Raw genomic sequence first — 57,671 nt, forward strand, 5'->3', positions numbered from 1 at the left:
AGGGAAGGGGGTTGGGGGGTTAGGTTATAATCCTTCCCTCGCAGGGAAGGGGGTTGGGGGGTTAGGTTATAATCCACTTCTAACGATGTCGTGGAGTCGCAGCAAACCGACACAAACGCGCTCGCGATCGACAACAGGTAAAACTGCAATTTGGGAAGGACGATTTTCCATTAATTGCAAAGCTTCGTAAGCTAAACAATCGGGGGTAACAACGATGGGTTTGCGGGTCATAATTGAGCTAGCAGTAAGCTGATTTAAATTTGTTGGTGCTGTTTCTTGAATTGCACGTCGCAAGTCACCGTCGGTAATTACTCCTAATAAGTGTCCATCGGTTTCGATGACATTAACCGCACCTAAACCACCTTTACTAATCGCGCTAACTACTTCTAACCACGAAGCATGAGGCGAAATTGTGGGATTATCTTCGCCACCGTGCATTAAATCTTGTACTCTTAAAGTTAAGCGTTTGCCTAGTCTACCAGCCGGATGATTGAGGGCGAAATCTTCTGGAGTTAATCCTTTGACTTGCATCACCGTCATGGCGATCGCGTCTCCAATTGCTAAAGCTACTGTGGTGCTAGTCGTGGGTGCTAAATTTAAAGGACAAGCTTCTTTAGCTACGGCTGCATTTAATACTAAATCGGCTTTTCTGGCGATCGTGGATTTGACGTTACCGACAATCGCAATTATGGGTACGCGACGATGGATTAAACAAGGTAACATCGAAATTAGTTCTTCAGTTTCGCCGCTATTACTTAAGGCGATCGCTACATCAGTTGCACCGACAATTCCTAAATCTCCGTGTAACGCATCAGCCGGATGTAAATAACTCGCTAAAGTTCCCGTACTGGTCATCGTAGCAGCAATTTTGCGGGCAACTATTCCCGATTTACCCATCCCAGTTAAGACTACTTTCCCGCGACAGTTAACCAACAATTCAATTGCGCGATCTACCTGCTGGGGATCTAAGCGCTCAACTGCTTGATTTATCGCTTCTGCTTCTAATTTAAGCAGGTCTAGTACCTGGGCTACATAATTTTGTTTCGCGATCGAAAGCATATTTTCTTCAATCCTCACACCACCTGTGGATCGATTGTAATCTTTTAACTCATTTTCGGCGATCTGGGGATTGGGGATTGGGGATTGGGGATTGGTGATTGGGGATTAGGGATTGGGAGACAAACTATTAACTGTTCACTATTAAATGATTTTACCTCTTAACTACTGACTTAATTTTTCCCTTCATCCGGTGAAAGTTCTTTTTAAACTTTTTTTGGATTTTGGGAATCATTTTTTTCTTCAATCTCGGCAATTCTTGCTCGATGAAATAGCGGGAAAAGTAAACTCTCAGCCAGTTTTTCTCTGGTAATTTAAAAGTTGTCGAATTTAAACGCTCAATTTGTTCTTTAGACAATGCTAATTCTGGTGGAGTAAAATTTAGATCCAAACAAATCGCTGTTTCCGGTAAAGCAAAAGGATTGTCAATTCCTAATTCAATTTGCTTCAATAAAGACGGACGCACTAAACCTGCTGCAACATCTTGCTGAATATCTTCAACATCTAAATAACCCTTTTCTATTGCTGAAAAGAGACTCATAGACCATTCTTTACCAAAGGGAGCAAAACAAGAATACCACGGTCGCGAATTTAAAGCTAGGCAATCAATTACTTTTGCTTCTGGGTTTTCCCCATAAGCAAAAATTGACCATTCTGGAGGCAAAATTTCAATTTTTAACTTGGCAAAATCGGCTAGCTTACTATAATTTAGCTCACTTTTTTGTCTGAGTTGTTTGGTTAATTTCTGTCTTTCCTTAGCAGTGTAGTTAACTACAAAAAAGTCTAAATAAGCGAAAACTTTTTCTTGAGTTGCTTGCAAGCAAGTTTGGCTCTCGTGCTGAAAAATTTCCTCAATGTTACCATAGATAAATAAATTACCATCAAGGTAAAGAGTTTTCTCGGCTGCCAATTGATTTGTTATTAACCACAATTTCGCAGCCAATGGTAAGGCTACTTCTGGTTTAACTTCCCAACGATGAGGAATTGACAAATTTAGCTGAGAAGCAAAGCAAATCTCTAAATTGCCACTACAATTGCTGATGAGATGATAATTGAGCAGTTTTTTTGGGGTTTTACCGAGTCCGATGTCATTGACAAATACGCAATTTTGTGGTAAAGACACTTTTCAACCTACCAGATAAGATAGCGGAGATAGTAGCGATTGATATCTTTTTCCGCGATCGCCTGCCATAATTCTCTACGTTTAAGATAACCCGCCCGGATTGTTTTTCTCAACCATTGACCCCAAAATTTACTCAGAGGATGATCTGGTTTTTTCCAAGGTTGAGAAGCGACGTGACTAAAATGCAATAATTTCGTATCTTCTCGCAAAATATTAAAATGATTCCAAGTAGGTTCGAGTTCCTGAATTTCGCGATCGTCCATCCACTTTAACCACATAAAATCGCGATAATGAATTTGTCCCGGTTCGAGAGGAGAATCATTAGGAACCACATTATTAAAAATCGTCTCTGGATTCCAATGTTTTAGTTGAGCACAATTCATCACCATCACGCTAGTTTCTTTGCGCTGGGGAACTGGTTTACCACCAAAATAACCTTCTAAATTACTTACTAAAGCCAAGGTGTATTCTGGCTTTAAGCTATTAGCTAATTCTTGAATATCAGTCAGCACAATTTGGTCGGCATCTAAATAAATTGCCGTTCCTTCATAATTAAAAATACTCGGAACCAAAAATCTCACAAAACCAAATCTAGTTCCACCAACACGCTTTTGAGTTTGCGTCACGAAGCGAATATCCACCTCGGCTGAAGTGTGACTGCGAATGGAATATTCGAGAACTTTTTGGGCAACGTACTGATTTTTTTCCGTACCAATAACGATTCTAATCATACATTTTTCAGCTTTTTAATGTCTTTAACCAACGAATCAGTCGAAATTTCGCCTTTCAACACTTCGTGCTGATAGTCAATCATATGATAACCGACAATCGGCGAAAGATTAATCACATTAACGCCTTTTGTTTGCAAAAATTTTTGCACTATTAAGGTTCCATAGACATAAGCATCGTAGTTTCTCTCCCTCGCTACCACACCAAAATCATTTTTATCATAATTCGCGTAATGATTTCCGCCAATTGTCCGACTATCGCAACCCAACACAAAAATATTTTTTGCTCCCATAATCCAACAAACTTGTAATGCTGGATGGAGAGAACAACCTTGAGGACTGTAGTATAAATAATCCGTATCTTTCGTCAAATTCCACAAATCTTGAATTTTTTGGGTGCGATCGAAACAGTAGAAATAAGGATGATCCCATTCGATCTTTTCGATTTTATAGCGACTTGCTGGTTTGAGAATCGGATATTTAATATTCTTAAAATTTTCGTGGTAAGGTGCAGTTACTTTTTTTCCAGCATGAGCGTAAAGCTGATGATTCATCAACACGATTGGCGCGATCGCCGGATGAATCTTATAAGCATCATTCAGCCCTAGACAAATTTTATCTCTCAGAAACTCCATCGGAAACAAATTTGCCGTCGGTCCCGAACCCACTATATAAATATCTTGATTTAAATAAATATCTCTTAACTCTCGCAGTCTCATTTTTGCTACCTTATTTATCTACCAAACCCAAACCCTTTTTCAAACTTACCCATTTTTCGCGAACTTTCCAGAATTTAGAAGCTTGCATCAGTTTAATTTCTGAGCGTAATTTCTTTTTCTCTTTTTGTAAAGTCCGTTTATCCTGTTGCAACTTTTCAATTTTGCTTTTGAGGCTAACTCGGTTGGTTTGCAAGTCATCGATTTTACCTTTGAGCTTAATTCTGTCAGCTTGCAAGTCTTCAAGTTTATTCTTAAAGTTAATAAATTCTGCTTGGAGAGCGGCTATTTTGTTTTTTAAGTTAGTTCGATCTGCTTTTAATTCTTCATTTTTATCCTTAACTTCCCTTAACTTAATTTTCAATTCCTGGTTTCTATTTTTAAGACTTAATTTATCTGTTTTTAAATCTTTAACTTCTTGAACAATGTTTTTAAGTTCTTCTTGAAGTCCTTGAATTTTTTCCTGAAAAAAGCCAGAATTCTTGGCAAACAATTTTTGAACTTCGAGAGAAAAATTTTCCCAGCTTAAGTGAATGACAGTATCGCGAATATTCGTTTCAATTTGATAAGCTTGCTCGATCAGATCGCAAACTTCTTCAACCGAACTATCAATATTAAAGAGAAAACCATTTTCTCCATGAGTAATTATATTAGGTGCAAATCCTGTTTTGCTAGCTACGGGAACAATATTACACATCATTGCCTCGATTAAAGGAATTGGACCTCCTTCAAGTTTGGCAGGCGAAACAAAGACGTCCATTTGAGCATAATATTGAGGATAATCTGAATAAGGAGCCTCAACATATTCAAAGTTAGGTAAATCCCTCAATTCGGAAAATTTCTCGTATTTCTCCCAGTTTCTTCCTAACAAAATAAATTGACGATGTGGCATTGCTTTAACAACACATAAAATAAGATCGGGATTTTTACGAGGATAATAAGCCGTACAAAAACCTACCGAGCCAGCTTCTCTTTGATGGGGTTGAAATAAATTTGGATCTGCACCGCCTAAAATAGAAGTAACTTTATGCTTTTCAACGCCATTATCTATCAAAAATTTGACATTTTGTGGGCTAGCACAGATGGTTGTTGTGCAATTATTTAAAGCTTGCACGACTCGCTCTTCTAAACGAGCGGTATTTTTGGGATGAGTGTACCAAGTTAAAAGCTGACTGTAGCGAATGTAAGGATACTCTTTCAAGCATTTTCCTACTAAGGAGTAGTGGGCTAAATAATAAACTTCTGCCAAAGGAATGTCTTCGGTGGGATAGTAGACAAAACGCCAATTTCCCTCGATAAATTTGGCGATTTCTTGACAAATACCATCCAAAATCCAACCACGATTTACTTCAGGAACAACAAATACTACATCGTAGGGTTTTTCGGCTTCAAAATTCCAACGACATTCTTTGGTAATATTTGCACTACCTTGAAGATATCCTCTCGTATAACCTTTCTCCCCAAATAATAAAGGATCTAAGGTCGAACCAATATCTAAATAAGTGTTTTCCTGAGAATGCAAAAATAATTGATGAGTTAAAATATTGCCTAACGGACCACAACAAAATAAAAAAAGATGATTTTTGATTTCATTTTCGTCGATATAATTTTTAATTTCTGTAATTAAATTACGGTTTTCTTTCCAAGCATTCAATCCGCAGCGAAAATCTTTTTTTACGGAAAAAGGTAGTTTTTCTAGATTGGCTTGCTGATTGCAAACTAAGATGACTTCATACTCTTGATACAGGGGAACAATACTAGTTAAATAATAACTATAATTACTATTAACAAATATATTTGCCCAAGTTAAATAACTTTCGTCTCTATTGACAAATTCTCTCATCCAGCGAGCATCGTCTTCTCCGACGCAACAGGGACAAGCAACACCTAGAAAATATTGTTCGCGATCGCAACGCAATGCGGCTGATAATGCTGCTCTTAATTCCTCGTCTTCTGGGTTTTCTGGCTCGTAGATAAACTCACCATTACCGATATGCAATCTATTAATATGTCTACCCGCCACGATTGCCAGTTCCCCATCTGCGGCTTTATTAAAAGCAAAATGTTCTTTTCGCTTTAGTTTCTCGCGCAAAACTTCTAAGTCGCGCCGAAAATACTTATTGGGAAAAGTGCCAAATTTAAAGGACTGGTTCTCTTGGTGGCTCTGCATACTCATTGGCAAGAAGACAGTTTTTATTAAGGATAAGATACCACAAATTGTTGAAAAAGAACAAACTTAATGATAAAATTATGAAAGTTTGGGCAAATTAGAGAGCCAAATAAAATGTTAGCAAATACTAGTCAATTGATAAAAAAGGTGCTAAAAAAGTTCCCAAAGCTTGCCCAAAAGTTGCCGGAACAAATCGCAACTCAGCTATTCAAACCACAAGAGAATCCTAGCATTGTTTGTGCTGCTGACGATCGCTACGCTATGCCTTTGACTGTAGCAGTTCGCTCGGTGCTTGCCAACCTAAAAATTTATCCCCAGGTAAAGCTATTTCTGATTGATGGCGGCATCAGTCCAAAAAACAAGGAAAAATTTCTCCAGTCTCTCAACCCTAAACAAATCGATCTTCACTGGTTGCAACCAGATCGAAGTAAGCTAACTAAAATGAAGGTTAAAGGTCATGTGAGTCTGGCAAGTTATTATCGCTTACTAATTCCTGAGTTACTACCTGATTCCCTTCAAAAAGTAATTTACCTGGATAGTGACTTGGTTGTCAATGCGGATATCGGCAAACTCTGGAATATTGATGTGGGAGATTATTATCTTTTAGCAGTTCAAGATTTGGGCGTTCCTTATGTGGGTTGTCCGGTGGGACTTTTGAATTATCAAGAATTAGGATATCCGGCGGATTATAAATATTTTAATGCGGGTGTATTAGTAATTAATTTGCAAAAGTGGCGACAAGAAAGTATTGGCAAAAAAGTTATTAATTATATTGAAGAAAATCTAGAATTTATTCGTTGGTGGGATCAAGATGGCTTAAATGCGATGTTAGCAGGTAAGTGGGGAGAACTTGATTATAAATGGAACCAACAACCGCCCATTTATGGCTACGGCGAACCTTCTTGGAAACCTAGTCCTCTGAAAAAAGAACTTTCTGAGGAAGTTTGTCAAGATATTATTGATAATCCTTATATCGTGCATTACGTGACTTCGCGCAAACCGTGGCGTTATGATTCTTTACATCCTCGACGAGACTTATTTTTTCACTATTTAGATATGACTGCTTGGGCGGGATGGCGACCGGAAAAACCTGCTAACAACAAATAAAACAGTTAATTTTTGTCGCGTAATGACTCGATAATTTGTAAGTGTTGTTCTGCCAAAAATTCTAATTTAAACTTGGTAGAGCAAGTTTGTTTTGCGCCAGCAATTAATTCATTTCTTAACTCTGGTTTATGAAGCAAAAGAGTAATTTTTTCATACCATTCATCTTGGTTTGCTAGTAAACCATTTTCTGAGTTAATTGTTTGATTGTAAACGTTTAAATTGCGGGCAATAATAGGGATTTCCGCAGCAGTATATTCTAAATATTTGCTCAAAGATTTACAGCGATTAAATTCTGTATCTTCGATTGGCGCTAATCCTACATCCCAATTAAGTTGGTAAAGCTGTTGCAGAAATTTGTCGAATTGTTTGATAACTTTGTGGGATTTTATTCTGTCACCAAAACAAGTTAATTCTTCCGGGAGAGAAACTGTACCAAAGATTTCAAACTTTGCTTGAGGATAGTCAGTCAAAACTTGCGCGATCGCAGGTGCGATCGCGCGCAAATCCTGATTATGTCCTTTCGATCCCATGTAACCAAATTTAAACTCGGAATCGGCTTTTTTCTCCTTCGCAGGTTTTTTATTGACTAAATGCCCTAAATATGGTGGATAAACACCATCAAATATTTGCTGTTGAGGAAAAACTTTCGCGAGTTTCTTAGCTAAATATTCAGTTGATGAATAAATTAAATCAACATTTTCGAGTAAATGTTTTCTTTCAGTAATTACCTCTGGATTTCCTAACCGCTTTTGAATTTCTTCCCCAAGAACTGGGGTAATATTTAAGAGATCGTCGTCAATGAAATAAATTGTCGGAATCTGCTTCTGTTGACATTCTGCCAGCAAAAAGCGACCGTAAGCCAAGCCGTAACGGTTAAAAATTACTGCATCTGGTTGTTCTGATTGTAACAACTGCTGCCAAAACAAATCTGGATTTTTTTTGTTGATTTTGTCAAGTATATCTTGATGACAAAGTGCCGTAAAATCAGCAACTTTTTTCGCTGCTAAACTTCGCAAAGGATAATAAAATCCGGTGTAGTAAGTGGCATTAAAGTAATCAGTAAGTACCAAGATTTTTAATTTCTTTTCCTGGTTTACTGTTAACTCTTGATTGGGACTAAAAAATTGTTTTACTTGCTTTAAAAAAGGCTGGAAAATCATTATTTAACGAAATTATTTGGTTACTTTTTCTTGTTTTTGCAAAGCTTCTTCGTATGCTTGAATTGCTTGCTTGCGTTTCTTTTTCGCTTTATAAACTTCTTTGTGAGGCTTATATTCTTTGCCTTTGTCTAAAGATTCGTGCCAATTTGCTAAAAATGGCTGGAAAATTTGGGGGACAAATTTAGTATATTTAATCTCTCGCAATAAAGATGGTCGAAAATATCCCAACTTAATTTCTTTTTCAATTTCTTTCATGGTTAGGGAACCATTTTTCAGCATCAGTCTGACTTCATTAAACCAGAGATAGCCATACTTGTTCCGAGAAGATACCCACGGTTGAGTAGCCATATCAGTATAGTGAATTAAACAGGTTTTTTTGTCGTAATATTCTAAACTATTCCACTCAAAAGGAACGCCATATTTGATATCTTTTTGGTCATCTAAGATACATAACTCATACATGAGTTTTTCGTAATTGTATTTGTTAGTATCAAAACCATCAATAATCTGCTCAATTTTCCAGTCAAGACGATCGCAGTCTAAGAGCATCACCGAACATTGTTTCACTCTTTGGGGTGGTGCGCCATGTTTAGCGATCTGCTGGCGATCGCGGGGAATTTCTTCTTGAATAATCACTTTTGCACCGTCGAAAGGAATGTCCCAAAGCGAAGCAATATCCTTGAAAACTAACATATCCGCATCCAAATAAAGCGCTTTCCCGGAATATCCCGCTAATTCAGGAATGCAAAAGCGACTAAAGGAAAATCCTGTCCTTTGTCCCTGACGCGGATCTTTAGGTTTCGGGATTGGTAAATCGAGCATGGGATAAACTTCTACATCCCGCTTAGTATGTCGTTTAATTGAATGTTCTAGGACTTTAACTGCTAGTAATTGCGACCTATCTGTCCCGACATAAACCCGAATTCTTTCACTCATAAATCTGACTCCTCACAATAATTTATTCTGATTCCTTAGCTAGTTTAAGCAGCTTTTTCAGCCTAAACCATTTGGCTCTAAGCTGCCAAAACTTAGAAGTTTTCATTGCGGCAATTTCTTCTGCTAATTTTTTATTCTCCTGTTTTAATTTTTTCAATTCTGATTTTACTTCTTTTTGCTGTAGCTTAACATTTTTTGCCTTGATTTCTGTTTCTAAATTTCTCTTGTAAGTTTCATCTCGTTCGAGTTGAAACAAACTGTCAGCGCTGGGTTGAAGGAAACGCTGACGTAAGATAATTGTTTGGAGAAATTCATCGCAACGTCCTCTCGAAGTTCCCGATAAGTGTTGAACTTGGAGATGTCCGAGATAAATATTAGTGTAACCTGCTGCGCGCGATCGCGCATTAAATTCTACATCATTAAAGCCGTTGGGAAACTCTTTTTCATTTAGCCCAGCCAATTCCTCATATCGATTTTTGGCTATAGCAACACAAGCAAAGCTGTTTCCATAGGTTTCGCGAATTAGTCTAGCGTATTTGCGATCGCGACATTCTTCCACTAAACTTAACTTTTGAGAAGTTGTCGCTTTTTTAGCTTTCAAACCAGCAATTATTTGCTTACCATCGGGACTAATAATTTGACAACCTACGGTAGTTACACTAGCAACTAAAGCCCAAGCTGCCATTTCTGATAAGGCTGATTCGCTCAATATTTCCGCATCATTATTCAAAAAGAAAAGAACTTCTCCGCTAGCTACTTTTGCACCTAAATTACACTGACGGCTGTGGTTAAAAGGAAAGTCATAATCGATGATTTTGACGTTAATTTTGCTTTGCTGTTCCTCAAGATAACTTTTAATTTGTGCGAGACTGTTTTGCGTTGATTGATTATTAATTAAAATTATCTCCAGACTTTCCGAAACTTGCTGTTTAAACAAAGAAGCTAGGCAACGAATAGTATAATCTGGTTTATCGCGAAAAGGAATAATTACACTAATACTTTCAGCCTGACGACGGGGTTTGAGTTGGTAAGGTTGTTGTTCATCAGCTTGCAAGACAAACTCAAATTCGTTTTCAAGAGAACTAAATATTTTTCGATAAGTATCCAGATAGGGAGTTACTAACTTTTGCAAACTTTCGGGTCGATTTTTTCCTGCTCTCAAACTACAATATTCCGGATGTGTTTGCCATTGCAACCCAACTTGATTTCCTAGCCAAAGCTGAAACAAATGTCCGTCATTTTTAACTAAACAATCAAATAAATCGTCGGGATAATTAGCTGCCAAATTCGGTTTGACAGCAAAACCAGTTCCGATGTAATTTATATGTCTTAAAGTATGTAATTCTAACTGCGGACGGCGAAGAAATTCTTTAACTGTTAATTCATCTATTTCACTTCCTGCTAACTGCTGTAAATTCCAAACGACTACATCGGGATTAGAGTCGAAACTGAATAATTTTAATGTGGTGGCTAAGGTAGGAGCAAGTAGATCTCCGGGACGAGAAAATAGGACAAAATCGCTTTTATCTGCGAGTTGAAGCCAGTCATTGTGGTTATCTTTCCAGACTTGAATTTTCCCAGAAAAATCTTGTTTTGCTAACCAAGTAGTTAAAGATTCTGTCGAGTTATTTCCCAGAGGAATTAACCAACAATCCACTAAAGGACAACTTTGCAATTGCCAAGATTTTAAAGTTACTCCTAATTCTGCTGAAGGAGTTTCCTCAACTAGCAACAACAAAGAGATATTTTTGGCTTTTTCTTCGTCAGTAAGCGCATCTCCAAGAAACAAACCTCGCTCGGTACTCAAGCGTTTAAAATATTCTTCAGGTTTAAGATTGCGGTATTGGTATTCTAAAGGTAGACTTGCTAAGAAGAGAATTTCGGCTTTGCTGGGATAAGATAATTGATTGATTGTTGTGAAATCTGTGCTTTCTTGAGCAATTTCGGCGGCGATTAAATCAAGAATGCGTTGAATTGCATCGCCAGAAATTAGGTTTCTTTCAACAAAGGCTTGGGCTTGATTGCGAGCAGTAATAATTTTCTGGGAATTTTGAATTTGATTGACAAAACTAAACCAATCTTTGGTTGATTTAATTCTCATCAAAGGAGCATAGTTTTCTAACTCTAAATCGTAACTTACTACGCTCACCGGACAACCAGCGCGGGCGGCATCAACTGCTACAGTTGAAGGGGTAGTAATTGCTGCATCAACATATTTAATTAAAGCCGCAGCCGTGTAAGCTTCCCATTGAGGAAGTTTGGGGTCAGCAATGATGATATTATCTGCGTTAGGTAAATTACCTTTGTAGCGATGGGTAAGCCACATTCCCGCGTGATGGGGTTTAACTAAAAATGTGGTATTGGGAAAGCGACGGGCTGTGGTTTCTAAGTCTGCTAAAAAAGATTGGCGATAATCTTCACTATAGCGATGCCAGTGGAGATTTTCAAAGATAGCGATCGCGTAATCTCTTTTTCCTGGTATCTTAATTTCAGGTGTAACTGGACTAATTTCTTTGGGACAACCGACAGGAATACAACGAGAAATTGTTTCTGGTAAGGCTTCGGGAGCGAGTAAACTTACATCCCCCCAAAGTAAGATTTTTGACGAAGCAAACTGAATTGATTCGGGCGTTTCCCTCTCGTCAAAATAAGTTAAACCGATATTTTCAAAGCCATGTTGTAAAGTGTAAGTGTGGATTCCGGCGGCATTAGCTCGCTTGGTAAGTAAATGAGCGGCTTTGTGCGGTCCAGCCGTACTTTCGGCAGCAGTTATTAATACTTGAACGTCGTGTAATTGCGGTTGAATTCCCAGTTTAACTCCACGACGGAAAGGGACGCTATATTCTATCCCTAATTCACGTAAAGTATTTTCTACTCGCGGCGATTTACTGACCAACCAATCAGTTACACAGACTTTAAATGACAAGTCTTCTCGATTTTTTGCTGCTAATAAAAAAGGTCTAATCAAATCTAAATCTTGAATTAGATCCATAAATAGCAACACGGTTGGTTTACCGTTACTCAAGCTTGTCCGACTCCTCACTTCACCTCAAACTCAGAATTTTATAGCATATCTTATTCATACCAGCAATAGCTATCACCCCTTCATAGAGACTTAGCAATGCTACTTCTCTACTTCATAGGAAAATTCCCAAAATTGAATTTGTTGCCGTTTCCAAGTGTAAGTTAGTGCGAAGCCGAATTCGGTTTTAATTACCGCCGGATAAGAATATTCTCCTAGCTTATCTTCCAAAACGAATATATCTGACCAAGTTTGTCCGTTATCTTGAGAAAGGGCAATTTTTAAAGGAGTCCTCGCACCCCAATTTTTCTCGACGGGATTGTAAATTAAAATCAAGCTACCGTCGTCTAATTTCGCTAAATCGATGCCGCTATTATTGTTCGGAAGTTCGGTAGGATAGGCTTTGCACCAAGTGTAACCGTTGTCAAGGGAATCGGCACGATAAATTTTTCCGGCGGTACTACGGGCGAAAAGATGGACATGACCGGGGCTAGATTCCCATAATGTCGGTTGGATGATACCCAAACCAGCGAAATTTTGCCGATTCCGTGGTATAAAAGCACTAGGTTGCCAAGTTTTTCCCCCATCGGTGGAGCGATCGACAAAACAATCCCAAGCAGTTTGAGTTTCTACGGAAGCTGGAGCCAGCCAATCGCCATTTTCTAGTTTAATCGGTTTATTCTTCACTGGACCCCCAGCGATCGCTTGGTCAACTAATGCTTGAGGTGAACTCCATTGGTGACTCTCGAAACTACGACGACTCACATAACTTCGCCATTCTCTGGGAGAGGGACCGACTTTCCAGAAAAGGTAAATCTGCTCGTGATTTTGGCATAAAACCGGATTCCAGTGCGGTTCGTCAGTAACTTTGGCATTTTTCACCGGGGAAGACCAATTTTCGCCAGATTTCTCACTCAACCAAATTGCCGTATCGTCATTACCTTCCTTACTTCCCGCAAACCAAGCACAAAGATAGCTATTGTTCGGCAATCTGAGTAACGTAGAAGCATGACACTCTGTGGTTTCTACTGTTTCCGCAAGGAATACTGGTTCATTAGTCAAGGGTTTGACAAACATAAATTTGCGCTGTATTTTGATTGGGCAGCGATCGCTCGTGCGTCCAGTTTAACTAATTTTTCATCTGGAACTTGCGATCGCGACTATTTGTCAAGAATGTATAATTCTTGCTGCTGTGGGTATTGTGAGGAGTGTTGCATGATGTTAGAAGTCAAAAATCAAATAATTATCAACAATTATGACACTGAAAATTTTCCTTTCTTAAAGATCTTTTCTCAGCATTGTTTAGAAACCTTTGGCTGTGCAGAAATAGAAAGACTTCATGAATTTATTCCCGATAGTCTCCAACCCCAGCGAGTTTTAAAAGTAGGAGAAGACCAAGCTACCTATGCTCACAGCCTACTTTATCAAATCGATCCTGCTTATCAAAAAAAAATTGCCAAACCAAAGCCAGTTAAAGACCGAGGTTTAATCCAAACTTATCAAAAGTTTATCAGCTTTTTAGAAGCAGAAATTTTTGGTTATAAGTTAGTATATCAAAAATTACCAACTTTAAGAATTCACTTACCTAATAACTTAAGTGTTGGCGAATATCACCGCGATCGCGACTATAACCATCCTGCGGAAGAAATTAATGTTTGGGTTCCCCTTACTAAAGCTCAAAAAACTGCTACTATTCAGATGGAAAGTTCCTACGATACAGGGGATTTTCATCCTGTGGAAGCTGACTATGGTCAATATGCGATCTTTGATTCAGCGTTGATGCACGGAAATGAAGTTAATATAGAAGGATATACGCGAGTTAGTTTTGATTTTCGAGTTATTCCTTTCTCTAAATATCAGGCTTGCGAACGTTCGTCAATTAATCAAAAAATGAAATTTTGCGTTGGGGACTATTATAGTATTAACTAGCGAGCTAACTAAACTACCACAAACAATTCAACAAAAGCTAATTATTTATGAAGCCTTTAATTGCTTGGAAACCATTCGACCCCAAATTGAATGCAGCAAGTACGAGACTGCGAGTGCTCCTACCTTGTCAATATTTACAAGAAGCGGGATGGAATTGTGAGATTTATAAGCCAGAAAAAGCCGATGAATATGATTTAGTAATCTTTCAAAAAACTTGTACCAAAGAAGATATTACTTTGGCAAAAAACTTGCGAAAAAAAAAGATTAAAGTTGTTTACGATTTATGCGATAATAACTTTTATAATCCCTACGATTTGCGGAAATATTCTCAAAAAGCTGCTGGCTCGAAAAGCATGATCGAACGAGCAAATGCAGTGACAGTTTCTACGCCAGAATTGCAAAAATTAATCGCTCATCCTCAATGTATTGTGATTGACGATACGATTGATTATGTCCAGCGAAATTGGTTAAAAGAAATTCCTTACAAATTGAAAAAATGGCAGGAGAAATGGCAAGATAAATCTTTTCGGGTAGTGTGGTTTGGGAACTCGAAACTAGAGATAGTTTATAAAAGTCTTGGATTATCCGAAGCGCCTTCAGGAATGGCAAGTATTACTAAAGTAACGCCCGCTTTAGAGGAGTTAAATAAAAGAATACCCGTTAAATTGACTGTCATTAGTAATTCAGAAGAACTTTTTCAGGAACATACCCAAAATTTGAGCTTTCCCACTAAATATTATCCCTGGCAAATGTCAACTTTTCCTTTATTATTCTTCCAAAATGATGTTTGTATTATTCCTATAGATCTAAATCCTTTTACGATTTGCAAAACTAATAATCGCTTAGTTACTTCTTTGTCTTTAGGTTTACCTGTAGTAGCAGATAAAATTCCTAGCTACGAAGAATTTAAGGATTTTGTTTTATTTGGCGACTGGGAAAAGAATCTTTATCGCTACGCAACGAATAAAAAATTGCGCGATCGCCACGTTAAAGAAGGTAAAGAATATATTAAAAATAATTATACCAAAAAACGGGTAGTAGAACAATGGTCTAAAATGTTTAAGACAGTTTTAAAACTGAAATAGTGGAGGAGTGAAAAATTATGCGATCGCTACTTGCGAAAGTAACTAAAGATGACGTTTTTACCGAACCGTTTCCGCACATAATTATTAAAGATCCCTTGGATGAAGACTTGTGCAAACAACTGTTTGAAGAATTTCCCACGCTCGACCAAGTGACGGAAGGAAAAAAATATGCCAGTAACGAAAGATTTAGTTACTCGGCAGCGAAGGTATTAAAGGATACAAGGATTAGTCCTCTCTGGAGAGAATTTGTTGCTACCCATGTATCTCAAAGTTTCTTGACAGAATTTATTGAATTATTTAAAGATGAAATTCGTCAAGTTTACCCGGATTTTGAAAAAGAATTTGGCAAACTGGAAACTTTGACAGCAGGTACGAGAAAAAAAGATTCCTTTGAGACAGTAGACGTACTGTTAGACGGACAAATTTGCGTGAATACTCCAGTGGTAGAAAAACCCTCATCAGTGCGAGGACCTCATGTAGATAGCTCGAATAAATTGTTTGCTGGTTTGTACTATCTGCGCGATCCTGAAGATCCTTCTACGGGAGGTGACTTAGAGATATATAAATTTAAGACCAAAGATTACCAATTTGAAGGTCAATTTATCAGTGACGAGTACGTGGAAACAATCAAGACAGTAAAATACGAGCGCAATGTTTTGGTGTTATTTGTGAACTCGATCGACTCGTTACATGGAGTAACAGTTAGAGAAACTACTGACTGCCCGCGTTACTTTTTTAACTTGTTAGGGGAAGTGAAAAAAAATTTGTTTAGCTTTACTCCAGAAGAAGATAAGCACAAACAACAAGTGCGAGAAAAGCAATTTAAAATCCCAATTCCGGCTTCATTAAAAGCATTAAAGAGAAAGCTGAGTGTGAGAGTTACCAAGGGCTAAACCTCAATAGCTAGTCAGAAATTTCGTTCCCCAGAGACTTCTTCTATTCAGGCGGCTAATTTTGCCTTAAACTTTAGAATGGTAAATTGCATGATTAATAAACAGGAATGGAAATAGGGCAAAAAGTACAAGTCTGTCGCTTGAGAGACCGATTAGCACGTGGGATTGTGAGTAAACTGGGAAAAGTAGGCACGATTCGAGACTTCAAAATGACTGATGGTAGCGGTGTCGGCGCAATTGTAGAATTCGAGGACAAATCTACTACCTGGTTTTTTGAAGACGAACTGCGACCAGTAGAAAACTAATTTAAGATGGCTCAAATTTTAACCTTCTTGGGCAAAGGCGGCACAGGTCGAACGACAGTAGCGATCGCCGCCGCTAAACAACTTGCTGCAAGTGGTTCTCGCACTTTGTTAGTCAGTTCTGACTCTTCTCCCGCTTTCGGGATCTTGTTAGGACTGTCTCCAGGTGCAGAACCCCAAGAAATAGCTGCTAACCTCAGCGCAGTACAACTGCAAGCAACTGTACTGCTAGAAAACAGTTGGGAAGAGGTGAAAAAATTAGAGGCGAAATACTTGCGATCGCCGACGTTGAAAAATGTCTACGGTCAAGAGTTAAGCGTTTTACCAGGAATGGATGGCGCCCTCGCGCTCAATGCGATCCGAGAATATAATGCTAGCGGGAAATACGACGCGATCGTTTACGATGGCACCGGAGATCTCCAGACTCTAAGAGTTTTAGGTATCCCCGAAACCGCTAGTTGGTATTTTCGCCGCTTCCGCCAAGTATTTATTGAGTCAGATTTGGGGAAAGCGATCGCGCCATTTATCCAACCTGTCAGTAGTGCAGTTCTCAATGTTACTTGGACTGCTGATAACTTCGCTCCCGAACCGACCAATCAAGCAACCTCAATGTTAGAAGATGGGAAAGCAGCGATCGCCGATCCTCATCGCGTCTTGGCTTACTTGGTCACAACCGACGATCCTAGTGCGATCGCCACCGCCAAATATCTCTGGGGAAGCGCTCAACAAATCAATCTTAGCGTCGGTGGAGTCTTGCTTAACCAAGCAGACACTACCGCCGCCATTACCAAAGAGTTTGCACCCCTAGCGGTTACTTCTCTTCCCCGCAAAACTGCTGACTGGCAACCGTTGCTGGATGCTTTACCGAGTTTTAAACCAGCAGCCCAAATACCTAAGCCCGTTACCATAGATCTTGCCGCTCGTCAAGTCAAAATTTTTCTGCCCGGATTTGACAAAAAACAAGTCAAACTAACTCAATACGGACCAGAAATTACCGTCGAAGCTGGCAACCAACGGCGTAATATTACCTTACCCCCGCCATTAAGCGGTCAACCCGTCAAAGGAGCAAAATTCCAAGACGGGTATTTGATAGTGTCTTTGTGAGGTAAGAGGTTTCACCCTGAAAGTACCCACATTTATCAGTTACCAGCGAACAGTTATCAGTTTTCAGTTATCAGTTTTCAGTAGAGATTGGAGACAAGAAGCAATTAGCGAATAAACTTTTCACTGTTTACTGTTTACTGTTCGGGTGGTAACTGCTAACTGTTTACTGATAACTGAACCCAGTCCCTAAACCTATGTCTAATTCTCAAACTTCAAAGACAACAGAAAACGAATCTCGTGGCTCAAAAACCAGACAATTATTAGGAATGAAAGGCGCGGCACCAGGTGAAAAATCAATCTGGAAAATTCGCCTCCAATTGATGAAACCGATCACTTGGATTCCTCTAATTTGGGGCGTAGTCTGCGGTGCAGCTTCTTCCGGTAGCTTCACCTGGTCTTTAGAAGACATCCTCAAAGCCGCAACTTGTATGTTGCTTTCTGGTCCTTTGCTCACAGGTTATACTCAAACCTTAAATGATTTCTACGACAAAGAAATCGATGCAATTAATGAACCTTACCGACCGATTCCTTCAGGGGCAATTTCGATTCCCCAAGTAGTCACGCAAATTTTAGTATTGCTATTTGCTGGTTTTGGTATTGCTTATTTTCTCGATCGATGGGCAGGTCATAGTTTTCCGACAATTACCTGTACTGCCATCGGCGGTGCATTTTTAGCTTATATTTACTCCGCCCCACCAATAAAACTGAAAAAAAATGGTTGGCTAGGTAACTACGCCCTCGGTGCAAGTTATATCGCCCTTCCTTGGTGGGCAGGTCACGCCCTTTTTGGCGATTTAAACTGGACGATCGCCATTCTCACTTTATTTTATAGTCTCGCTGGACTGGGTATTGCGGTGGTGAATGACTTCAAAAGTGTAGAAGGCGATCGGCAATTAGGGCTAAAATCTCTCCCAGTTATGTTTGGCGTTACTACCGCCGCTTGGATTTGCGTTTTAACGATCGATTTGTTTCAAGCAGGAATTGCGGGTTACTTGGTCAGCATTCACCAAAATCTTTATGCAGCGATTCTCATGCTATTAGTAATTCCGCAAATCACGTTCCAAGATATGTATTTCCTGCGCGATCCCTTAGAAAATGACGTGAAATATCAAGCTAGCGCCCAACCTTTCCTCGTTTTGGGAATGTTAGTTACTGGTTTAGCATTAGGACACGCCGGAATTTAATTAGTAGTTTTGTGGTGGGCATTGCCCACCTAATTTAAGTTACTTTCATTCTCCTAGAAGTAAATGCTAACCCAATTACCGAAAAGGAAATCTTGTTTACGCGATCGCAGTTTTTCCAGAGATTACCTTCCCCAAAAAAGCAGCAAGAATCTTACAAAATTATCCTTAGCCACTCAAACCACCTTTCTCCAGTAAAGGTTGTAGCGTCAAAGTAATTCCATCCCCTAACTTAACTGCAAAAACTTGATAAAGTTTGTTTTGATAGGAAAATTTTTGCTGAAAAGTTTTTCCAGTTTTTATAACCTTAATAAATCCTTCTAGCCAATCTAAATTATTAGCCTTAAAAAAATCAAGGCAACTTTTTTGTGTCATTAACTGACTACTCGTTAAATTAAAGCATTCAGCAAAAGCTGGATTAACTAACAAACAACGAAAATCAGTAATTTCAGCATCAACAGGACTACGAATAGCTTCAAAAGCTGCTATACCATGATAGCTATAATTGAGAATGCTGGCAAGAATAGAACGAGATTGATAAAGGATTTCGATAGTTTGTTGATGTTGTTTGATTTCAGCTTCGAGTTGAATTCTTTGTTTCCGGAGAGTAATTTGACAAGAAACTCTGGCTAAAACTTCTTGAAGCTCAAAAGGTTTAGTAATATAGTCACTTCCTCCTAGTTCAAAAGCTTTAATTTTATCTATTGGTTCATTTAAAGCACTAATAAAAATAACGGGTATTAAAGCCGTTTTAGCTTGCTTTTTGAGAATTTTGCAGACTTCATATCCATTAAGATTAGGCATAAGAATGTCTAACAAAATCAAATCAGGTAAAATCTTTTCAAGAGAGCGTAAAGCTATATTACCGCCATTGGCGCTGCGAACTTGATAACCATTTTCTTTTAGTAATTTTGAGAGAATTTGCAAATTTTCTACTTGGTCATCAACAAGTAAAATTGACCCTTTATCGAGCTGACTTTCTTCTTCTTCTTCCTCTTCAAAAAAAGGTGGAGTAATTTCTTCTTCAGAAATAATTTTGCAAATTAAGTAGTGAAACTGTGATTTAGTAATCTTCTGTTGAAATACTTTCGATAAAGTTTTCCAGAGAGAAGCAGCCGAATTTCTGACATAGCCACTGCTCAAATATAAAGATTCGCCAATTTCTTCATAGGAAGATTCTTCCCAAGCACCCTTTAAAATTGTTTCTTCTTGTAAACTTAAATGGTTATTTGTTTGCAAATAAACTTTTTTTTGGACAAATTCTAAGGCTTCTTCAAAGGTGATTTTTTCCTTTTCCATAAGACTTTTGATTTTTCTTTGATGCTCTCTAAAAATCTTGTTGATACTATTTGCTTCTGTAAAAATACCGATCGGCAAGGGTGTGTTTCCTACTTTTTCAGTGAATACTCGGAAAAAGAAAATATTTTCCTGAAATTAGACCGTAAAAAATGACAAAAGTGATTAATAAAACCCAAGATAGATGACAAATATGACAAATTTAGAGAAATGAACTGGGTACTCTATAAGTAGAGGTTTAATTTTCACTTGTTTTGAGGCAGTCTCCATGACTTCTAGTGTTTTTCTCGACTCCCAAATTCTAGATTATCAGCAACTTGCAGAAAACGTTACTCCCAATAGCGAGTTTGTCATCTTCGACACCACCCAAGATGGCGTAGCCCAGATTACCCAGGTTTTGACGGCGCGGAGTAACTTAAGAAGGTATTCAGATTGTCTCTCATGGTAACGAAGGATGGTTACTTTTGGGAAGACAGCATTTAAACTTCAACATAGAAAATATCGCCCTAAAATCTGTTTAATTAAGAGTAAAAATTATGGAAATCATTAATCCAAACTTGAATATAGACAGTAATTTTTTGTCTTCCTTAAATAGAATCAATACCGCCCTAAACGGCAGCGAGCAAACCGACACAATTACTGGAGGAATTAACCGAGGTCAAGACAATGTATATAGATTCCTCAAAGGTGAAGGGTTACACTTGCCAAGCTCTGGAACAACAAGCTACTCTTTAGAACTAATATTTAAATTTGATGAAACTAACGGCTATCGTAAAATACTCGATTTTGCAGGCAGAACTCAAGATACAGGATTATATGTATATAACCAACAAATAAGATTTTATAACGTTAGTGGTGCTACAGGCGGAACTGTCAATTCTGGTGAATATAACCATCTCATCTTAACCCGTTCCAACGATAACACCGTAGTAGCTTATTTGAATGGTCAACAAATTTTTTCATTTAATGACAGCAGTAATCTCGCCGTTATTAATGCCAGTGACGGATTAAATATTTTTATAGAAGACACACTTCAAGGAACTGAACAATCAGCCGGACATTTAGATCTATTAAGTTTTTGGTCAAGTAACACTTTATCATCTACACAAACTTTACATCGCTATAACTCACTGCAAGATTCCTCTATTGCTCCTAGTGTAAATATTACTTCAGATCGAAGTGAATTAAATAGTGGAGAAACCGCAACAATAACCTTTACTTTCTCGAAAGAAATTACCGATTTCGATCTTAATGATATCACCGTAACAGGCGGAACAATTTCCAACTTAACTGGGATTGGAGGTACAATTACCGCATCAGGAGAAAATGCCCTAGCTGGAGAGGGAAAAGAAGAAGCATTCGATCGAAATTCAAATACGAAATGGTTGACTTTTAGCAACACAGGCTGGTTACAATATGAATTTGAAACTCCAGCAGTCGTAACAGACTATCATTTAACCTCCGCCAATGACGAACCAGCAAGAGATCCGAAAGATTGGCAATTACAAGGTTCTAATGATGGCGTAAATTTTGTCAATCTAGAGAGTCAAACTAATCAGAATTTTGACACCAGACTAGAAACAAAAAGCTTCCATATTCCTAGTACTAATCAACAAGCGTATCAATATTATCGCTTAAATATAACTGCAAATCATGGTCTAGATTCATACGGTGATGCAACTCTTCAGTTAGCAGAATTACAATTAGAATATGATAGCATCTACACCGCCACATTTACTCCAGAAGAAGATAGCCAAACCACAGCCAATATTCAAGTAGGAAGCGATTATTTTGACCTCTCAGGAAATCCAGGAACGTCTCAGAGTATCACCATTGACATCGACACAGACGAAATAGACGAGACAGCACCAACTCTGACAATAACGTCAGATAAGAGTGAATTAAGCAGTGGAGAAACCGCAACAATAACCTTTACTTTCTCCGAAGAAGTTAGCGAATTTGACAGTAGCGATATCACCGTAACTGGGGGCACATTAGGAACAGTTTCAACCAGCGATAATCAAATCTACACCGCCACATTTACTCCAGAAGAAAATAGCAAAATTACTGGAACTATTCAAGTAGGAAGCGATTATTTTGACCTCTTAGGAAATCCAGGAACGTCTCAGAGTATCACCATTGACATCGACACAGACGAGACAGCACCTACTTTAGTCATCACTTCAGATAAGAGTGAATTAAGCAGTGGAGAAACCGCAACAATAACCTTTACTTTTTCTGAAAAAATTACCGATTTCGATCTTAATGACATCACGGTAACAGGCGGAACAATTTCCAACTTAACTGGTGGGATTGGAGGTACAATTACCGCATCAGGAGAAAACGCCTCTCAAGAGGGAAAAGAAGAAGCCTTCGATCAAAGTTCAAGCACCAAATGGTTGACTTTTAGCAACACAGGCTGGTTACAATATGAATTTGATAGTCCAGTAGTCGTAACCGACTATAATTTAACCTCCGCCAATGACGAACCATCAAGAGATCCGAAAGATTGGCAATTACAAGGTTCTAATGACGGAGTAAGTTTTGTTAATCTAGAGAGTCAAACTAATCAGAATTTTGACACGAGACTAGAGACAAAAAGCTACAATATTCCTAGTGCTAATCAACAAGCATATAAATATTATCGCTTAAATATAACTGCAAATCATGGTCTAGATTCATACGATAATTCAATTCTTCAGTTAGCAGAATTAGAATTAGTATATGATAGCATTTACACGGCGACATTTACCCCAGAAGAAGATAGCAAAATTACTGGAACTGTTGAAGTAGCAGGGACTTACAGGGATTTATCAGGTAACACAGGAACAAGTATCACGTTCAATGATTTGAGTATTGATACCAGAAATCCCCAACTAACTATTAATCCGATTAGTGAGAATGATAGCCTCAACTTAAGAGAATCTTCTCAAGATTTAATTATTTCAGGTACGGCTATAGCTTTGGATGGAGAAATAGTTACAGTTAACCTTAATGGTAAAGAATATACTAGCGAGGTTATCGACGATCGCTGGACTGTTGTGATTCCAGTTGAAGATGTTGAGATTATAACTGAAACAGACAAACAAGTTTTTCAAGTAAATGCAGAAGTTGGCTTGGGTTCAGTTAATTTAACTCAATTCAAAAATCTCGAAGTATCTAAAAATCCTCCAGTTTTCAATCCCACTAATCCTCAGTTACCAACTATTACTGAAGATGAAACTACTCATCAAGGTAAAAAAATCTCTGAATTGCTCGATACAGAAAACTTAGGTATAGTAATCATTGAAGCTAATAATAATAATGGAAGTTGGCAATATACTTTATATGATTCTGAACCTTTTGCATTTACTATAAATGATGATGGTTCACAAACTCCTATTTTTCCTGGTTGGAGAGATTTACCTTTAATATCAGAAGAACAAGGACTTTTGTTAGGAGCAAATCATCGCTTGCGCTTTGTTCCTAACCAGGAAAATGGTGGTGAAGCTAGCTTAAGATATCGTGCTTGGGATCGATTTGGTTTAGGAGAACCAGGAGAACAAGTTGATGCGCGAATTGACAATGAAAATACTAATTTTTCTCCTGAAACTGACACGATTGAGATTGAGATAACTTCTGTTAATGATGCTCCTCAACTGAAGCTAGATGTAGACTTAGAAACGATCGAGGAAAATGATATTGCTCCCGAAAATGGTAGAAATCTCAGTGAAGTTTTTGGGATAGCGATCGCCGATCCTGATAATGGTTCTTCCTTGGAAGGATTTGCTGTAGTTGGCTTCGGTGCAGTTGGTCAAGAAATGGACAGTAGTCAGGGAAAATGGCAATACAGTTTAGATGGGCTGAATTGGCTAGATATCAATCTTCGAGATATTGACCGTAAACCAACAGAAATTGATAATAAGCAGGAATTAAGTTACGAAATTTATAATTTACAGAATGAAATTAGGCAGTTAAATAATAATTATTATGGCAGGAGCAGTGATTTTAATTGGCAGGATAAACTGAGGAAGTTAATTGAAAATAATGTTGCCGATCGCGAATTTATTGACGGCTTTGTGGAAAATACTGTCGGTACAAGTTATTTAAGAAAAACAGAATATGTTTACAATCCGTATTTAGGTCGATCTTATGAAGAAACAAGATATGTAGAAGTAACGCAAGTTGACGAATACAAATTCAACAACTATTTATACAACCAGCTCGCAGATTTACTGGAAGCAGGAACAATATCGCAGAAGTTTCTTGATGAGTTAAAAGCTTTAGAAGTCTTTAATGACCAAACCTATAATCGGCTCTCCAATTTAGCGGGAGAATATTACGATCGCTCTCACAAAGAAGCTCTGGCTCTGAATCCTTTTACACAAATACGTTTCTTACCCGCAAATAACTTTACTGGCAAACCTTTACAAATGCTAGTAACAGTGTTGGATAACAGTTATACGGGTGGATTTACCTCTGCTCAAGGGGAGAAAACGATTGACATTAACCAATGGAAACCAACCAGCTATTTTGCTTTTGAACCTAGTGCTGTTGGAGTTGAGGTAGTTAATGTTAATGATGCTCCTAGCTTCGATAATGTTGGAGAATTAGCCGCTATTAACGAAGATTCTCTAGCGGCAGAAATTGTCGGTGAAACGATCGCCAATCTCTTCAGTGATAAATTTGTGGATGCCGATCCAGGAGATACTTTATCCGGAATTTTAATTGTCTCCAATCCGAACAACTCAGAGCAGGGTGAATGGCAGTATTCGACAGATGACGGTAGGAATTGGTTAAAAGTTGGGACAGTCGATGATCTGGAAAATGCTCTGGCTTTAGATATCTTCACAAAAATTCGCTTTGTTCCAGTGAGTAATTTTTCTGGTGCAGTGGATGGTTTAGAGGTGCGAGCTTTAGACTCAACCTATGACGAAGGCTTCACCCAAGGTAGCGATCGCTACTTTATCGATTCTCGCTTAAACGGAAATGAATCCGCGATCGCTGGGGAAACTCAACTTCTACAGACGACAATTAAACCCCAAAACGATCGTCCAGTGCTACAAACTACGAACAACAAATCATTAACTGCGATTACTGAAGACGATCTTGATAACTTAGGAACCCGCGTCGGTGATTTAATTGCCAATAAAATTAAAGATGCAGATATCAACGATCCCCAAGGAATTGCGATTACCTCCGCAAATAACCAAAATGGACAATGGCAATATCGTCTCTCAAGCACTTCTACTTGGCGAAATATTGGTACCGTTTCCGACAATTCTTCCCTTCGTTTGAGTGAAAACGCTTACATTCGTTTCTTACCAGATGGGAAAAATGGCACTACTACTACTCTTAAATATCGAGCCTATGTTTCCTCTGACACCGATCGATTGTCCGGAACTAAATCCACTAATTTAACTCAGGAACAAAGCTTAAGAGATGCTGTTTCCGAAGCCGAACAAACTGTCACTCTCAAAGTAAATTCACTCAACGATCCACCTCGTTTAGCTAACAGTAAAACTCTCGCAACACCGGCAAACTGGCGTAATCCTGCTGGACAAACATTAGAAAGTCTTTTTGCTAGTCAATTTAGCGATCTTGATTTAGGTGCGAGCTTTAAAGGAATAGTTGTTAGCGATAATTTTGCTCAAACTCTACAAGGATCGTGGCAATATTCTGTTGATAACGGCTCAAATTGGATTGATATTATTGCTAATCCTGAAAGGAGTTTAGTTTTATCCCGTCAAACTAAGATCAGATTTTTACCTCTGCTCTCATTCACAGGGACGCCAGGAAACCTGAAAATCAGAGCATTGGATAATACTTATACAGGTGAATTTAGCCAAACTGATCGTCAAATTTATCTCGATACTACTAATTTAGAGCCAACTTCTCCTGTCTCTGATTCGGTAGATTTAAGCAGTGGTTATGTACCTAGACAAGCAGTCGATCTTTTAGGTACAAATAATAGCGATATCTTAAATAACGTAGGTGGCAAATCTGTCTCTGCTCTTGCTGGAAATGATACCCTACGTTATCAACCAACCTCCAGCTTCACTACAATCGATGGTGGCACTGGCTCAGATGTGCTAGAAATTAATGATAACTGGGAAAACTATGAAGTAAAATTTGAACACAACCGAATTACAATTAAACATAAAAGCACTCAACAGACGCGGATAGTTGCAAATAATGTTGAGAAAATTAAATTTAACGACCATGAAATTACTGGTTTACGTTATGAACTTAAGCTACTCAACAATGCAGCCGAAGAAATTTATCAAGACAAAGATCAACTTTCAGCCAATAAATCTATTAGGTTATTACCAAGTAACTCTCGCTTAAAAGCTGGAGATGTTTTCACCTCTCCCAATGGGGAATATTCTCTCAGCTTACAAAATGGAGTTTTAGTATTCTCTAGTGCAGAAAAACAAATTTGGTCTTCTGGTTTAGATTTAGGTGCGACAGAAGTTCGCTTGGAAACAAATGGTTACTTAGTTTTCTACGATCGCGAGGGTGATACCGTCTCAAAAATCTTTACAGGTGGAGGAGAAAAAGGTCAATTATTTATCAGTAATGAAGGGGTTTTTGGAGTTAGCGATCGCCAAGGCAAAATTACTCATTTATTCCCACAAATTTTGGAACTTGGAGAGACAATTACTTCGCCTTCAGGTAAATATGAATTTGGCGTTACTAGCTTATTTGGTTCGATAATTTTCTACCTAAGCAATCTAGAAAATAATCAGTTGCAATGGGGCAAGATAATTGCCAGTGATACGAGCAATGAAAACACGAAAATTCGCGCAGCACTTAAAGCTTCGGGAGAGTTAGTTGTTGAGCGTTTAGAAAGAGTACCTCAACCAGAAAATTCGATTCCCAAATTAGAAACGGAAACTCTCTGGAGTAGTAAAATTGCTTCTGGTAATACTAGCTTAGGTCTTCCTAGCTTGATTGTGACAGATACAGGTAATTTTGGTATTTGGCGACCAGATGTAGCTAAATACTTTAGTATTCCAGAATCAATAGAAGCAACCTTTAGTAACCTAGATTTAGAGCAAGTTTCTCTTCCTTTCACTAAAGCCGTCGGACCAAATAACGTATTTTATTCGACAACTACTCATAAAGCTGGGAGTTATCGAGCAGAAATTAACTTCCATTTAGCAGATGATAAAACTTCCGGAGCTATTAATCCTAATGAGATTATAGATTGGCAAGTTATTCTCTATAACTCTAACAATGAAAGTTATATTCTGACTCCTGAGAATGCCACTCTAACTTATGGTTTTCTCGATGAAGATACAGATTTTGATGATAACGGTAACATAGTCAGAACTAAAAATTTAATTACTGATGGTCTTGTTATCGAAAATAATCGAATCTATATACAACAAAGAGGCTACTCTGGCAGTAGTTTTGAAGAACCCCAAATTGAGTTTAAATCTAACGATGGTAAATACGGCTTTTTACTGGGGATAACTAGCTGGTTTAATGCAACGGCTGAACGCAAAATTACTTTCAATGGTAGTAGTCAAACAACTCAATTACCAAAAATTAATAATAGCCGAGACGATAATCAGGTATATTTCACTTCTCAGCGCAGTTCTCAAAGCTTAGATATTTTAGATGTGGGAGAAACCCTCAAAGCTGGAGAATATGAACTCAAGTTGACAGAAGAAAAATTGCAATTATCTAATTCTCAAGGAGAAGTATGGAGTTACAATCCTGCGGTTAATAGTATAGGTAAGGCTCGCACTTATACGACAAATTTAAGTAGTTCTGGTATTATCTCTCCAAATCGCGAATATCAAGTTTATTTAGATGCTGAAGGAGATTTAGTAATTGGGAAAGGCGATCGCAACCGTTATACTTTCCGCAAAGAAACTAATAAATATACTGCCGAAGGTTGGTTAGAAATCCCTATTGCTCAAGTTTCAGGCATTTTTGGTGTAGATTTACCTCTAGATTGGAAGGTTAAGTTAATTAATAAATCTACTGGTCAGTTTTTTGAGTTAACCCCTAGCAATGCCAAACTTTCGACAACTACTGATTGGCCATTTGGTAATAGCGATCGCTTCTTAGAAATTGTTGACAATGGCAAAAATATTAATTTTAAACCTGAGTTTGGCGGCAGAGCATTAAACTGGAAAGCAAACAATGGTAATTATGAACTTAATTTAAACGACACAGGTACTTTTTGGAATGATTTAGATATCGCGATTAAATATGCGGGAGTGACAGATACCAAAAACGCTCAACCTTCAGACTTTGCTACTTTAGACCCTAATTTTGAACCTTATAACATTGTCGAAACAACAAGACTGTGGAATGAAGGAGAATACCAACAATCAACTCAACTGGTTGTAGAAAATGGCGATTTAGTAGTTAAAGATGCTCAAGATCGAACTTTAGCTACCTTAAAAGAAACTGAAGGTTCAGAAGTTTATTTTGCTCTTGATGATGATGGTAAATTAGAACTTCTCCAAAAATCTGCTACAGGTTATATTTCTGATGTCACGATCGCTCCAGATACAGGTAAATTAGTTCTCCCGAAAAGCGATCGCCAACGTTTTGTCTTTAGTCAAGAAGTGAACGATCATCTAGCAGAAGGTTGGTTTGAGATTCCTATCGTCCGAACTTCTGGCGCTATTTCTCAAGCAGAAATTCTTGATTGGGATATTAAGATCGTCGATAAATCTGACTTTAGTTACTTTACTCTTACACCGAAAAATTCTGATTTCACGGGTAATAATTTAGCTATTTTCGATAATGGGACAAACGTTAAGCTAACTAAAGGCAATGCTATTAGTTGGAGATCTAATAATGGTAATTATGAATTTTATTTCCACTTTACTGATAATTTTTTCGCCGATAAGGACGTAAACATTAATGTCAAGTATGCAGGACAAGACAGTGTAGCTTCCTATGATGCTAATTATTTCCAGGAAAATCTTGATTTAGGAACTAAACTTAGTTTAACGGATTCGGGAGTAACTAATTTAGTTCAAATCTCGAAATTAAACTATATTTCTGATAGTTTAATTGAGCAATTTTATGCGCCAGAAGCTACTAAGAAAATTAGTAAAGTAGATTTAGATTCCTTTGGTAATCTAGTTTTCTTTAATCAAGATGGCAACAAACTTAGCCTAATTGAATCGGGGAATGATGAAAAAGGCGCTTTTGCTCTCGCTCTAGATCAATATGGTAATGTTAGCGTTGTTAATGCTTATCGAAATACGCTCACTAAACCTTTACATAAAGGTACAGAAGAAAATAGCTTGCTCCTAATGCCTGACTCAGAAATTTCTGACTCAGAAATATCCCAATTAACTGTTACTTCTCCTCGAACAGTATGGGATAAAAATCAAGTAGGAAAAGTACAAATTAAACTGTATGAAAATTGGGAGAGTGGGAAAACTGAATACTTTACTGATGAGCCTGTTAAAGTTGCTTATGAAATTCTCCTCCGTAGTGAAAATCCTTTACCTTTAACTGCCCAAGTTAAAGATATTAATTATCTGGGTGCAACTGCTGCGGAAGTTAATAGTAATACTGATGCTAATCGTTCTGGGATCGCAATTACTCAATTGCAAAAGTTTGATCGAGGTATTTGGCAGTATTCTCCTGATGGGAAAACTTGGAGAAATATTGGTAATGTATCTGATAGCAATGCGTTATTTTTAGGAGCAGATAGTTATCTGCGGTTTGTGCCGGAATCTAATGAATATTATCCATCTAATCTCAGTTTTCGTTATAAACTTTGGAGAGAAAACGCAAGTTTAGTAGGTAAATATGGTAGTTTAAATTCGGCAAATGTAGCTGATGAATATCAACAAGGAGCGATCGCGGATGAAGGTTTCCTCACCAACAAACTGAGATTCCGCCGAATCAACCCAGAAAATGGCGAAGCGCGAGACAACAACAATAATCTTTTGGAATATGCGATCGCCAATGTGGTAGTCATACCTAGCGGCTCAAGTACAGCCGAGATCGATATTTTACCGCTAGTAGATACCATTCAAGAACAGGTGCAAACCGTCGATGTTCGCATTAAATCTATAGACTGGGTAAATCAGGGAGATACTTTAGTCAGTGGCTATCTGTATCAAGAAGGAGATATTAATCAAGAATATGTTCTTTTACCTGTAGATGATAGTGGCGATCGCCTTCAGATAACGATCGCTGATTCTGGCTTGTTTGATGCAGGTTTACAGATTACTGATGAGTACGGTTTCCCAGTCAAAGGAGAATTGAAACTCAACCATCAAGAAGGGGAACCGACAGTATTTTACATTGCTCTCACCAGTCGTCCCGCTCATGATGTGGAAGTTAAAGTCAACAATAATTTAACTTTAACCTTCAGTAGCGATCGCGATACTTGGGATCGACCTCAAAAAGTTACACTCACTAACCAGAAAGCCGGAAGCACAACGAATATTACTGTCGCATCTTTAGATCCATTCTATGATGCTCTTGGTTCAAACATTATTAAATTAGTCGATACTTCTCGAGTCTTACAAGTAGCCGAACCCGTATCTCTGCGTCTCGGAAAAGATGTAGCTTTGCAACTACCGGATAACTTAGAACTGCAAGGCAACTATGCAATCCAATTTTGGCTGAAACCAGAATCTCCTGACGGCGTAATTCTGCGTAGTGACTCAGGAGAATTACGCTTAGAAAATGGCATTTTCAAAGGTACAGAACGTTGGAATTTTGTTAGTTCAGAAGCCACGCAACTATCTCTAAATAAATGGAACAAAATCGCTCTCATTGAAGACAACCAAAATCTGATTCTTTATCTCAATGGTGAAAAAGTTTCTGATGGTAAAGTTTCAAACAGAGTTTATGAGTTAAATTATGAAACTGACAGCTATCAAGCTGTAGGAACCATGAGAATTGATGCTAGTCGTCTCTCTGGAGGGATTTTAGCTCAAGAAATTCTCAGTTGGGAAATCACTTTAGCTCACAAAGCAACGGGTAACAAAATCGAGCTTAACTCGAATAATGCACGCTTAATTTATGGTAATAATAGTTTACAACTTACAGGCGATCGCTTAGTTCTCAATACTGCTATTCCTTATGTTTCAGTTGAGTGGCGCAGTCAAGATAATCAAAATCGTTTCGCCTTCGGTAAAACTAGCAGTTTTAGTTCCGCTAGCAACAATCTTCTGATTAAATATCAAGGCAATAGTCAAACTAAAACTATTGCTGATAATACAGTCTTTACCACCAGAATAACTGAAGACAATAGCGGCGTTGTTGACCCGCTTCAAGTCGAGCAATTTGGTGATTTATCCAATCGAGGAATTACAGGTTATTTAAGCCGAGTCGAATTTTGGGATAACCTGAAACCCTTTAATTCTGCCTATTTAGCTACTTTAGCAGCACGGTATAACCTCGATGAAGGTAGTGGCGAAATAGCTAATAATCAGGGAACCAGCACCAGCTTAGAAGATGCCCAAATTCTGATTGCTAAATCCTCACTAAGTGAAGCAATTTGGCAAGCAGGTTTTTCTCCAGCGGAACGAGAATACTTGAGTATTTTAAGTGAGGAAGAAAAACAATTTTTATTAGTAGACCGCAATAACGATCTGCCAACTGTTAATGTTAATGTACCGGAAAATTCTCAACAAGTAGAAGAAGGAACCAACACGACTGCGGTATTTGCAATTACCTTAGATAAGCCAGCCCCAGAGGGAGGAATTTTTGTTCCTTATGTTTTGCGTAACCCGCAAGTAATTTCAACGCTAACTGAATCCACTTTAGTCACCTCGGAAGCTAAATGGGCGATCGCGCAAGCTAGTGGTTCGATTCAGCTAGAATTTGCTCCTGAGACTAACTACATTGTCACTAGCTATCAAATTACCGCTAATAGTAGCGATCGTTCTCAGGATGTTACCAGTTGGCGTTTACTAGGTTCTCAAGATGGCATTAACTATACTGAATTAGATACTCGCACTCAAGAAACTTTTGCCGATCGCAATGCAGTTAATACCTATCAAATCAGCGAAAATAATACCGCCTATCGTTTCTATTTACTCGAAGCTACAGACAATAATGGTGGTAGCCAAATTCAATTAGGAAACTTACAGCTATTTAGTTTCAATAATCCAGAGACGAATTTACCAACAGAAATTACTCAGCAACCTTATAACGTCAGAATTGCCAATAACTTGTTGAGTGAAAATTCGACCAGTGAATGGACTAAGCCAGATGTAACTATTGCTAACGTTAACTCCACCTCTCAAGCCCAATTAAATAGTAATAGTAGCGAACCTTTACAGCAACAACAACTTGCCCTTGGTCAGGATATTAGCATCAAATTAGGTGAAACAATTTTCTCAGGAATTTATATTCCAGAAGGATCTCGCCAAGGACAAATTACTTTGCGATCGCTAGATGATAACCGCGCGGAAAGAAATCAAAAATACGAGTTACAAATTATTGGCGATGGCGACCCAGAAGCTACAAGATTTAAAGCTGGTGGAGAACAATTAGGAGAATTGATTGTTCGCGATGCTGACCGCAAAGGAGTAGAACTTTTAACACTCGACCGAGACTATCAATATAACGCCGAATTAGACCAACTAATATTAGTAGACAGTTTGGTGACTGCTGAGTCAGTTTTTACCAGCGAAAAATCTACTCCTAGCTTAGAAATTCGCTTTAGTCCCGATGTCCAACTGTGGCAAGAATTACAACTGAAAAATATCGAAATTCGTCTTTCCGGTCAAGAAGAATTAGGTTTAACTGAAGGAAATCAAATCTTAGATGACCTCGACAGTTTCGCAATTTTAAATATTAGGGCAGATTATGCAGGTAAAAATATTACTGGCACGTTAGTATTAACCGATCTTAACGACCAAGTAACTACTCAACCTTTTAGCCTCGAACTAAATCCTAGCCAAGAATTAGCCGATTATAACCTACTGAGGTCGGCAATAATTGACTCTAGCGATACAGTTTCATCTCGGCAAGACAACTTTGATTTAGGTCGTCTACTGACCACAGCTACAGGAGATAATCTACCCTTAAGAAGTCACTTGAAAACTTGGGATAGTTATCTTTATGTGCGCCTCAAATCAGCACCTCAAAACCCAGATAGCCAAATAGTCATTGACTTGCAAGCTTCTCAAGGTTTAGGAGGTACTCAAGAAATAGAATTATCTACTCAGCAAATTACTTTTGCCGCTAAGAATTGGCAGCAACCAGTCTTAGTAGGAGTACGAGGTATTAACGATATCTATGCCGATCCCGCTCAACAAGGTGTAATTACGGCGGAACTAAATCAAGATTTGACTACCGATACCGCTTATTTGTTAGGTTATGAAAGTGCCGCAGTTGATTACCTCAACTTAGCTAATCCGGAGACAATTCGCGATTTTACCGATATAGATTTAGATGCTCTCGCTAACGAAAATGACAGCGAACCTTTATCAAGTTTAAGAGTTAAATGGAATCCTAGTCCGACTTATACAAGAGTAATTGAAGAAGGAAACAAAGCTAATATTATTCTCGAAGCTGCCGCCGCTACTGGTATTCTTAAAGGTCGAGTGGCTTTGGGAATTACTAATCCTCAAAGTGTCTTACGTTTGGATGGAGAAAAAGATTACCTGAGTCTGAATAAACCTTTGCAATTAGGGGAAACATATTCTTTACAATTCCATTTACGTTTAAAAGAATCCGAGCAAATTAATCGGATGCTGCTAGCATCTCAGGATGATAATCTGCAAGTTTGGATTAACGAACAACGTCGATTAGAAGTTAGGATTAAAACGACTCAAGGTGAGACAAAAATAGTTGCTAGTAGTTTAGCTATACCTTTGGATGAAAGCCGTTTAACGATCGCCGTTGCGGAAAAGAGTTTAGTTCTCTATCTGAATGGAATTAACGTCGGGACGATCGCTTTAGCTACCCAAGAAAGTTTTAGTCCAGTTAAACTCACTCATTTCTTCGGATCTCCAGCGATAACGGACGATAATCCTGAAAATATCGAGAGTGAATTTTCTCTTCAACCCTATGGAGGTTTAGCTTACGGAATTCGAGTTTGGGATCGAGCGATCGCGGCTGAAACTGAGTTAGCTTCTTGGGCTAGTTCTATACCAGAAAACTTACCAATTAGCAATAGTAATTTAGTTGCTAACTTTGAGTTGAATAAATCAAATCGTTTAGATTTCTTCAACAGTGTCACGACCAATCCTTTACAACTCTCAGTTACAACTCCCATCGAAGTTTTTGACTATGCTACCCCCAGTCCCTCTGGTTTAGTTTCTTCTCGACTATACGATAATTTATTGACCTTAAATTACAACGTCGAAGGTGTAGAAATAGCAGAAAGTTTCCAGGGAGTACGTTTCGGGACTCGTTTCTTCTTCCTAACTCCCGTCGCCGATAACTGGTCAGAATTAGAAGCGATCGCGCAACGTTATGGTGGTTCTTTAGCAGTTATTGATACACCTGAGTTAAATAATTTCCTGGCTGAAAATTTAGCTGACCAAGAAAATGTGGCGATTGGTTTACGTGCTGATGGAAATTGGATTAGTGGCGGTAGAATTGATGAATTGGCTTATCGTTGGCAAAATTCTCTGGAATTAGAAGATACTTTAGAAACTGCTACTCAACCAGGTTATGTTTTATCTGCACAAGGAAATTGGGAATTAGCTGGAACCGAACAAATTAAAGGAATTGTCGAAATTGCTTTACCCAGTCCCACGGAGATTTTAGCAGGGAAAAATTTAGTTGAGGAAGAAGCTTTACCAGAAAAAGATTTCCAACTACCTTTAGGAACTTTATATAAAGGAGGAAAAGCGAATCAATTCCCGCTTTCAGGTAATCGTTACATTGGCGATCGCGTGGCGATCGCGGCGGCTGATTTCAACAACGACTCACAACCAGACCTCCTCGTCTTTTCCGAGAAAAATGGCGGACAATTATTCCTCAATAACTCTACCCTGACCGAGATTCAATTCCAACGCGATCGAGAAGCTTTAATTAACCTCAAAAATATTCAACCTGCCCTCAATGGTCGCGAATTTCAGTTAATCGATCTCAATGAGGATAGTTTAGTCGATTTAGTTTGGAATGATGGCGAAAAAATTGTTTGGCTTGAAAATCAATTGAGCAATAATCAAGCTTTTGGTACAGAAACGCAACCAGTAACTTTAATTGATAACACGGTTGCTCCAGGAATTGATTTTACTCAAGCTAATTTTGAGCTTATTGTTGAAAATAATCTCACGTCCCTTTTAGTTACCGATCGCGGCTCAATTCGTCTGTTCCAACCGGAAAGTAATTTAACCAGTAATTGGCAAGAAATTCAGGGAAATCAAAATCCTTTCAGCGAATTAATTTTACCAGCAGATTTAGAACTGAGTTTGAGGAGTGTCGATAGCGATCGCGACGGACTTCTCGATCTTTACGTCTTCGCCCGCAGTAACGATTTAACAGCAATTGATTCGGGATTTATCCGCTATTTCGAGCAAACTGAAGAGGGAACTTATCAAGACCGCACCTTTAGCGACGAACTTACCAAACGTCTCCCAGCGATCGGTAATTTAGAATCTATAGCCTTCTTAGATAATCAAAATCAAGGCTTAGATGCAGTCACCCTCAGTTACAATGTCGGTCGTTATGAATTTGGTCGCTTACAAGACATTAACGACCAACTAACCTTTGATTTTACCGGAGCAAATTCAGAAGCAGATTTAAGCCAAATTCTGGAAGTTTATAGCATTGATGACCAAATCGCCGAAGGTGACGAACGTCTGACACTGCGACTGTTAGCAACAGAAGATTTCGCCTTGGGAGAAGAAGTCGAACGCACAGTCGATCTGATTATTAGCGATAACGACGAATCCGGAATCAATGTCGAATGGTACAGTGGCGATCGCGCTTCAGCCCAAACTTTAGTCAGTCACAATCGCGATCGCGAAATCACTCAACTCGACCTACGCGAAGGTATCGACAATGGTGGTTTCTTCACCGTTTCTCTCGCTTCTCAACCAAGTAAAAACGTCACAGTCAACACTGTCAGCAGCAACAGCGAAACCTTCCGTCTAGAAAGAATTTATCCGTTTAAAATTAACTTCGCCTTAGACGGAACCCTCGAAATTAGTTCTCGTTTACCCAACTCCGGAGACGATTATCTCCTCAAATTCCGTTCCGATCTCATTGCTAGCGTCACTGACAACAACGACGGCGTTTATCAAGTGCTTCTCAAACCCGAAGTCACCGCACAACTCAAAGCAGAATTAGACACTCTGATTGCACATGAGCGAATTTTCCAATTAATTACTGACAATGGCATTGATTTAATCGATCTCTCTGAATCTGAGAAATTATTGGCAGCTTTGGGTTATATATTTCTACCCGAATTTCAACAATTTCTCCAAGAAACCGTCCTCAATCAAGGTAGCAGCGTTGAAATTCTCCAAAGTGTCACCGCCATTCAAGACATCTTCGAGCAAATTCGGATTGACGTAGAAACCAACGACCCCACCTATCGCATCGGCGGTTCTCTCAACGCCAATCAACTTTTCAGCGAACGTATCACCACCGTTAGTTCCGACAACTTAGCCTTTAACTTTACCACCCTGAATTGGGAACAAAAAATCTTTGTCAGACCAGTAGCGACTGAAGACCTCAGCGACAACACCGAACAAACATCTCCCAATCTTCTCATCTCCACCAGCAGCTTAGATAACCAGTACAACGCCCTCGATCTCTTGAAAGTTCCCGTACAAATTGCTGACAACGATCGAGCCGAAGTAATTATCAACAACTTTCAAGATATTCGCGAAGGTGTAGATGGTCAATTTGAAGTAACCCTCGCCAGTCAACCCAATGGCGAAGTAACCATTACCTTAACTCCAGAAAATATCCGGGGTCTAACTCCTAACGCAGCGACAGGTTTACCAAGTCATAGTTACACGCTCATCGAAGAAACCATGACTTGGCAACAAGCCCAACAAAGAGCCTGGGAATTAGGCGGTCACTTAGTCAGTATCAACTCCCAAGCCGAACAAGATTTCTTAGTGGAAAACTTCGGCAGCCAAGTAACTGAAGGTTTCTGGATTGGTCTTCATCGTCAGAACTGGCTTCAGTGGGATAACGGCGAAACAGTTGACTATGGTTACTGGCAACAAGGAGAACCATCATTTACTGATTACAACGAACATTTTGCTTATGTCAATGCCCAAGATAATTTTACTTGGCATGATGGAAACTCGGAACTAAGCTTGCCTTTTATTGTCGAACTCGATGACCCCGATCGCCAAGATTTATCCCTCAACAATAAATATTTTGGTCAGACTATTGAGCTTACCTTCGACGAAACTAACTGGAATTTACCCCAACAAGTCACCGTCAGACCCCAAGATAATCCCTACTATGAAGGATCTCGCGAAAGCTTTGTTTATTTCGATGTCGCTTCCACAGATCCGAGTTACGACCAATTTGCCGTTGACCCAGTTTCAGTGCAAATTCGCGACAATGACGTTCCGGTAGCCAAAACCTTTACCGTTTTGGATGCGGCTGAACCTGGACAAATTGGTTTCTTTGGTTTGAAATTAGATACAGACCAAGTGCGCGATCGCCAAGGATTAAAGATTTACTATCGCGTTAAAGGTATTCCCTACACAATTCAAGACCAATTAGGCAATAGTTTTGATTACGACACTAACTTGGGAGAAGATTTTCAAAGTTACGTTGATTTAACACCCAGTGGTGAAAATTACGTGACGATCGCTCCCGGACAAGATTTAGGCAACGTCGTCATTTTCCCCATTGATGACTTTATCGCTGAAGGAGTCCCAGACCAACGTATCGAAGAAATTACCAAAAATCAGCTATCTCAACTCAATTTGTTTGCTAATTTTCCTCTCGATACTTTTACGCTGTCAACAGGAGACAAACGCTCGACAATTAATGGAGATTCTTTAGAATTAAACCGAGAGGGAGAACTGTTAATTAATGGGGTGAAGCGCGATGAAGGGATCTTTAAAGTACAGTTTGAACGCAATCAAGGATCTCCCCTGCTGAAAGTTTATAAAACGGATAATCCCGAAAAATCGGATAATGGTAGTGCCGAACCGAGACGATTTGAACAAGTTATTCTCGAATTATTACCTGACCCGAATGTAGCCGAACCTAGCTATCGTCTAACCGATTTTAATACCAGTGCTAGCGTCAGAATTTGGGATGACGATAAAGTCGGTTTCCGCTTTATTCTTCCTGGCGATCGCGCCAATACTGACCCCGACCAAAAAGGAGAACTTAAGGTTGTTGAAAGTGCCGACCTCAGCGATATTCAACAAACTTCTGGGGCTTCCTTCCTCGTGCGTCCTCTTTCCGATCCTGACGATAAATATATTCATCTGCGTTTTTCGCCTCAATGGAAAGATCATCTTAAACACGAATTCAAATTCCAACTCAAAGAACAGCCTAATTTGCTAGCTGGAGAAGCAGAATTTAGGATCAATTTAGCTCTGGGCGATCTTAATCAAGAGAAATTAGTTATTCCCCAAGCAATTATCGATAACTTGCGAGAAGCTGGTGAAATAGTTGACCCAATTTTCGAGAATGGGCAAATTAAAGGTATTAGCATTACCAGAACCAAAGATAACTGGGCAAAACCTTTTTCTTTCGTTTTAACCCCAGAAGACGAACAAGGAATCGTCACTGAAGAACGTTATTTACAACGTCAGTCAGGAAGTTCTCGTTTTACAACTTATGCTCAATTTTTAACCAGTGTTTTAGAACAAACCAAAGAAGTTCTGATTTCCTACACCGATAAAATCGATACAGTCGAGATTAGCGATCCTAGCGATCGCAACCAGGGAACCGCAGTTGATATTACCACCGCTTTGCCCATTCAAGGAATTTATCAACCGGGAACCAGACTCGATCGCGGTGAAGCTTGGTTATCAGAAGACCGCCGCGTAGCGCTGAGTTTAGAAGCCAGTAGCGCTAATGAAACTAAGTTAGTGCTTAATCATCTCCGTACCGAACCGAATAGTCAAGGTTTTTATCAAGTAGAAAAGTCAGAAGTTTTGCGAACGGTAGCAGGAGATAAAAGTTTCCTCAGCTTTAAACCTGATGGTCGTTTGGTACTAATTGAAAGTAAAAATGTCACCGAAACGATTAAATTTAATCAATTCGACGATCGCATCCAAAGTCTCGACTCTTTAGTTAATAGCGAAGTCTTGAGTCAATTTGCACCCCTTGAGTCTTTCTCTTTCAACCGCTATAACTACCAAGGAAGCAAAACCACTCTCAGTAAAGGCGAACAACTGAGATTAGTAGGAAACGTCAGCGACTCCCAACAATTTGAATTTGAACTAGACATTGCCGGAAACTTATCAGTACGTCGCGGACAAACCCTGAAAGCGATCGCTACCAACGTCAGTCAAGTTAACTTCAGTAGTAGTGGCGTTAGCGTCATCCGAGAAAGCATCAAAGAAGCTTGGAGTCCCCAACCAACTTACGATAACTTCGACGCTACCTACTTCGCCGTGCAAAATAACGGTGAAATAGCCCTCTACACTCAGGGCGGCGAAAAACCCTATCAAAAACAACTAGCCGGAGTTCAAGAGGAAATGGTCGCCGCCGATCCTCGCGCTGTAGTCTTTACGCAAAAATTACCCGATGTCCCCGTCGTATTTCAGAACGACGATGCGAACAATCCGCGCTTAGACGGCGCTTACTTTGACACCTCAAATTGGTCGCGCTATCAAAAGATTACCGTTGCCGCAGCATCAGACGAATTAATTGATATAGCGCGATCGCTAAAAGTCAATCTTAATGTCGAAGGCGAACCACTCTACGCCGTTAAATTTGACAACGCCGAATCTCCCCTCGTTCTCACAATTGACGACCCCCACTTCGAGAAAAACACCATTATTAGCTCTTTTGCTGAACCACTAGGAGATAACGAACAAGTCCTCAATCAAGCAGAAATTCCCCTAATTGGCGATGCTTCCGGAAAATTACCCAACTTTAGTGAAGCCTTTGGGCAAAAATTCAAAGAATCCTTAGAGAAAAACGAAAAAATTGACGCTAGTAATGTCACTGCTGCGGTTACTCAAGCCTTAGTTGCTTCCTTTGGTGGCGGAGAACTAAACCAACTCGGAAAAGAAGGTTTATTTGGCGTTCAGGGACTTTCTGTCAACGCCGACTGGCAATTTGGAACCCTACTACTCAACGTCACCTTTCAGAAAAACTTCCTCCCCTTTGTCACTGAATTAGGAGCAGATTTAGGATTACCTGAATTCGGCTTAGAACTAGATGGTCAACTCAAAGGTTATTTAGGCGGAAAAATTAGTCTCAGCCCCGCCATCAGAATTACTAACCCCAGTATTACAGCCAAGAATCCCGAAAACAAAACTGTTCAAACAGGAGCAGAAGAACCGAGTCGTTGGCAACAAATCACCCAAACAATTAAAAACGCCTTAAACGGACCAGAATACGACCTCGAAGTTACCGAAGAAACCGGAAAACAAGGAGTTCTAAACCGATTCCAACTCAATACCTCAGAAGACGAAAACGGCAACCCAGCCACAGGCTTAGAATTATATCTCAACCTCGATTTTGAAGAGTTAGGACTACAATCTACTCTCTTTCCTCTCCAACTTAACGCCAGCCAAAAATCCATCGAAGAATTTGTCCTCGGTTCTGACGGCGATGAAATTATTATCGAATTAAAAGACAATCTCCTCAATCAAATTGGTAACGCCGATCTCGTAGTCAGAGGATTGCGTTACACCGGAGAACCAGAAAACCGCAGTAACGCCAAAGATTGGGATTATCAACAAATTTCTCTCAGTAACCCCGGACAAATTAACGTCGAGGGAATTATCACAATTCCCAATGCCACAATTAAATCTCAAGGTGAAATTCGGCTACCCTTACGCCCGAAAACTGCCTACAATATCGACAAAATTGAGTTATATCTCGGCGATTCTAGCAATAGTCAATCGACACCCCAATTGCTAGAAAGTATTCTCATTCCATCTAGCATTCTTAACGGTAGTTCTACCACTGCTGAATTACCCAGCTATGAAATAACCCGAATTTCCACTCAAACCAATAATTTCCTCGGTTTTGTTCCCCTGGATAATGGTAACGAACAATTTGAGCGTTTCAATGAACAATATGGCTTCCTCAACGAATTAGCAAAAAATCCCTCCGATGCCAGTAAATTTGTTGGTGCTAGCGATGCGGTACTATCAGAATTAACCGCCGGAGATGACTACAACGAAGCCCGATTAGAATTAGCTGTTCCCATTACTAAACCCAAAGAAACTAATCTGCGTTTTTATCGTAAATATCCCTTTGACATCAAAATTGACGACGTTACCGAGCGAACTTACTCTACCAGTGACCTTAGTAGCATCTCTTTAAACTTTAATAAACACAAACAAGTTAATCTTTCTCTGGCTCTGGATGACATTGTTGACAATAGCGAATTGCAAGACTTTTATGTCGAAATGGTTTATCTTCCCTCCTTTGCAGCGAAAGATTTACCTAACTCCGACAAAGTTGAGCAAGGGAAAACAGACGAAGAAAAAATTTATACTCTCCTCCAACAAGATACCTTTGGTACACCAACAACAATCTATAACGTAGGCTATACCACACCTCAAGTTAACCCAGAAGAAAGTGAAAACCAACCTTGGAATAAACAATTACCTCTGCATACCAAAATCATCAATTCTCAAGATGTTAATACAGGTAAACCTGTTTCTAATTCCGCTTTAGTTGATAGCGCTACTCACTTAATTCGACTAGCAGATCTCAATGGTTTAGTTCTTAATCTCGACTCCAGCGAATTTCTCAAATCCAAGAGCGGTAATGACGCGATCGTTAATAATCCTTCTCACTTTGATGATTTCGTCATCCGCATCATTAAAAAAATTGATGAAAATACAGCTTTAATTGGCAAAGAAGGAGATCGATTAGGTACAAAAATTCTTTCCGGACGTGCTAATCCTAACGATCCTAATAGTCCAGTTTATAACAACGGACCGTTTGAAGTTCTTTATGAAATTCGTCCTTTTGGTAGTTTCAAGAAAGTTAATCTTGTCAAAGATTATATCAGAGTTAATGTTGATAATCCAGATACCCAAGGCGAATACCGAATTATTCCTCTCTATGATGTAGATGATTTTAATATCGAACAAAATAGTGATGGAAGTTTTAAATCTGTCAGCGCCAAAAATGCCGATCGATCTAAATTAACCGACAAATTACTGCACATTGTTTCACCCCCGACAATTCCTACCCTCGTCTTTGAAAATGCTCAACCTGACTTAATTAAAATTGTCGGACCCGACGGGAAACCCCAAACAAATTCTTTGGGAACTCCCTTAGATTTTGTCCATCTACCTACAGCCAATTTCTGGGTACGCGAACAAAATAACAACGGTACCTTAAAATTAAACCTCGATGAATATTATATTGCTGCCGATGGCGAACCTTTGCGGAAAGCTTTAGTACCCTTTAGTCAGCTTACGAATACTGCTCAAATTCAACCTCGTGTTACTGGACAATTTGCGACTGCTTTTGATGTTACAACTGGATTTCCTGCTGATTTGCCGACTCCTTCGTTAGAATTTGACTTAGGTTTATTCGGCTATGTCAACAAAAACTTAATTAATCGAGAAACTAACGTTAAACCTGATGGTAAAGCTTTTGCTGTAGGAGTTAATGATTTGAGTTTAAATCTCGGCACTTTTGTCACAGATTTACTCAAACCAGTGATTGATTCAGTAGATGAAATTTTTGTCAATACTGGTGTTTACCAAGTAATTGATTTATTAGATACTGACACCCAATTTCTTGAATCAATTGGGATTGCCGGTTTATTTGACACCAATAAAGACGATAAAGTTTCTGTTTTAGAGTTATTAGAGGCTGGTAATAATTTAGGTGCTGCCCTTAGTTCTTTGCAAAAAGGAAAACAAGTTGCTCCTTCTCAGTTGATTTCCACAATCGTTAAGTTTGCCGATTTAGTTAAACAGTTTCGAGAAGTTGCTAATAATGAAGGCTTAGAAGAGTTAATAGTTGGTCTTTACGATCAATACACCAAAGCTTTTGGTGATGTTGCCCAAAAGCCTAATACTAGCGGGCAAAATCCCACTACTACAGAAGCAAATACTAGCGCTATTGATACTAATGACAAAACTCTCCAACGCCAAAATGCTTTGGATTTAGATGAGTCTAGTAATCAATCAGGTAACAGTGATAATGCTAAGATAACTGACCAAGCACCAGCGCAAAAAGGTTTGTTTGAAAAACTAGCCAATATTGGTTTATCGATTCCAGTTTTAGACGATCCTTTGTTGGTGTTAGATTTGATTTTTGGCGAAGATATTGACCTGGTTAAGTTCAAACCTTTCCCGCAAAAACAACAGTATTTCTTACATACAGAATTAAAGAAAGGACTTCCCGAACCTTTGGATTTTCTTTCGGTGGGTGTTGAAGGCAATTTACTTGCTGGTGTCGATCTTAGCTTTGGGTTTGATACTTATGGATTACGTCAATTTGAAACCGGAGAACATGGCGATAATTTCCTCAAATTGCTGGATAGTTTCTATCTCCAAGATTGGACAGATAGTAGTTATGGTAGTGGAAATATTGTTGATAAACCAGAATTGTTTTTGAATTTAGAAGCAGGAGCTAAAGGCGAAGCTAGTCTAAAAGTATTCGGTATAGAAGTAGCTTCTGGAGAAATTGGTGGAGGTTTAGGAGCTTCTCTGAATCTAGATTTAGATGAGTTTGGCGAGCATAAAGAAGAACGCAACCAAGACGCTGATGGCAAGATTCGCATTTCTGATTGGCAGAAACAAGGAGCGAATATCTTTGATTTTTACGGCGATTTGTATGTTTACTTTAAGGCTGTAGCTGAAGCATTTGGGATTACTTTACTTAATGAAAAATGGAAGTATCCTTTCTATGAATTCCGCTTGAGCAATAGTGTCGATATTGCAGGTAAGTCAACTCAAGCTTATATTGAAGGTGCGACAATTTTCTTTGACCGCAATTTTAACCTCAGCTTAGATGAGGATGAACCTTTTACTCTCACTAAAGCTGATGGCTCTTACGATCTTAATCTCAATCCGGTAGAATATGACCTTGATGGAGATGGAGAATTAACGATCGCTGATGGTCAAGTAGTTTCTCTCGGTGGTTTGGATACGGAAAGTAATCTTCCCATCACTGCACCAATGATTTCTGAACCTACCGCGACAATTACTTCACCGCTAACGACTTTGGGGGTTACTCTTTCGCTTCGAGAAGGTGGTAGCACTGAGTCGAGACTCAATCAAGTTAAAGAAATTTTTGGTATTCCCGCAGAAGTCGATCTTAACAGTTTTGATGCGATCGCGGCAGCTAAATCGGGCGATCCTCTTGGTTTAATTGTCTATCAAGCTCATGTTGTTGTCGATAGTCTGCTCACTAACCTTACCAATATCTCTGCACTCTATTCTCAGAGCGATGACGATTCTACACTTTTTGCTCAAACTTTACAATCAATCGCTACTGTACTCAATCAAACGGTTGTCAATCAAGAGCAAACTCTTCAGGAACGTTTGCTTACTCTGACAGCACAAATTATTGAGCAACATCTCCAAGAACAAATCTTACCTTCACTAGAAAATTCTGACCAAATATCAACAATTACATCTCAGTTTAATTGGCTTGCTACTCAACTGCAAAATATCTATCAAAAGCTAGTTAAAAATCCTGATGAGTTGTTAGCTTTGTCAACAGATGAGGTTTTAGCTAGCTTCAATGACATCACATCTTTTAAATCTCTCCTAAAATCTGATTTACCTTCTAATATTAACCTGATCGAACAAAGCCTCATCACTCTTGAAGAGGCAACTGCTCAGATCGATGATTTGCTTACAGATGATACAGTTACTAACACCCCACCTGTAGCAGTAGATGACAATTTCACCGTTAATGAAGATAGCACAAACAACATCTTAGAAGTCTTAAATAATGACAGCGATGCTGACTCAGACACCCTGACAATTACGGCTGTAACTGAAGGTAATAACGGTGGAGAAATTGCCATCAGCAATGACAATCAAACCTTAATTTACACCCCAGCAGCTAACTTCAACGGTACCGAAACCTTCACCTACACAATTGATGATGGTAGCGGCACAACTGCCCAAGCATCAGTAGAAATTACCGTTACTCCTGAATTAACAACCAACACCCCACCTGTAGCAGTAGATGACAATTTCACCGTCAATGAAGATAGCACAAACAACATCTTAGAAGTCTTAAATAATGACAGCGATCCTGACTCAGACACCCTGACAATCACGGCTGTAACTGAAGGTAATAACGGTGGAGAAATTACCATCAGTAACGACAATCAAACCTTAATTTACACCCCAGCAGCTAACTTCAACGGTACCGAAACCTTCACCTACACAATTGATGATGGTAGCGGCACAACTGCCCAAGCATCAGTAGAAATTACCGTCAATAATCTTCCCGATACACCAACATTAAAAGAAGAAGCAACTTCCGGTATTTTCACCCTCGAAGACTTACCAGCAGATTTGTTCTTCTCCTTAAACAGTAATAATCAATTCACCCAAGTAAGCGAAATTGGAGTCTTTACTGTTGACAACGAACAAGGAACCATTAATAATCTTTCTCTCGGAACATCTGGTTATCAAGAAGCTGCATTAGAAAACTCGAAAGTTATTTTCTCAATGTTGCCAGATTCTCATCTACCTAATGGCTTAACTTTGGCAGATATTGAGCGAATTTTACCTTTAGATGAAGATACCAGTTTCGGTTTCTATCTGCTGAAAGAAAATAGCACTCAAGCTGTTTTTAAAGAGATGCAGGAAAATGGCAATAGCGATGAGGAAATTATCCTTTCTAACTCTTCATTATTCCAAACAGAAGTTCAAACCGACGGTAGTTGGATTCTTAGCTGGACAGATGAATTGAACGCCATGACGGTTGATTTGCAAGTGCAACAACAACAACCAATCACAATTGGTACTCAATTGCAAAACGAGCAAGGTTTAGAGGTAATTGATTTATCCGGTGAAAGTAATTCTTTAACAGTAGAAGTTACTATTCACCGCGAAGCAGCAGTGGATAATATAGTTAGCTTGTATAAAGTTCAAGCTGATGGTAGTGTTACTGACCCTCTGACAGGTGAAACAATTACTGCAACTTCAGAAAATCAATCTCGTTATATTCGTGCAGCTTTAGCTAATCGAGTGGAAGGGTTAGATATTTCTAGTAGTAATCAAACTGAAACTATTCTTTCTGGGGAGTTAGAAGCTGGGGAAATTTATGCACCGATGATTATTTTTGACCCAGCAAAACAGGTTAATGCTAATTTAGCTAATCCCGATATTTGGTTGGAAGATGTTGAGGTTTATTTCCCGTGGATGGAAGTTAATTCTGATGGTTACGACCACATTCGTTTATTAGGAGATAATCATTTTGGTTTTGAAGATTTACCTGCTGGTGGAGATCGCGATTTTAATGATTTAATTGTTAAAGTTGATTTGTCACCAGTTGACTAGATATCCGCTCAATTTTTTCCTAAATCGCGACTTTCAGACGCCTTCATAATTTGCTTGTAAGCAACAATGGTTTGACGCGCGATCGCGTCCCAGCTATATTTCTCGATAACTAGTTTTTTCGCTTTCATTCCCCTTTCTTGTCGAGAATCAACTTCCTCTATAGCACTTTTTATTGTCTTTGTCAAGGAATCAATATTACATTTTGTTACCCAACCAGCCTCAGCTTCTTGTACTTCTTGCCAAATATGCACCTGGTCGGAGATTACCACCGGAGTTGCCGCCGCCATCGCCTCAGCCACGGCAATTCCGAAATTTTCGTAATAAGAAGGCAAAACAAACAAATCGGCGTCCTGAAGCAAACCTAGCTTCTTTTCGCCAGTAACAAAACCTGTAATTGTTGTCCAATTTGCTAATTGTGAAGCTTTAATTTGTTCGCGAATTTTCCTTTCGTAATCTGGATTTTGTGGGTTTCCCCCCGCTAACACAAAATGAAAATCAACACCTTCTCTTAACAACCTTTCTAAAGCAGGAATTAATAAATCTAAACCCTTTTTCGGGTCAAGGCGAGACATATACAAAATTAACGGTTTTTCCGCCGCAATTCCTAACTGCTTGCGCGTAGTTCCTAACTCTGGTAAATTAGGCGGTAATTCCACACCCAAAGGAATTACTAAATCCCGCGTTTGTGCGCCAAAACGTTCCGAAATTTGCCTTTCTTGTTCGCTAGTAAAATGAACCGCAGCCGCATTAGCTAAATTAGGTTTTTCTAACAATTGACCGTAAATTTGCTTTAACTGACGTTTCTTTTGTAAATCGGCTGGGTCAAGAGTACCCAAAGGACGCATTATATAAGGTAACTTTTTGATTCTTGCCACGGTTGCCGCCGCCGTACTTATCGGCGAAAATAAAGCATGAATATGGGCAAGATTGTAAGCTTTAGCATTATTAGCTAACCAGCCTAACAAATCGAGAGAAAACTTATAGCGACGGAAAGGAGAACAACGGAAATAAATAATTTTATATCCATCTTGGGAAAGCGGTTGCTGAAGCGGTACATCTAAAGGAGGTTGTCCCGCATCGCCATTAGAATTAGTAGTTAGTAGCGTCACCTCGACACCTTCAGCAGCTAAGGCTTTTGATAGTCCCAATACCATTTGACTCGGACCGCCATAAACCAGAGAAACTGAAGGAACAATTTGTAAAACACGCATTTTAATTAGCTAAAATAAACAATTTTTGTAGGAGATTATTTTGACTCCAATAACTCCTGGTAAAATTCTAACTGTTGTTTTGCCAAAGCTTGATTCGTATATTGTGCCATTACTTTTTGATAACCCAATTCTGCTAATTTTTCCCTTAATTCTGGCTGGGATAATAGCGACTTGAGACAATTTGCTAGCGCCTCTGCATCTGCCTCTGGAAAGATTAAACCAGCCTCACCAATCACGTTCGGAATTTCGCCAGAGTCAGAACCAATGACAGGTACTTTACAAGCCATTGCTTCGATTAAAACATGACCGAATTGTTCTTTCCATCCCGCCGCAGTTAAGGTTTTAAATTTGTAGGTAGTTTCTGAGGGTAAGACGAGGACATTCATCAAGTTGATATAGCGAGGAACTTCATCGTGAGGGACGCTTTCGACTAAAATTAGTCGGTCTTTTATTCCTGCTTCTTTAGCTGTAGCGAGAATGGTTGCTTTTAAATCTCCTCTTCCTAATAAAAGCAATTTCCAGTTTAATTCTTTTAAAGTAGTTAAAGCTTTTAGTAGCGTGAGAATGCCTTTTTCTTCAACAAAGCGTCCGACAAAACCAATGATAAAATCGTCCTGTGTAATTCCTAATTGAGAAGCTAATTCTGGTTGAGGACGAGGGGCAAATAATTGTTGATCTACGCCTAACTGAGGCATGATTTTGGCTTTTCCTTGATAGCCATGTTCTCGCAATACTTCTAAGCCATCTTGATTGCCGATAATTAAGCCGTCAGTGTTGTTTAAGTTATAAGCTTCTAGCCAATTAATGGGAAATTTAGATGTGTAAGGTAAATTCCACCAAGTAAAGAAGACATTTTTGGCTTTTAAATTTAGCAATTTATTCAGGGTAATTAATTGGGCATAACTCAAGGCTTTGGCGCCTTGTTCTGCTTGAACAATTTGCGGTTTGAATTGACGCAATAAGCTAATTAAGTCAGCGCCAAATGTAAGTAAGCCTTGATTATTTTCACTAAAATTACTTACGGGAACTATACGAAAATTGCCTTCAGTTTGGGGTTTGGTTTCAATAATTTTATTTTGGACGCCACCAGGTCGCCAGCGTTTTGGGACAACTATTGTCACCTCAAGCTTTGGGTTAAAATTAGCTAATTTTTTCAGCTTTTCGCAGTTGAGGTCAACGATATAAGTATGACTAGCAACAAGAATTTTCATGACTATTTCGTGGTTAAACATTCACTTTAGTTGCTGTGTTTGGGGTAGTTATTTCTGTGTCTTGACGAGTGTAAACTTGTCCGTCATCCCAAAGAGATTTAATTCGGGTATTCACAGCATTGAGGAAACCCAAACTGTAGAAAATTCCGCGAGTAATAATTTTGATTGGGGAACCGCTTTTATTGCAGGGAGGATTACCTAAAACGTGACAATCAAAAAGTTTTGCATAAAGGCGCAATTGTTGAGAGAAAGTCAGATTTTTTAGCGCCATGAGGAAATGATTGTGATAAAAGGTAAACTGATATTGTAGCGATCGCGTATCGATATCGTGACAGCCGCCAGTCATTTCTCCCAAATGAACTAAATTCGCTTCGGGGTCATACCAAACGTGATAGCCTGTTTTCCGCAATCTTAAGCAAAAATCTGACTCTTCGCGAACAGCCGAACCGCGAAATCTTTCATCAAACCAAACCCCATGCTGGGTAAAAATCTCCTTACGGTAAGACATATTACAACCTCGCGCCGAAATTACACGCTGCGGCTTGACCGTATGCACCAAATCGAGATAATACCAAGCAATACCTGGGTCCATCGCTTCCGGTGGTAAATCTTCAATTTGGAACTTATTTCCAGAGTCAGCCAATTTCATGCGGTCAAAAACTCGTCCCGCTACCGCACCAACTTCTTTGCGGACATAATGACGAGCATGAGAGTGCAGATAACCTGACGGCAATTGAACATCATCATCAATAAACAGAATAACCTCACCGCGCGATCGCCGCACGCCATAATTTCTCGCCCCAGGTAAACTCGCCCAATTCACGCGAAACCAGCTAATTTTCCCACTATTCGCCAGTTCTGCTAAGAATTTCTCTGTTTCTGGTTCGTGATTAGCTGTTTGGTCTACCACTAACACTTCAAAATCAGGGTAGTCTTGCTGAAGTAGATCGCAAATGCTGTCTCTTAGCGCCGCTTCCCGTCCGTAAGTTGGAATAATTACCGAAATTGCAGGCAAATTCATAACGAGATTAAATGTAGATTATCTAAATTTCTACTGACAAAAAATAACCTAATAACCGAGCAATTGCTGAACTTTAATTTCTGCTCCTAATTTATTTTACTCCTAACGACGAGAACTTCTTGACAAACTACGCCGCCCATTTTTTTTACCTGCTTTAGTTTCTAACTCTGGATTTTCTTGTGCTGCTTTCAGTTTGGCTTCTTGTTCTTGCTTATCTATTTCCGGCAATTTATAAATTACCCCAGCGAAAAACCAGTAATAAACTGCTACTGGGTCTGTATCTAAAGGATACCAGTAAGGGAAATAACTAATAATCAAAAGAAACACCCAATAAGAAGAAGCGAAACTGCGTAAAGTCTTTTCCTTGATGCTCTGGCGAGACTGAAAAGCAACTACCATTAAATGAGTCACAAAAATCAAAAAACCTAGCAAACCAAACCAGCCCATTTCATAAAGAATTTTCGGGTGAAAAGTTTCTACTAAAACAGTTTTACCAAAAATGCGCGTGGAATTTGTCGCTGTTCCTAATCCTCTCCCAAAGATTCCTTCTTGTTCCTTAATTGCCCAACCAAATTGTTCTTCAATAAATTTGGTCGGAGGAGAAGCTTGCCAGCGAGTAACAAAACTATCAATTCTTTCTTGTACCACTGTGGGGTTACTTACCATGACCCCAAATAGCAAAATTCCTAAGCCAATCCCAATCGGCAAAAAGCGTTTTAAATTAGTGATTTGTCCGGTTAGAATTAGTAAAAATACTGTCACCACTGGCACTAAGGCAAGAGCAATTCTTTGTCCCGAAATAACCGCATTAATAAATACTAATGCCATGCCAACCAAACCAGTAATTCGCCAGACATTTTTCGGGTCGCAAAAAGCTACGGTAAAAGTCAGGGCGCTATTAGGAATTAGAAACCAAGCCCAGTGCCAAGGAGAGGGTAAAGTTCCTGGCAAACGAATTTGGTTTTCGGAAGGGCTAAAAGTTAAAGAACCACCAACAAAACATTTGGCTTCAATACTAGCTGTAAACAGGTCAACTCCTGTGGCATTGCGCGTTCCTTCACATCTGCCACTATCAAGCATCCAATACTGAACTATTCCTAACAAACAGCAAATAATTGCTAGTATCAAATGTAGGCGAGCGAGAAAAAGTAACTGCTTTTTATTTTCAATTAAATAATAAGCGCAGAAAATGAGAGGAACGTAACCAAGCAAGACTTTTAAGCCGAGAATTCCTTGGGGAAAAGGATTTCCTTTGGCTTCACCAGAAAGTTGTAAGGGTAGGTTAACTAAAAATAGTGTCAGCAGCGAAAAACCCAGGAGAAGCCACAGGGTAGTAAGCAGCTTTTTCGGCACCATAAAAGGTTGCTTTTTTTGCTTACATTCTTGCATTAATCCCAGCATAGCGGGAATGAAAAAAGCATCTTTTGCTAGAGAAAAAATAGCATTCCCGCCCATAATTTGGTACTGAACTGTACCAGAAAAAGGTAAATAAATGAGGAAAAACCATAGTGCTTGGCGGGGATAAACATAGGATAAAACTAAACAAGGAATTCCGGCTGCTATAGCTGCGCCAATGAGAGGTTTGACGGCAAAAGCTAAAGGTAAACCAACAGCAATACCAAAAAAAAGAGAACCACTAACTAAACTAATTAGCTTTTTTCGCGTCTCTTGCGCTTGCCGTTTTTTAGCTAGCTGTTCTTTGAGACTGAGAGGTGGTTGCTCTGATTGTTTTTTTCCTTTTTGAGATTTTTTCTTTTTTTTAGATTTGAGCATAGAAGCTTGTTTAAGCTGTCCTTCCTCTCGATTGTGGCACAAGAATTGTTAAGCTTTTGGAAAAATGGGGCAACCACGGGGGGTTGCCCCTACTACAATTAACCGACGAGGTGGGTTTGGACTGCGCTGACGAGTTTGGTAGTCCAATAGTTAGCAACTTCGACTTCAGCCGCTTCTACCATGACGCGGATGACGGGTTCGGTTCCAGAGGCGCGGACTAAGATGCGTCCTTGGTTTCCCATTGCTGTTTCAGCTTGCGCGATCGCCTTTTGCAATTCTAGACATTCTTGCCAGTTACGGCGGGTTTCTCTGTCTTCGACGCGCACGTTTCGCAACAATTGAGGATAAGGTGTAAAGCTTTCGGCTACTAAGTCGGCGAGGGAAACTCCTGACTGGCGGACTAAACAAGCTAAATGTAATGCGGTTTGAATGCCATCTCCGGTGATGCTGTAGTGATGACAGAGAATGTGTCCTGACTGTTCGCCTCCTAGTTTCGCACCTGTACTGCACATTTGGGCGTGAACGTGGCGATCGCCGACTGGAGTTCGGATCATTTTACCACCACGCTCTTGCCATGCTCGCTCAAAACCTAAATTTGCCATCACGGTCGCAATAATTAAATTCTCTGGCAGTTTTCCGGCGGCTTGCAAGCTCTGACCCCAAAAATAAAGAATGTAGTCGCCGTCAATCACATTGCCACAACTATCGACTGCCATTGCGCGATCGGCATCGCCATCAAAAGCAAAACCTAAATCGGCTGAATACAGCTTGACAGCCTCTTTCAGCACATCTAAGTGCGTCGAGCCACAATTGACATTAATTTGATTTCCATCGGGTTCTTCGTGCAAACAGATGACTTCTGCGCCCAAAGCTTGGAAGAGCTGCGGCGCTAACCGAGCAGAAGCTCCCCAAGCCAGATCTAGGACAATTTTCATACCCTGCAAATTTACATCCACGGGGAGCGATCGCTGCAAAAAGTTCGCATAATCTTGCACTAACAACTGTCTTTGATAAGACTTACCCCACTTCAGTGCCGAATTAGTCGAATCTTCCCTTCCTCTGATTCCTGCTTCAATTTCTTGTTGTAAAGCTAGTTCTAGCTTTGTGCCATCACTGCCAAAAATCTTAATCCCATTATCTTCTGGCGGGTTGTGGCTAGCGGAAATCATAATTCCTCCCACCGCATCCGTAATGCTAGTCAGATACGCTACACAAGGAGTCGGACATAATCCCAAATTCCAAACTTCTAAGCCTGCTGAAGTCAAACCAGCCGCTAAAGCATTAGCCAACATATCGCTAGAATTCCGCGAATCTTGCCCTAAAATCATCGGACCTAACTGGGGAGCCTTAGCTTGCAACACCTTACCAGCCCAAAAACCCACTTGCAATGCCAAAGGCGCATTCAGTAACTCTCCCGCCTTACCACGAATACCATCAGTACCAAACAACGCCGACTTCGGTAAAGCCGTCAAATAACTCAAAGGAGTCGCTTTTACGGATGCAGTTTGACGCAAAACATCTACACGAGTGACCTCCTGAGTCCGGATAGGAGATTTAACCATAACTTAAATATTCCTCACACAACACACTCACAGTGGAGGATAACATTTTCAGCCGAATTTGTTCTCCCCAGTGTGATTAATAGCCTTTATCTATTTTTAGCCGCAAATTTCACTTTACTCCGGACTAGAGATCTTAAGAGTTATATACTTGGTTGCGAAACTGGGCTACTTGTTTTCGCCTTGCGTCCAAAGGGAGAATCTTGATATTTGCTCGGCTAATAACCCAAGTTTTCCTTTTCAGAAAACTTTAGCCACCTTTATATCACTGGCTGGACTTCGCACCATCAATTAACCATTGATTAGTATTTTCATCCCAAACTAACCGAAATCTTACTAAATTAGGATTCGAGACCCTCCCCGATTTCAGATAATAACGTAAACGAGCATCTACTTCAGCAACTTCTACTCCTTCATTTACTAATCTGACATCTTCTATATCAACGAAATCTACTGTTGTCCACCAACCTGTATAAGATTGATAGCCTTGAGGATGAACTTGGCTATTGTTTTGAAAATTAGTTGTAAATTTACTCCAACTTGTTTGATAATCCTCTTGATTAATAATTGCATAATAGTCTTGTAATGCCTGTTTGGGTGACGGTTTAGCTAAGGATTTAGCAGGATTTCCCGTGTTAGGATTATTCGGTTGATTAACTAGAGGATTATTGGGATTTGCGGTATTTACATTGCTAGAATTATCTGGTGGTGTCGTCAAAGTGTCACGATCGCTATTAGTGGAAGAAGTAACATGAGAAGAATTAGTAGGGGCAGGAGAATTTTCTGTTGAAGAAATTACCGTATTCGGTTCGGGATCGCGTGTCAAAGCATAACCGATAACTACGGAAGCACCAATAATCCCTCCAGCAATCAAACTACCGAAAAGTAAACTATTATTTTGATTATTAGAAACAGGCAGTTGAACTGGCGAAACTGGTTGAGCTTGTTGCTGTCTTCCGGCTGGGGAGACGACTAAAGTTTCTTCGGTTTCAGGTACGGGTGAAGCTAGGGGAATTGTCGGTGCTATTGGTGTTACTGGGATTGGCGACTGTAATGCTTGGAGCATAGCTTGGGCGCTAGGGTAGCGATCGCGCGGATGTGACATCACTGCTTTAGTTAAAATGTTAGCCAAAATTTGGCTTACTTGGGGCGCAAATTGTTGCCATAATACCTCTCCCGTATGAGGATCGCTAGTTAACTGCTGAGGAGTTTTTCCTGTTAGTAAATAAATGGCGGTTAAGCCTAAACTAAACAGATCGCTGGAATATAAAGGTCGTCCGGCTGCTTGTTCGGAAGGCATAAATCCTGGTGTCCCAACTACAATCGAAGCGGTACTATTTCCTTGGGAATTTACTACTGTTCCCATTGCTTCTTTCACTGCCCCAAAATCAATTAAAACAGGCAAGCTATCGGAGGAACGAATAATAATATTCTCTGGCTTAATATCTCGATGAACAATTTTTTTACTATGAACATAACCAAGAACTGGTAAAATTTTAACTAAAATATCTTTAACGACATTTTCACTCAAATTACCCTGATTTTGCACCAATTTAGTTAGGGTTTCTCCGGCAATATATTCCTGAACTAAATAAAATTGTCCGCCTTCGGAAAAATAAGCAAAAAGATCGGGGATTTGCGAATTCCCGCGACCAAGTTCTTCTAAAATGGCAGCTTCTCTGGCAAAACGTTCTTGAATCAACTGATACATTTGGGGATTATTACTTATCGGTTTCAGTTGTTTGATAACACAACGACGACGCGAAGGCATATAAGTGTCTTCAGCGAGGAAAGTTTCGCCAAAGCCACCACTGCCTAAAGTGTTAATTATTTGATAGCGATTGTTTAAAATTGTAGTCATAATTAAAAATTATTTTTGTCAAGTAAACTAAATGATTCTTAATATTTTGGGAAAACCTGAAGATTGTTACTTAATTTTACCTAGCAAAACTTCGCTCAAATTTCCAAATCTGCTCTTGGGGATTCCAAGTAAGAATAACTCGCCGAGACTCAGGAGAAGTTTTCCCATTTTTCAGATAGTAGTTCACCTGATAATCGATGATAGCATTTTTGTTATTTTCCTCTATAATTTGCACTGTTTCCAGCTCGGCAAAATCTACTGTTTCCCACCAATTTTTATAAGTAGTATAACCTTCAGGGAAGACTTGACGATTGCTTTGAAACTGCGGCGAAAGCCGATGCCAAGCAGTTTGATAATCGCCACTATTAATTAAACTAAATTGCTGTTGAATCGCTTGTTTTGGCGATGAGCGATCTCCCAAATTTTCATCATTTAAACTAACTAAATTTGCTGACTGAGGAGATGCGTCTGTAATCCATCTTAAGTTATTTTCATTTTGATATTGTAAAATATAAGCAGCATTCTCTTGTTCTAATTGAGAAAGTAAATTCACCGGAAATTCTTCTGGAGAATAACGGGGATCGTACCAAGTTTGACTATTAAAATAAGTTTGTAATTCTTGAGATTGAAACCTCCGCCCATGACGAGCAAAAATTGAATTACGCATGATATCTAATTCAAAAGCAGTTTTACCAACCAGATCGGCATCAGTAACTCGTCTTTCAGCTAACCAAACATAGGAACTATCTTGAGTTGGGGAAGGCGCGATCGCTGGGGGATCGTTCTCAATTTCCGCAGGGATTGCAGGCGTTTCATGAGTTACAATGGGTTCAATAAGTGAATGCTTCTCCTGATTAATTGCCAAAGCAATAATCGCGGCTGCGCCAATCAAACCACTAGCGATTAAACCACCAAACATCAAATTACTATTAGGCTTATTTTGAGGAGTTGGTGGCAGAGAAGGAACAGTTTCCGGTATTGGTTTTCGCGTCCCTGGCGAAATCGGAATTGTCGGTGTTGTAGCTGCTTTTCGCAACTGCAAAGCTTGTAACATCGCTTGCGCAGTCGGATAGCGATCGCGTGGATGAGACATCACTGCTTTAGTTAAAATCTCGGCAAAATTCGGACTAACTTGTAAAGCAAATTGCCGCCAAATAACCTCACCAGTTTCGGGATTACTTTCTAACTCCTGGGGCATTTTACCAGTTAATAAATAAATCGCAGTTAAACCCAAACTATACAGATCGCTAGAATACAAAGGTCGTCCCGCCGCTTGTTCCGAAGGCATAAATCCAGGCGTACCAATAATAATACTACTGGTAGCATTTCCTTGAGAATTAACCACAGTTCCCATCGCTTCCCGCACTGCACCAAAATCAATTAGCACAGGTAAACGATCGGCAGCACGTAAAATAATATTATCCGGTTTAATATCGCGATGTACGATTCGTTTACTATGAATGTAATCTAAAATCTGTAAACATTTAATTAAAATTTCTTCAACGTAACTTTCGCTTAAACTTCCCTGTTTTTTCAACAAATCAGTCAGCGTTTCCCCATCAACAAATTCTTGCACCAAATAAAACTCTCCCCCAGACTCAAAATAAGCATACAAACGGGGAATTTGCCGATTAGCATCGCCTAACTCTTCTAAAATCGCCGCTTCCCGCGCAAATCGCTCTTTAACTAACTCATACACCTGGGGATTGTTATTGATAGGCAAAAGCCGCTTAATCACGCACTTGCGAGCAGAAGGCATTTGAGTATCTTCTGCGAGGAAAGTTTCGCCAAATCCGCCACTTCCCAAAGTACGGAGAATCCGATAGCGATCGTTTAATAGCTGAGGTATCATCGGCTTAAGAGGATATTTTTCTCGAAAATAACACAAAAAAATACCGACTACATCCTCACTTCTAGCTTTGACTAGCTAAGATAGCTCGAATTCGCTCTTTAAATAAACTTACTGCTGACCTTTGACCAATTCTATCACTTTATGCAAAAAAACAGTAATTTTAGTAATTTGCAAATGCCAAGAAAATTACAGTCTTTCCACATCATCTAAAAGCCATTCTTCCCTTTGATTATCCCAGATAAAATTAAAACGCAAACTTTGATTAATAGTTTTACCACTATTAAGTAAATAACGCAATTCACTATCTACAGTAGCAAAATCTCCACTTTCTCCTACTACGTCTAAATCGAGAATATCTACTCGTCTAACTTGCGTCCACCAGTCAGTAAAAGATTTATAACCTTCGGGGTGTTGTTCTGCATCATTTTGTGATTCAGGAGTTCGTAAATCCCACGCTTCTCGATACTGTTGGTTATTGATTGCTTCGTAGTAATTAATTAATGCACTTTGTGAGGAAGGTTTAGCTACAGGTGAGGGATTTTGTGATTGAATGGGAGTAGGATTATCTGGAGAATCTGGAACATTTGGAGGAAATAATTCGTCAGAAAATAAAGCAAAAGCAACGACAACTACAACTCCGACAAAACCACCAATAATTAAACTACTTATCAATCCTTTATTACTTTTTTGCGGAGAAGGAGAAGGCGATGGAGATGGGGAAAACTTCTGTTGTTGCTGTTGATAACTAATAGTTTTTTGACTCGATCTAGGCGAACCTTGCAAAGCTGCAAGCATTTCATCAGCAGTGTAATATCTTTCTTTCGGA

General features: G+C 39.3%; 27 protein-coding genes (1 of these 27 running past the window's edge). 9 read left to right on the forward strand and 18 right to left on the reverse strand.

The genetic code is table 11. The features are described 5' to 3' along the window. Nucleotides 1-66: 66 nt before the first annotated feature. From G3T18_RS00005 to G3T18_RS00025, 5 genes are all read right to left on the reverse strand, one after another. Nucleotides 67-1,059, reverse strand: coding sequence for a KpsF/GutQ family sugar-phosphate isomerase (locus G3T18_RS00005; protein WP_224408454.1), 993 nt, complete (start codon nt 1,057-1,059; stop codon nt 67-69). A 151-nt stretch (nt 1,060-1,210) separates the two neighbouring features. Then, nucleotides 1,211-2,179 (reverse strand): hypothetical protein, encoded by a 969-nt coding sequence (locus tag G3T18_RS00010; RefSeq protein ID WP_224408455.1) that lies wholly within the window; start codon nt 2,177-2,179, stop codon nt 1,211-1,213. Nucleotides 2,180-2,187: 8 nt separating this feature from the next. Beyond that, nucleotides 2,188-2,910, reverse strand: a complete 723-nt coding sequence (locus G3T18_RS00015; protein WP_224408456.1) for a glycosyltransferase — start codon at nt 2,908-2,910, stop codon at nt 2,188-2,190. Beyond that, nucleotides 2,907-3,626 (reverse strand): hypothetical protein, encoded by a 720-nt coding sequence (locus G3T18_RS00020; RefSeq protein WP_224408457.1) that lies wholly within the window; start codon nt 3,624-3,626, stop codon nt 2,907-2,909. The genes G3T18_RS00015 and G3T18_RS00020 overlap by 4 nt, the downstream gene beginning before the upstream one ends. Before the next feature lie 10 nt (nt 3,627-3,636). Further along, nucleotides 3,637-5,799, reverse strand: coding sequence for a glycosyltransferase family 4 protein (locus G3T18_RS00025; protein WP_224408458.1), 2,163 nt, complete (start codon nt 5,797-5,799; stop codon nt 3,637-3,639). Between the two features lie 108 nt (nt 5,800-5,907). Here G3T18_RS00025 and G3T18_RS00030 point away from each other — a divergent pair, with 108 nt between their 5' ends. Beyond that, the gene (locus G3T18_RS00030) at nt 5,908-6,900 is read left to right on the forward strand and encodes a glycosyltransferase family 8 protein (protein WP_224408459.1); all 993 of its coding nucleotides are present in this window, start codon (nt 5,908-5,910) and stop codon (nt 6,898-6,900) included. Nucleotides 6,901-6,905: 5 nt separating this feature from the next. Here the strand turns inward: G3T18_RS00030 and G3T18_RS00035 are convergent, their stop codons facing one another. The 4 genes from G3T18_RS00035 to G3T18_RS00050 form a co-directional block, all read right to left on the reverse strand. Then, a complete protein-coding gene (locus G3T18_RS00035) occupies nt 6,906-8,060 on the reverse strand; it encodes a glycosyltransferase family protein (protein ID WP_224408460.1) in 1,155 nt (384 codons plus the stop codon). A 12-nt stretch (nt 8,061-8,072) separates the two neighbouring features. Beyond that, entirely contained in the window at nt 8,073-8,996 is a 924-nt protein-coding gene (locus G3T18_RS00040; protein ID WP_224408461.1) for a glycosyltransferase, read from the reverse strand. Nucleotides 8,997-9,018: 22 nt separating this feature from the next. Next, on the reverse strand, nt 9,019-12,021 hold the full coding sequence (locus tag G3T18_RS00045; RefSeq protein WP_224408462.1) for a glycosyltransferase family 2 protein: 3,003 nt from the start codon (nt 12,019-12,021) through the stop codon (nt 9,019-9,021). A 99-nt stretch (nt 12,022-12,120) separates the two neighbouring features. Beyond that, the gene (locus G3T18_RS00050) at nt 12,121-13,095 is read right to left on the reverse strand and encodes a sialidase family protein (RefSeq protein WP_224408463.1); all 975 of its coding nucleotides are present in this window, start codon (nt 13,093-13,095) and stop codon (nt 12,121-12,123) included. Between the two features lie 138 nt (nt 13,096-13,233). Between G3T18_RS00050 and G3T18_RS00055 the strand changes: the two genes are divergently transcribed. From G3T18_RS00055 to chlG, 6 genes are all read left to right on the forward strand, one after another. After that, entirely contained in the window at nt 13,234-13,947 is a 714-nt protein-coding gene (locus G3T18_RS00055) for a hypothetical protein (protein WP_224408464.1), read from the forward strand. Between the two features lie 47 nt (nt 13,948-13,994). Then, nucleotides 13,995-15,032 carry a glycosyltransferase family protein gene (locus G3T18_RS00060; RefSeq protein WP_224408465.1) on the forward strand — a complete coding sequence of 346 codons (1,038 nt, stop codon included), beginning with the start codon at nt 13,995-13,997 and terminating at the stop codon, nt 15,030-15,032. Nucleotides 15,033-15,049: 17 nt separating this feature from the next. Continuing rightward, on the forward strand, nt 15,050-15,925 hold the full coding sequence (locus G3T18_RS00065) for a 2OG-Fe(II) oxygenase (protein WP_224408466.1): 876 nt from the start codon (nt 15,050-15,052) through the stop codon (nt 15,923-15,925). A 107-nt stretch (nt 15,926-16,032) separates the two neighbouring features. After that, complete coding sequence (gene petP, locus G3T18_RS00070; RefSeq protein ID WP_224408467.1) at nt 16,033-16,230, forward strand: cytochrome b6f subunit PetP; 198 nt, start codon at nt 16,033-16,035, stop codon at nt 16,228-16,230. 6 nt (nt 16,231-16,236) lie between these two features. Next, entirely contained in the window at nt 16,237-17,331 is a 1,095-nt protein-coding gene (locus G3T18_RS00075) for a Get3/ArsA fold putative tail anchor-mediating ATPase NosAFP (RefSeq protein WP_224408468.1), read from the forward strand. A gap of 194 nt (nt 17,332-17,525) precedes the next feature. After that, entirely contained in the window at nt 17,526-18,515 is a 990-nt protein-coding gene (gene chlG / locus G3T18_RS00080; protein WP_224408469.1) for a chlorophyll synthase ChlG, read from the forward strand. 165 nt (nt 18,516-18,680) lie between these two features. On the opposite strand, the gene G3T18_RS00085 is transcribed toward chlG, so the two are convergent. Beyond that, the gene (locus G3T18_RS00085) at nt 18,681-19,811 is read right to left on the reverse strand and encodes a response regulator (RefSeq protein ID WP_224408470.1); all 1,131 of its coding nucleotides are present in this window, start codon (nt 19,809-19,811) and stop codon (nt 18,681-18,683) included. Between the two features lie 265 nt (nt 19,812-20,076). Between G3T18_RS00085 and G3T18_RS00090 the strand changes: the two genes are divergently transcribed. Then, nucleotides 20,077-20,256 (forward strand): DUF4347 domain-containing protein, encoded by a 180-nt coding sequence (locus G3T18_RS00090; RefSeq protein WP_224408471.1) that lies wholly within the window; start codon nt 20,077-20,079, stop codon nt 20,254-20,256. 88 nt (nt 20,257-20,344) lie between these two features. Beyond that, nucleotides 20,345-46,357, forward strand: a complete 26,013-nt coding sequence (locus G3T18_RS00095) for an Ig-like domain-containing protein (protein WP_224408472.1) — start codon at nt 20,345-20,347, stop codon at nt 46,355-46,357. 8 nt (nt 46,358-46,365) lie between these two features. Here the strand turns inward: G3T18_RS00095 and hpsP are convergent, their stop codons facing one another. The 8 genes from hpsP to G3T18_RS00135 form a co-directional block, all read right to left on the reverse strand. Then, nucleotides 46,366-47,568 (reverse strand): hormogonium polysaccharide biosynthesis glycosyltransferase HpsP, encoded by a 1,203-nt coding sequence (hpsP, locus tag G3T18_RS00100; RefSeq protein WP_224408473.1) that lies wholly within the window; start codon nt 47,566-47,568, stop codon nt 46,366-46,368. A 35-nt stretch (nt 47,569-47,603) separates the two neighbouring features. Then, entirely contained in the window at nt 47,604-48,779 is a 1,176-nt protein-coding gene (gene hpsO / locus G3T18_RS00105) for a hormogonium polysaccharide biosynthesis glycosyltransferase HpsO (RefSeq protein WP_224408474.1), read from the reverse strand. Between the two features lie 13 nt (nt 48,780-48,792). Then, the gene (gene hpsN, locus G3T18_RS00110; protein WP_224408475.1) at nt 48,793-49,800 is read right to left on the reverse strand and encodes a hormogonium polysaccharide biosynthesis glycosyltransferase HpsN; all 1,008 of its coding nucleotides are present in this window, start codon (nt 49,798-49,800) and stop codon (nt 48,793-48,795) included. A gap of 102 nt (nt 49,801-49,902) precedes the next feature. Further along, nucleotides 49,903-51,573, reverse strand: coding sequence for a hormogonium polysaccharide biosynthesis protein HpsL (gene hpsL / locus G3T18_RS00115; RefSeq protein ID WP_224408476.1), 1,671 nt, complete (start codon nt 51,571-51,573; stop codon nt 49,903-49,905). Between the two features lie 98 nt (nt 51,574-51,671). Continuing rightward, the gene (gene glmM / locus G3T18_RS00120) at nt 51,672-53,135 is read right to left on the reverse strand and encodes a phosphoglucosamine mutase (RefSeq protein ID WP_224408477.1); all 1,464 of its coding nucleotides are present in this window, start codon (nt 53,133-53,135) and stop codon (nt 51,672-51,674) included. Nucleotides 53,136-53,397: 262 nt separating this feature from the next. Continuing rightward, entirely contained in the window at nt 53,398-54,993 is a 1,596-nt protein-coding gene (locus G3T18_RS00125) for a protein kinase domain-containing protein (RefSeq protein WP_224408478.1), read from the reverse strand. Between the two features lie 76 nt (nt 54,994-55,069). After that, nucleotides 55,070-56,845, reverse strand: coding sequence for a protein kinase domain-containing protein (locus G3T18_RS00130; RefSeq protein ID WP_224408479.1), 1,776 nt, complete (start codon nt 56,843-56,845; stop codon nt 55,070-55,072). A gap of 186 nt (nt 56,846-57,031) precedes the next feature. After that, nucleotides 57,032-57,671, reverse strand: the end of a protein-coding gene (locus G3T18_RS00135) for a protein kinase domain-containing protein (protein ID WP_224408480.1). 767 nt of this gene lie beyond the right edge of the window; only the last 640 of its 1,407 coding nucleotides appear in the window; the start codon falls outside the window, past its right edge; its stop codon occupies nt 57,032-57,034.

The sequence above is a fragment of the Oscillatoria salina IIICB1 genome (genome assembly GCF_020144665.1).
In the GTDB taxonomy this organism is placed as follows: domain Bacteria; phylum Cyanobacteriota; class Cyanobacteriia; order Cyanobacteriales; family SIO1D9; genus IIICB1.

Excerpts from the sequence above, each read along its gene's own strand:
- G3T18_RS00005 (WP_224408454.1), bottom strand. The coding sequence starts at position 1,059 with ATGCTTTCGATCGCGAAACAAAATTATGTAGCCCAGGTACTAGACCTG.
- G3T18_RS00015 (WP_224408456.1), bottom strand. The coding sequence starts at position 2,910 with ATGATTAGAATCGTTATTGGTACGGAAAAAAATCAGTACGTTGCCCAA.
- G3T18_RS00020 (WP_224408457.1), bottom strand. The coding sequence starts at position 3,626 with ATGAGACTGCGAGAGTTAAGAGATATTTATTTAAATCAAGATATTTAT.
- G3T18_RS00025 (WP_224408458.1), bottom strand. The coding sequence starts at position 5,799 with ATGAGTATGCAGAGCCACCAAGAGAACCAGTCCTTTAAATTTGGCACT.
- G3T18_RS00030 (WP_224408459.1), top strand. The coding sequence starts at position 5,908 with ATGTTAGCAAATACTAGTCAATTGATAAAAAAGGTGCTAAAAAAGTTC.
- G3T18_RS00035 (WP_224408460.1), bottom strand. The coding sequence starts at position 8,060 with ATGATTTTCCAGCCTTTTTTAAAGCAAGTAAAACAATTTTTTAGTCCC.
- G3T18_RS00040 (WP_224408461.1), bottom strand. The coding sequence starts at position 8,996 with ATGAGTGAAAGAATTCGGGTTTATGTCGGGACAGATAGGTCGCAATTA.
- G3T18_RS00050 (WP_224408463.1), bottom strand. The coding sequence starts at position 13,095 with ATGTTTGTCAAACCCTTGACTAATGAACCAGTATTCCTTGCGGAAACA.
- G3T18_RS00055 (WP_224408464.1), top strand. The coding sequence starts at position 13,234 with ATGATGTTAGAAGTCAAAAATCAAATAATTATCAACAATTATGACACT.
- G3T18_RS00060 (WP_224408465.1), top strand. The coding sequence starts at position 13,995 with ATGAAGCCTTTAATTGCTTGGAAACCATTCGACCCCAAATTGAATGCA.
- G3T18_RS00065 (WP_224408466.1), top strand. The coding sequence starts at position 15,050 with ATGCGATCGCTACTTGCGAAAGTAACTAAAGATGACGTTTTTACCGAA.
- petP (WP_224408467.1), top strand. The coding sequence starts at position 16,033 with ATGGAAATAGGGCAAAAAGTACAAGTCTGTCGCTTGAGAGACCGATTA.
- G3T18_RS00075 (WP_224408468.1), top strand. The coding sequence starts at position 16,237 with ATGGCTCAAATTTTAACCTTCTTGGGCAAAGGCGGCACAGGTCGAACG.
- chlG (WP_224408469.1), top strand. The coding sequence starts at position 17,526 with ATGTCTAATTCTCAAACTTCAAAGACAACAGAAAACGAATCTCGTGGC.
- G3T18_RS00085 (WP_224408470.1), bottom strand. The coding sequence starts at position 19,811 with ATGGAAAAGGAAAAAATCACCTTTGAAGAAGCCTTAGAATTTGTCCAA.
- G3T18_RS00090 (WP_224408471.1), top strand. The coding sequence starts at position 20,077 with ATGACTTCTAGTGTTTTTCTCGACTCCCAAATTCTAGATTATCAGCAA.
- G3T18_RS00095 (WP_224408472.1), top strand. The coding sequence starts at position 20,345 with ATGGAAATCATTAATCCAAACTTGAATATAGACAGTAATTTTTTGTCT.
- hpsP (WP_224408473.1), bottom strand. The coding sequence starts at position 47,568 with ATGCGTGTTTTACAAATTGTTCCTTCAGTTTCTCTGGTTTATGGCGGT.
- hpsO (WP_224408474.1), bottom strand. The coding sequence starts at position 48,779 with ATGAAAATTCTTGTTGCTAGTCATACTTATATCGTTGACCTCAACTGC.
- hpsN (WP_224408475.1), bottom strand. The coding sequence starts at position 49,800 with ATGAATTTGCCTGCAATTTCGGTAATTATTCCAACTTACGGACGGGAA.
- hpsL (WP_224408476.1), bottom strand. The coding sequence starts at position 51,573 with ATGCTCAAATCTAAAAAAAAGAAAAAATCTCAAAAAGGAAAAAAACAA.
- glmM (WP_224408477.1), bottom strand. The coding sequence starts at position 53,135 with ATGGTTAAATCTCCTATCCGGACTCAGGAGGTCACTCGTGTAGATGTT.
- G3T18_RS00125 (WP_224408478.1), bottom strand. The coding sequence starts at position 54,993 with ATGACTACAATTTTAAACAATCGCTATCAAATAATTAACACTTTAGGC.
- G3T18_RS00130 (WP_224408479.1), bottom strand. The coding sequence starts at position 56,845 with ATGATACCTCAGCTATTAAACGATCGCTATCGGATTCTCCGTACTTTG.